General features: G+C 35.9%; 43 protein-coding genes (1 of these 43 running past the window's edge). 14 read left to right on the top strand and 29 right to left on the bottom strand.

The window, feature by feature from the left end:
- The 8 genes from pelA to J3495_RS02770 all read right to left on the bottom strand — a co-directional run.
- A protein-coding gene (gene pelA, locus J3495_RS02805) for a pectate lyase (RefSeq protein ID WP_210665052.1) crosses the window boundary here: on the bottom strand, positions 1-486 show its 5' end (the start). The gene continues 1512 nt to the left of window position 1, outside the view; only the first 486 of its 1998 coding nucleotides appear in the window; its start codon is at positions 484-486; its stop codon lies beyond the left edge, outside the window.
- Positions 487-493: 7 nt separating this feature from the next.
- The gene (locus J3495_RS02800) at positions 494-2113 is read right to left on the bottom strand and encodes a glycoside hydrolase family 43 protein (RefSeq protein ID WP_210665051.1); all 1620 of its coding nucleotides are present in this window, start codon (positions 2111-2113) and stop codon (positions 494-496) included.
- A 24-nt stretch (positions 2114-2137) separates the two neighbouring features.
- Positions 2138-3358, bottom strand: coding sequence for a glycoside hydrolase family 88/105 protein (locus J3495_RS02795; RefSeq protein WP_210665050.1), 1221 nt, complete (start codon positions 3356-3358; stop codon positions 2138-2140).
- A gap of 96 nt (positions 3359-3454) precedes the next feature.
- Positions 3455-4420: a DUF4861 family protein gene (locus J3495_RS02790; RefSeq protein ID WP_210665049.1), complete on the bottom strand. Its 966-nt coding sequence runs from the start codon at positions 4418-4420 to the stop codon at positions 3455-3457.
- A gap of 6 nt (positions 4421-4426) precedes the next feature.
- The gene (locus J3495_RS02785; RefSeq protein WP_210665048.1) at positions 4427-5368 is read right to left on the bottom strand and encodes an alpha/beta hydrolase; all 942 of its coding nucleotides are present in this window, start codon (positions 5366-5368) and stop codon (positions 4427-4429) included.
- A 109-nt stretch (positions 5369-5477) separates the two neighbouring features.
- Entirely contained in the window at positions 5478-7163 is a 1686-nt protein-coding gene (locus tag J3495_RS02780; protein WP_210665047.1) for a RagB/SusD family nutrient uptake outer membrane protein, read from the bottom strand.
- A 12-nt stretch (positions 7164-7175) separates the two neighbouring features.
- Positions 7176-10316 carry a SusC/RagA family TonB-linked outer membrane protein gene (locus tag J3495_RS02775; RefSeq protein WP_210665046.1) on the bottom strand — a complete coding sequence of 1047 codons (3141 nt, stop codon included), beginning with the start codon at positions 10314-10316 and terminating at the stop codon, positions 7176-7178.
- A 34-nt stretch (positions 10317-10350) separates the two neighbouring features.
- The gene (locus tag J3495_RS02770; protein WP_210665045.1) at positions 10351-11790 is read right to left on the bottom strand and encodes a glycoside hydrolase family 28 protein; all 1440 of its coding nucleotides are present in this window, start codon (positions 11788-11790) and stop codon (positions 10351-10353) included.
- A 286-nt stretch (positions 11791-12076) separates the two neighbouring features.
- Here J3495_RS02770 and J3495_RS02765 point away from each other — a divergent pair, with 286 nt between their 5' ends.
- A complete protein-coding gene (locus tag J3495_RS02765; RefSeq protein ID WP_210665044.1) occupies positions 12077-13105 on the top strand; it encodes a LacI family DNA-binding transcriptional regulator in 1029 nt (342 codons plus the stop codon).
- Between the two features lie 63 nt (positions 13106-13168).
- On the opposite strand, the gene J3495_RS02760 is transcribed toward J3495_RS02765, so the two are convergent.
- The 8 genes from J3495_RS02760 to J3495_RS02725 form a co-directional block, all read right to left on the bottom strand.
- Positions 13169-14791, bottom strand: a complete 1623-nt coding sequence (locus J3495_RS02760) for a UxaA family hydrolase (RefSeq protein WP_210665043.1) — start codon at positions 14789-14791, stop codon at positions 13169-13171.
- A gap of 3 nt (positions 14792-14794) precedes the next feature.
- Complete coding sequence (locus J3495_RS02755) at positions 14795-16258, bottom strand: tagaturonate reductase (RefSeq protein WP_210665042.1); 1464 nt, start codon at positions 16256-16258, stop codon at positions 14795-14797.
- A 211-nt stretch (positions 16259-16469) separates the two neighbouring features.
- On the bottom strand, positions 16470-17138 hold the full coding sequence (locus J3495_RS02750; protein ID WP_210665041.1) for a bifunctional 4-hydroxy-2-oxoglutarate aldolase/2-dehydro-3-deoxy-phosphogluconate aldolase: 669 nt from the start codon (positions 17136-17138) through the stop codon (positions 16470-16472).
- Positions 17139-17149: 11 nt separating this feature from the next.
- On the bottom strand, positions 17150-18172 hold the full coding sequence (locus tag J3495_RS02745; RefSeq protein ID WP_210665040.1) for a sugar kinase: 1023 nt from the start codon (positions 18170-18172) through the stop codon (positions 17150-17152).
- Positions 18173-18185: 13 nt separating this feature from the next.
- A complete protein-coding gene (uxaC, locus tag J3495_RS02740; RefSeq protein ID WP_210665039.1) occupies positions 18186-19592 on the bottom strand; it encodes a glucuronate isomerase in 1407 nt (468 codons plus the stop codon).
- Between the two features lie 21 nt (positions 19593-19613).
- Positions 19614-20399, bottom strand: coding sequence for a gluconate 5-dehydrogenase (locus J3495_RS02735; RefSeq protein ID WP_210665038.1), 786 nt, complete (start codon positions 20397-20399; stop codon positions 19614-19616).
- 6 nt (positions 20400-20405) lie between these two features.
- A complete protein-coding gene (gene kduI, locus J3495_RS02730; protein ID WP_210665037.1) occupies positions 20406-21242 on the bottom strand; it encodes a 5-dehydro-4-deoxy-D-glucuronate isomerase in 837 nt (278 codons plus the stop codon).
- 86 nt (positions 21243-21328) lie between these two features.
- Complete coding sequence (locus J3495_RS02725; RefSeq protein ID WP_210665036.1) at positions 21329-22774, bottom strand: MFS transporter; 1446 nt, start codon at positions 22772-22774, stop codon at positions 21329-21331.
- A gap of 423 nt (positions 22775-23197) precedes the next feature.
- Between J3495_RS02725 and J3495_RS02720 the strand changes: the two genes are divergently transcribed.
- Positions 23198-24142, top strand: coding sequence for an alpha/beta hydrolase (locus J3495_RS02720; RefSeq protein WP_210665035.1), 945 nt, complete (start codon positions 23198-23200; stop codon positions 24140-24142).
- A 55-nt stretch (positions 24143-24197) separates the two neighbouring features.
- On the opposite strand, the gene J3495_RS02715 is transcribed toward J3495_RS02720, so the two are convergent.
- The 5 genes from J3495_RS02715 to J3495_RS02695 form a co-directional block, all read right to left on the bottom strand.
- Positions 24198-25331 carry an acyltransferase family protein gene (locus tag J3495_RS02715; protein ID WP_210665034.1) on the bottom strand — a complete coding sequence of 378 codons (1134 nt, stop codon included), beginning with the start codon at positions 25329-25331 and terminating at the stop codon, positions 24198-24200.
- A gap of 81 nt (positions 25332-25412) precedes the next feature.
- The gene (locus tag J3495_RS02710) at positions 25413-26063 is read right to left on the bottom strand and encodes a DUF1349 domain-containing protein (RefSeq protein ID WP_210665033.1); all 651 of its coding nucleotides are present in this window, start codon (positions 26061-26063) and stop codon (positions 25413-25415) included.
- An 82-nt stretch (positions 26064-26145) separates the two neighbouring features.
- Entirely contained in the window at positions 26146-28362 is a 2217-nt protein-coding gene (locus J3495_RS02705; protein ID WP_210665032.1) for a glycoside hydrolase family 3 C-terminal domain-containing protein, read from the bottom strand.
- A 200-nt stretch (positions 28363-28562) separates the two neighbouring features.
- On the bottom strand, positions 28563-30209 hold the full coding sequence (locus J3495_RS02700; protein ID WP_210665031.1) for a DUF6377 domain-containing protein: 1647 nt from the start codon (positions 30207-30209) through the stop codon (positions 28563-28565).
- Between the two features lie 134 nt (positions 30210-30343).
- Positions 30344-32788, bottom strand: coding sequence for a glycoside hydrolase family 3 N-terminal domain-containing protein (locus tag J3495_RS02695; protein WP_210665030.1), 2445 nt, complete (start codon positions 32786-32788; stop codon positions 30344-30346).
- A 264-nt stretch (positions 32789-33052) separates the two neighbouring features.
- Here J3495_RS02695 and J3495_RS02690 point away from each other — a divergent pair, with 264 nt between their 5' ends.
- On the top strand, positions 33053-33799 hold the full coding sequence (locus tag J3495_RS02690) for an NUDIX hydrolase (RefSeq protein ID WP_210665029.1): 747 nt from the start codon (positions 33053-33055) through the stop codon (positions 33797-33799).
- Positions 33800-33862: 63 nt separating this feature from the next.
- On the opposite strand, the gene J3495_RS02685 is transcribed toward J3495_RS02690, so the two are convergent.
- Both J3495_RS02685 and J3495_RS02680 read right to left on the bottom strand, forming a co-directional pair.
- Positions 33863-36121 (bottom strand): acyl-CoA dehydrogenase family protein, encoded by a 2259-nt coding sequence (locus tag J3495_RS02685; RefSeq protein ID WP_210665028.1) that lies wholly within the window; start codon positions 36119-36121, stop codon positions 33863-33865.
- Positions 36122-36243: 122 nt separating this feature from the next.
- Positions 36244-37155 (bottom strand): EamA family transporter, encoded by a 912-nt coding sequence (locus J3495_RS02680; RefSeq protein WP_210665027.1) that lies wholly within the window; start codon positions 37153-37155, stop codon positions 36244-36246.
- Positions 37156-37252: 97 nt separating this feature from the next.
- On the opposite strand from J3495_RS02680, the gene J3495_RS02675 reads away from it, so the two are divergent.
- A complete protein-coding gene (locus J3495_RS02675; protein ID WP_210665026.1) occupies positions 37253-38671 on the top strand; it encodes an aminotransferase-like domain-containing protein in 1419 nt (472 codons plus the stop codon).
- Between the two features lie 70 nt (positions 38672-38741).
- Here the strand turns inward: J3495_RS02675 and J3495_RS02670 are convergent, their stop codons facing one another.
- From J3495_RS02670 to J3495_RS02655, 4 genes are all read right to left on the bottom strand, one after another.
- Positions 38742-39689, bottom strand: a complete 948-nt coding sequence (locus J3495_RS02670) for a bestrophin family protein (RefSeq protein WP_210665025.1) — start codon at positions 39687-39689, stop codon at positions 38742-38744.
- Between the two features lie 42 nt (positions 39690-39731).
- A complete protein-coding gene (locus J3495_RS02665; RefSeq protein WP_210665024.1) occupies positions 39732-40454 on the bottom strand; it encodes a hypothetical protein in 723 nt (240 codons plus the stop codon).
- Between the two features lie 77 nt (positions 40455-40531).
- Positions 40532-41920, bottom strand: a complete 1389-nt coding sequence (locus J3495_RS02660) for a HAMP domain-containing sensor histidine kinase (protein ID WP_210665023.1) — start codon at positions 41918-41920, stop codon at positions 40532-40534.
- 1 nt (position 41921) lies between these two features.
- On the bottom strand, positions 41922-42596 hold the full coding sequence (locus J3495_RS02655; RefSeq protein ID WP_210665022.1) for a response regulator transcription factor: 675 nt from the start codon (positions 42594-42596) through the stop codon (positions 41922-41924).
- 239 nt (positions 42597-42835) lie between these two features.
- Between J3495_RS02655 and J3495_RS02650 the strand changes: the two genes are divergently transcribed.
- The 5 genes from J3495_RS02650 to J3495_RS02630 all read left to right on the top strand — a co-directional run bounded on the left by J3495_RS02650 (position 42836) and on the right by J3495_RS02630 (position 46599).
- Positions 42836-43150, top strand: a complete 315-nt coding sequence (locus J3495_RS02650; protein WP_210665021.1) for a hypothetical protein — start codon at positions 42836-42838, stop codon at positions 43148-43150.
- 119 nt (positions 43151-43269) lie between these two features.
- Positions 43270-43830 carry a 2'-5' RNA ligase family protein gene (locus J3495_RS02645; protein ID WP_210665020.1) on the top strand — a complete coding sequence of 187 codons (561 nt, stop codon included), beginning with the start codon at positions 43270-43272 and terminating at the stop codon, positions 43828-43830.
- Between the two features lie 94 nt (positions 43831-43924).
- Positions 43925-44848: a helix-turn-helix domain-containing protein gene (locus J3495_RS02640; RefSeq protein WP_210665019.1), complete on the top strand. Its 924-nt coding sequence runs from the start codon at positions 43925-43927 to the stop codon at positions 44846-44848.
- Positions 44849-44983: 135 nt separating this feature from the next.
- Complete coding sequence (locus J3495_RS02635; protein ID WP_210665018.1) at positions 44984-45748, top strand: SDR family NAD(P)-dependent oxidoreductase; 765 nt, start codon at positions 44984-44986, stop codon at positions 45746-45748.
- A gap of 128 nt (positions 45749-45876) precedes the next feature.
- A complete protein-coding gene (locus J3495_RS02630) occupies positions 45877-46599 on the top strand; it encodes a DUF4386 domain-containing protein (protein WP_210665017.1) in 723 nt (240 codons plus the stop codon).
- A gap of 89 nt (positions 46600-46688) precedes the next feature.
- Here J3495_RS02630 and J3495_RS02625 read toward each other — a convergent pair whose 3' ends face one another.
- Entirely contained in the window at positions 46689-47393 is a 705-nt protein-coding gene (locus tag J3495_RS02625; protein WP_210665016.1) for a LytR/AlgR family response regulator transcription factor, read from the bottom strand.
- Entirely contained in the window at positions 47390-48430 is a 1041-nt protein-coding gene (locus tag J3495_RS02620) for a sensor histidine kinase (RefSeq protein ID WP_210665015.1), read from the bottom strand. The genes J3495_RS02625 and J3495_RS02620 overlap by 4 nt, the downstream gene beginning before the upstream one ends.
- Positions 48431-48595: 165 nt before the next feature.
- Here J3495_RS02620 and J3495_RS02615 point away from each other — a divergent pair, with 165 nt between their 5' ends.
- From J3495_RS02615 to J3495_RS02595, 5 genes are all read left to right on the top strand, one after another.
- Positions 48596-49978, top strand: a complete 1383-nt coding sequence (locus tag J3495_RS02615; protein WP_210665014.1) for a TolC family protein — start codon at positions 48596-48598, stop codon at positions 49976-49978.
- Between the two features lie 11 nt (positions 49979-49989).
- Complete coding sequence (locus J3495_RS02610) at positions 49990-53271, top strand: efflux RND transporter permease subunit (protein WP_210665013.1); 3282 nt, start codon at positions 49990-49992, stop codon at positions 53269-53271.
- 114 nt (positions 53272-53385) lie between these two features.
- Entirely contained in the window at positions 53386-54474 is a 1089-nt protein-coding gene (locus J3495_RS02605) for an efflux RND transporter periplasmic adaptor subunit (RefSeq protein WP_210665012.1), read from the top strand.
- A 1052-nt stretch (positions 54475-55526) separates the two neighbouring features.
- Positions 55527-55940 (top strand): hypothetical protein, encoded by a 414-nt coding sequence (locus J3495_RS02600; protein ID WP_210665011.1) that lies wholly within the window; start codon positions 55527-55529, stop codon positions 55938-55940.
- Positions 55941-56148: 208 nt separating this feature from the next.
- Entirely contained in the window at positions 56149-57504 is a 1356-nt protein-coding gene (locus J3495_RS02595) for a hypothetical protein (protein ID WP_210665010.1), read from the top strand.
- The last annotated feature ends 167 nt before the right edge of the window (positions 57505-57671 follow it).

Below are 57671 nucleotides of genomic sequence, written 5' to 3'. Positions count from 1 at the left end.
CCTTAGAATATCCAAAATATTGACCATCGAATTATCGTTGTATGTAATATGCGTATAATACCCTTTTTTTAAAGGAAAAAACTGGGGCCAACCACCGTTTTCATACTGTGCCTCCAGTAAATAGTCAAGTCCCTTTAAGAAAGATGTCTTATAACGCTCGTCCTTAACCTGCTCATACATTTTAGACATAAAAAGCATTTCTAAACACGTTGCTTTATTATCTGTTGTCACATCTTTTGTTGATTTTTTCAAATCAATTAAATCCTTTTTTTGTTGAGGCGTCAATTCGTTTTGCATCTGAATATTTTTTGGCCAGCCACCAATATCTCTTTGGTACAATAAAATATTCTCAGCGATCTTTTTTGCTTCTTCGCTAGCAAACCATTCCGGTTGATTTTTCTGAACGACATCTGACCAGTTTTTGTACTTATTTTGTGCACTCAATCCAAAGGTGACAAATAATAATAGTGCTATAATCTTTTTCATTTTCAATTTATTTTGTAATTCTAAACCAATCTATTGCAACATTTCCTGAATCATTTGTTACTTTGGGGCTCAGTGCAAAGAAACCCATTTTTGTTCCAATCCATTTTCCTTCTTTGGCCGTAAAATCTTTGCCTATTGATTGATAATTTTTATCATCAACACTGTAGAAAAAACTACAAATAGCGCCTTTTTTTACTTTTACCCTAAGATAAACCGTTTTGTTGGTTATCGCTACTGGTGCCGTTTCAGTCTCCGAAATTACCTTATCAAAAGTGCCGTTTTTTTGGTTTAAGTATAATTTTCCGTTGTCACTTTTCAGAGACAAACAACTATAATCTAAACCCATGATCATCAGTCCGGTCGATTCTCCGTCGATTCTCGAATTGAAGGTCAGTTTGGCGGTAGCCGTGAATTCTTCAGCAGGAAATTTTTGGATTAACATGTTCGGCAAATCAAAAATACCTTTTGCCTCTTTTGGAGCCGGAAGACAATACAAATTAAAATATCCTAAACTTGTCGGAAATCCCCAATTGCTCTGATCGTTTGCTTGCCACTGCCATTGTAAACCTAATTTTGGCGTATTAAATTCATCCGAATCAGCGGGTGTTTCTATCGGATACGTTTTACCCACATTGGGCTTTTTGAAAGTTGCAACAGGTTCTCCGATGCCATTTTTATCTGCATCTACACCCATAATAGGCCAATCATTCTCCCATTTCATAGGCTGTAAATGTGCAATTCTGCCATACGCGCCTCTGTCCTGAAAATGAATAAACCAGTCTTCACCTGTCTGCGTTTGTACCCAAGCGCCTTGATGCGGACCATTTATTTTGGATTTTCCTTCTTCTAAAACTTTCCTTTTTTCATAAGGTCCAAAAACATTTTTAGACCTCAAAACAGTTTGCCAGCCCGTCGCAACGCCACCAGCAGGGGCAAAAATGTAATAATAATTATTCCGCTTATAAAATTTAGGACCTTCAATAGTACCTTCGTCTTCGTGCCCATCGATAATCATTACGGCATCATTAGAAGCAATGGTACCTTCCGGATTCATCGAGCAAACGACTAGCAAAGTCTTAATTTTGGCGCGACTTCCTGCAAAAGCATGAGCCAGATAAGCTTTCCCATCCGTATCCCAAAGCGGACTAGGATCTATAAGTCCTTTTCCTGCTTTTACCATAATAGGTTCAGACCAGGGACCTTCTGCTTTTTTAGCTTTTATCATGTAAATTCCGAAATCCGGATCTGGGTAATAGATATAAAATTCATTATTATGAAAATTAATGCTGGGAGCCCAAACCCCGTTTCCGTGTTGCACTTTATCAAAAGTTTCTGTTGGAATTTGTTTCGCAAGAGCGTAACTAATAATTTTCCAGTTGACCAAATCTTTAGAATGCAAAATAGGCAGTCCCGGAATAGCATTAAAAGACGATGCTGTCATATAAAAATCATCGCCTACGCGCACCACATCAGGATCTGAATAATCAGCATGAATGATAGGATTTGTGTAGGTTCCGTTTCCGTTATCCGAAACCCAGGCTTGCGATACAAACGGTTTTTCTTGTGCGAAATCTTTTTGCATCAGCAGGAAAAACAGACAAATAAAAATGCTTTTGCTATATTTCATTCTAAAAAAATTACTTTTAAATGATTATCTGTTAAGCTCTAAAGCCGCTAATATAAAAGGGCCGGTTGCTTTCGGATCGTTGTCTTTTTTTCTTTCGTTTACATAATATTCGTACGATCCGTCACGATAAGGATCACCACCTAAACCTGCCACCTGACAAGCCTGAGTGAGTGTAATGGTTCCGTCAGCATCTACTTTTATCAATTGTTTTGTCAAACCATCAAAAGCCTTATTGGCCAGTTTTTTATATTTAGAAGGTAAATATCCTTTGTTGGCTCCTTTTGCAAAAGCATAAGTAAACATAGAAGAACCTGAAGCTTCCAGATAATTACCTTCTTTACCCATTTTATCCGTTACCTGATACCAAAGACCAGATTTGTCCTGATATTTCGCCAAAGCAGCAGCAACAGTATTGAGGTACCCAACTAATTCTTTTTGTTTTGGATGATCCTTCGGAAAGTAATCTAAGGCATCTACAAGCGCCATGGCGTACCAGCCTAATGCTCTTGACCAAAAGTTTGGAGAATTTCCTGTCACTTTATCAGCCCACGGCATTGCTTTGCTCTCGTCCCAACCGTGGTACAATAAACCCGTTTTAGGATCGGTAGCATGCAACTGAATCTGCTCAAATTGTTTGGCTACATCGTCTAGATTTTTACCGTTTTCGAAAGTCACTGTATACTGCGCATAAAATGGCTCTCCCATGTACAAACCATCTAACCACATTTGGTTAGGATAGATTTTTTTATGCCAAAATCCGCCAGAATTGGTTCTTGGCTGCCCCTCTAATTGTTTTTTTAAAGTCTGCAAAGCTACCAAATAGCGGTTGTCTTTTGTCGTTTCATAAAGGTCAAACAATAATCGACCCGCTACCACCATATCGATATTGTATTTCTCCAGTTCGTACGTTTTAATATTACCGTCTTTGTCTACCAAAGTATCGACATAATCTCTCACATAAGCAGCATATCTTGGATCAGGCTGCACTTTATTTAATTCCTCTATCGCATGTAAAACCAAGCCATGTACATAATCCCATTTTGGGTTTTTAGAATCATCAATCATATACGATCTTTCATGTCTTTTCATCAATGTCAAAGCCATTTTTTCTGACCATTTTGCATTTTTAGAAATGACGATATCACTTTTTACCGGTTCCTGCGAAATCATTTTACAATTTGTAAAAGCCATCAAACACATCAATACCAGTGACAGAAGCGAGCGTTGTTTATTGTTTTTTTTCATTTTAAATATATTATAATTACAATTTTATATTTGAGTTTTACCTGCCTAAGGCAAAGACATACAAACAAAACTTAAAATAGTTTTAACTATCAAATTTTAAATTTTACCTTTTTTGTTTAGTTCTTCTAATTTTTGATCCAGATATTTTACAAACTCTTCCTGCGATTTGATTCCGTCTTTTTCTTGTTCCCAAGCTCCCAATAAATAAAAAGAACTTGTTTTTGTACTTGGTTTAAAAACGATGAGATGATCCAATTCGGTGTCAACCAAACTTTCTACGGTCTTCACTTCATAAAAAATAGCCATTCCTAACTTGTCCGGAACCAATGATTGCGTTCCGTAAGTAGCGATATATGCCCACTTTTTGTTTTTACTTTCTTTTTTAAACAATTCTGTATTCTTTTGCTTCACAATACCCGTACAAATTCCGCTAATTTCCTTAGAAGCACGAATCGTATGTTTGGTGTACAATTGATCTGGTTTGATGCTCAACTCGGATGTAAAATCAATTTTATCTGAAGCAGTTTTCCAGCCGTAATAATCAACTTTTACACCGGATTCATTGGTTTTATTTACCACAGTAGCAATAGTCGAATCTACCTCGTAAAAATGTAATTTTTCGTTATTCAGATAACGGTCAATTGACCCGATACCGATTCCTTTACCCGCTTTCAGGATATCTGCACCCCAATCGCTCATTTCGTGATACGAGTCAAAATTATCCTGCCCTACTTGGGGCAAAACCATTGCTGACGTTTTTTTTCCGAAAATATCAATTGCATTTCTCCAGTCGAGATACAAGCGATATCCTATTTTATTACTTTCCCAACCCGGGCCTTCATAACGAATATCGAAAGAATGATCTGTGTGCTCCGGCGCCAGTTTTAATTTGTCTACATTATTAAAAGTAGTGCCTCCAATATATTTACGACCTTCCCATTTTCCATCGGTTTTAACCGAAATCTCAGCGTAGGTTTTAGCCGTTTTTACATCATATTTTTGTGCATGTACAGCTGTAAAACTTAAAAGTAATGCTGACGAAATTGTAATAACTGTTTTCATTTTATTTTAATTTATTTTGAAAATTTTATCTAAAAATTGAGTAGTATAAAGTACCGTTTCTGCTAACCAAGGTTCAAAAAACCAAAAAGAATGCGGTGATTCTTTGATCGTATATACCTCGCTGTAAATTTTATTCTGATCTAAAATCTTTATCATGTCGTCTCTGCCCGCATGAAACCTGTCGATACTGCTATTGATAAAAAGTATGGGCGGCGTTGTTTCATCGGTATGCGATAAAGCCGAAGCATTTTTCCAGATTTCAGGTTTCTCCTCATAAGTACCATTTAGCCAAAATGATGCCATTTCGCCTTCTGAAGATTCGGGATGTTTAAAAGCCAAAATTCCATCAACATTGATAATGGCATTTACTTTTGAAGAAGCTTTGCTTTTGAACAAAGGATCTTCAAAAACCAAATTTTCATTTGTTGTACCAATCAAAGCTGCCATTTGAGCTCCGGAAGAGCATCCTAAAACGGCAATTTTGTCTGGATCTACATTGAAATTTTTGGCATTATCTTTAATAAATTTGATAGCATTTTTTACATCTATAACTCCTTCGGGATATTTTGCTTCTAATGACAATCTGTACTCAATTGCAAAACACGAATATCCTTTTGCAGCTATTTCCTGTGCCAGAATATGCATTTGATTTTTATTTCCAGATTTCCAACCACCACCATGAATCAATAGTACGGCTGGGTTTTGTTTTTGTTTCTTATAAAAAAAAGCATCCAAATGCAAAGGTCTTTCTTTGTGGTCCTGATAAACAACATTAGCAACTTGCACTACTGTTTTATCTTCCTTAAGTTGAGGGATCGTTATAAAAGGATATTTCTTGATCAACTTAACATAAACACTTTTTTCTGTGTACGAAGTATCGATACTAAAATTGCTTTGAGCAAAAATAGCATTCGAAATCAGCAGTAGTATTAAAAGCATTTTTTTCATCTGAACTTTTTTAATTCTAGTTAAGAAAGGAGTTCGATAAACTATCAAACCCCTTTTTAACTAGCTTCTAAAAACAACTATTATAAATTAATTACAAAACAATCACTTACTAGTATCCGGGATTTTGCGGAAAATCTTTATTTTGATTTAAATCTAATGCAGTTTGTGGGATTGGTCTTAAAATTTTAAGCGCACCGTCTATTCCAACAAAATTGGCCGCTTTGATTTTATAATTATACAATGATGCTCTCGCTACCAGTGTACCAGTGCGTTTCAAATCAAACCAACGTTTGTATTCTCCTACCAACTCTCTGCCTCTTTCGTCTAAGATATAGTCGATATTAAACTCCCCAAGAGTAGCATTTGCAACTCCGGCTCTTCTTCTCACTTCGTTAAGACGATCTAGACCAGTTGTTGGAATACCTGCTTTTAGGTATGCTTCGGCAGCGATTAAATACGTTTCTCCCAATCGTGACAAAATAATATCTCTTGTGCTTACAGGCCCTGTACTTACTGGCGTTGTTGGATTTGCATCATCAAATTTCTTTACCGGAATAGTATAACAATCACGATTATCGATAAGCGTATGGTCGGCACCGTATTCTCCCCAAGGATGGTACACAAAAGTAGCCGCTCTTCTTGAGGCATTGGCTGCCAGCCAGGCTGTTTTATCTGCAGGAGTAAACCATTTAGGCTCGTAAAAATGTCTCACTTTTACTGCTGCCGGGTTTGTAGGCCTGTAATAAGGGTAATATAGCGTTGTTTTTGCTGCTCCGTTGGTCGTTACCGTTTCTTCCAGAACCTCTGTCATAAAAGTAGTTTCCCATCTTTTATCTCCTTTTTCATAGAGACCTAAAGCATACGTAGTAGGACATAAATTGTAACTTCTTAACGGAGCGCCCGTTTCAGAACCTCCCAAATAAGAACTAAAATAATAAAACTGATTATTTCCTAATCGTGTAGGATCTGTGCTGGTTGAGGCTTTGTCGTACTGAACAGAAAAAATAGTCTCAGCATTTAGATCGTTATCACCAGTTGCAGTAGCAGCAAATAATTGGCTAAAAGGTATGTTTAAGGCTTGACCAGCAATTGCTGCATCTGCGTAAGAAGCGGCTTTTGTAAAATCTGTCGGAGTACCAAACGTTTCGTAACCTCTTGTTAAGTATACTTTTGCCAATAAATCATTTACCGCTCTTTTGTTTACTTTACCCGTTGTGGCATAAGCGCCTGTACCCACACTAGCCAAAGAAGCTTCTAAATCGGTAATAATTTGAGTATATACTTCTTCTGCGGTATTTCTTGTAAAAGATAAAATAGGTGCAGTCACATGTTCATTCACAATAGGAACACCTCCATAAGTTTGAACCAATAAAAAGTAAGCATTAGCTCTTAAATATCGTGCTTCTCCAACAAGCATGCCCAGATTGGAGGTTTGCTCTGTAACGGTCGAATAATACAAGGTTTTGTTTACAGACTGAATTTGCTGATAACACGAAATATACAATTCGTCTACGTTGCTAGAGGACGGAATCAATAATGTATATTGACTTAAACCAGCTGGTTCCGGAGTTCTTCCTTCTGCATACATATCGGTTCCTGACTCAAATAACCACGGATTTCCGCCGTAAATTCCTTTAAGCCAAGCATAATTTGCATTGATTAACAATTGAAAACCAGAGGCTGTTTTATACGTTTCATCAGCTGGAACATACGATAAACTCTCTTCTTCTATATAATCACTGCAAGAAGTAAATGCAGCCATTACTATTCCTAAAATTATTATTATTTTTTTCATTTGATATCTTTATTAAAATTTAACACTTAGTCCCAATTGGGTAGTAATAGATGCCGGACGGTTTACACCAAAAGCAGAACCTGCCCACTCCGGATCATATCCGTCAAAGTTTGTGAATACAAAAGGGTCTAAAACATTTACATAAATTCTAAAATTACTCATTTTTAATTTTTTGATCAAATCAGAGTTGAGTGTGTATCCTAACGAGATATTTTTAATTTTTACATAAGAAGCATCTCTGTAATAACCAAAATCTGAACTCCAGTAAGCTCCTGCACCAGTTGCTACCGGCCCCGGACGCGGATTTTGTGTATTGGCATTAGCCTCAATACCCGCACCGTTTGTAGGGATAAAATAATCCATTGCTATTTTCTGACGACCTCTGTCACTTACATCGGTAAAGTTTTTATGAAAACTACTCAACACCGTTTGTCCCTGACTTGTAAGAACCGAAAAGTTAAAATCAAACTGGCCAATAGTCAATTTAGAATAGAAACTTCCTTGCCACTCTGGATTTGGGTTTCCAATTACAGTTCTGTCATCCTGATTAAATTTACCATCATTGTTTAAATCTTTTGGCCTTGCCTGACCCGGCGCCATTCCGTAAGAAGCTGCTTGTGTGGCTTCACTTTCTTGCCAAACACCATCATAAACATAATTGTAATTTGGGTTTAATGGCGCTCCAAGAATCAATTTGTTACCAATATCACTTACCTTATCTTGATTGTAGATGGATTCTAATTTATTTACATTTTTAGAAAAAGTAAAAGTAGTTTCCCAAGAAAGAGTGCTTGTTCTAATATTTTTTGTCGTTAATAAAACCTCGATCCCTTTGTTACTCACAGAACCAACATTAGAAAAAGTATTTTTCCAACCTGATTCTGCTGGCAATTGCTGTTTGTAAATCAAATCATCTGATAATCTGTCGTAAACATCAACGCTACCCGTAATTCTATTTTTAAGGAAACCAAAGTCGAGTCCTAAGTTAAATTCTCTTGTTTTTTCCCAAGACAGATTCTGATTCGCCAAATTCTCTGACTGCCATCCTGGAACGACAGTAGCACCGTTTGCATAAAATGTTTGCTGATTTAGCAACGCCTGCGAAGTATAAGGAGCAACGTTATCGTTTCCTGTATAACCCACACTTGCTCTTAATTTTAGATCAGAAATTGTTTCGTTATTCAATAAAAAACCTTCTTTACTAATTTTCCAACCTAAAGCTAACGAAGGGAAACTCTCCCATTTTGCTCCTTCTGCCAATACAGAAGAACCGTCCCATCTGTTAGAAGCAGTCAATAAATATTTGTCTCTAAATGCATAATTAATACGCACCGCATACGAGTTTAAGGTGTTTTTTGCATAAGAAGATTTTACAACATAACTCGTTTGAACACCCGAACCAATATTATCTGTTCCTGTATTAAAGGGTTGTGAATTAGAATATAAATACGATCTGTCATCTTGATTAGAATAGATACTTTGCAGTAATAATACACTAAAATCATGTACTTCATTAAAAGTCTTTTTCAAATCAATCTGATTGTCCCAAGTATAATTGAAGTTATCATAATTCTCAAGTGATGATGAATTTTTATTGTTTAATGTCACACCTGCATTAGATTGTGCTCCATAAGCAGTACCGTTTGTAGTGTTTTCGATTCCTGAAGCAAATGTAGTTTTGAAAGAAAACCATTTTGCAGGTTGGTATTGAAAGTAAACATTACCAACTGTTTGCCATGTTTTTTGAGTTTGAGAAGAATTAGCAATTTCTACTAACGGATTCACATTACTCGTTTTATTGATCGCAAAAGTACCGTTTGGATAGGTTAATTTTCCCGGCAGAAAAAACAACTCACCCACTTTTTCGTTTCCAGCGGCATCAACAGCCCACGGGGACATTAACGGGCTCAATCTCAAGGCATCCTGCATTGCCAAATCACTACCCAATTGCGAGTCGATACGGGCAACTGTAACGTTTACACCTGTAGAAAATTTATCATTTATTTTATGATTCAAACCTAATTTGAATGAGTATTTATCTGTAGAATCATTATCGATTAACCCTTTATCACTTTGAATACCAAAACCTAAATTATAACTCAAACCAGAATCTGAACGACCTGAAATGTTGAGATAATTATTTTCTGTCATTCCAGATTTTATAACAGCATCGGCCCAGTCAAAATTATAACCACTATTGGCTCTTGATACCAACAAAGGGCTCTGATTTCCTGCTAATGTTGCCAATTGCGCCGGAGTCTGCGTCGCAGGTGTTGCGCTCATATAAGCCACCTGATGAAATTTCCACCACTCTTCTCCTGTCATCATAGTTGGCATTCTTGTTGCTGTCTTGGTACCATAAGAAGTATCAAAAGTAACATTGATTCCAGCCTTAGCGCTCGTACCACTTTTTGTAGTTACTATAATTACCCCATTAGAACCTCTAGAACCATAAATTGCTGCCGATGAAGCGTCTTTTAAAACATCCATTCTAGCAATGTCCTGCGGATTCAAAAAGTCAATTCCATCCATAGGCACACCATCTACAACATATAAAGGAGTAGAACCTACCATTGATGGATTACTGGAATCTGCCAATAAGGAGTTATTTCCTCTAATTACAACTCGAAAACCATCGCCCGCACGGCCAGAACTAGATGAAATTTGCACCCCAGGCGTACTTCCCTGAATGGCTTCAAGGGCGTTAATTGTATTTCTCTCGGTGATAGTCGCGGCACTAATAGTACTTACAGAGCCCGTAAGATCTGATTTCTTTACCGTTCCGTACCCTACAACCACAACTTCTTTTAATGAATTGGATTCTTCTGTAAGACTTACATTAATGGTTGATTTACCCATTACGCTAACTTCTTTTGTTTGAAATCCTAAATAACTAATTACCAAAGTAGCTTTTTCATTAGAAACATTCAATTTAAAACTTCCTTCAAAATCTGTCGAAGTTCCATTTTTTGTTCCTTTTTCAACAATATTTACTCCTGGCAACGAAAGCCCTGCGGCATCTGTAATTTTACCGGCTATTGTACTTGTCTGTCCTGACTGAGCGCTCATGGTATAGCTCAGCAGAAAATTGAGGAAGAACATAAATACAAGATTGTATTTTATTCTTTTTTTTACTAATTGGTTGATATTCATAGTTTGGTTTTAAGGGTTAATTGATAGTTATTTTTTAGTCTTTAATAGATTCGACTTTTTTATCGTTGATATAGGTATCGACAAAATGTACATTTTTTACATTTTTCAAAGAATACATGGAGTCTACTTTTTTGATTACCACATTTTTGAAAGTGATGTTTTCGACAGGGGATTCTTTATAGCCATCTGCCAAGATACCATATTCACCTCCGTCATTTACTTTAATATTTTCAAGATTGATGTTTCGTATCGTGGGTATAAAATTCCCTGTTTGAGAACCATAAACATTGTAGGTCATTGTAGCCTTCAAAACACATTCTTTTACAGTACCAATTTGAAGATTTCTTACATAAATTCCCTCAATGATACCGCCCCGTTTAGAATTTGTTTTGATACGAATAGCGCGTTCGAGATTAGGACTATCCATAATGCAATTTTCTACAAAAACATTATTTACACCAGCAGAAATCTCGCTTCCCATTACCACACCGCCGTGACCATCAATCATTTTACAATTCTGAACAATGATATTTTTACTCGGAATTGCGACTCTTCTTCCATCTGCGTCCCTGCCCGATTTTATAGCGATACAATCGTCACCAGTATTGAAAGTGCAATTTTTTATAATGACATTCTGAGAATATTCAGGATCACAACCATCATTATTAGGACCATGACTTGTCACCGTAACTCCATCAACAATAATATTATTTGTTTTTATGGGATGTAAAATCCAAAAAGGGGCATTTATAATTTTTACATCTTTTATCAAAGCCGTATTACAATCAAAAAATTCTACAAAATTAGGACGCAAATAACGTCCTTCCCCAAAAACTCTCTCAGAAACAGGAACACCTCTTTCTGCCATATCTACCAATACTTCGCGATTGTTAGGATCATTTTGTGACGGGATTCCTGATTGCCATCCGTAACTTTTACTGCCTGCCCAGATCCACCAATTAGTGCTGTTTGCCTGACCATTTAGCGTTCCTTTTCCGGTAATGGCAATATTGGTTTTGTTTTTTGCATAAATAAGAGGAGAATAATTTATGAGTTCGGTTCCTTCAAAAGAAGTATGAACCAACGGATAATCTTTTGGATTTGTGCTAAAAAGAATTTCTGCATTATCTTCCAAATGCAAATTGATATTACTCTCTAAATGAATGGGGCCAGTAAAATATTTTCCGTTAGGAACCAAAACCACACCACCACCATTTGCGGCACAAGCTTTGATTGCTTTTTCAAAAGCAGCCGTATTTAAAGTTAAACCATCGGCAACAGCGCCAAAATCATTGATATTGTAAGTTTTATCCAAAAAGCTGGTTTGAGGCATACTCTTTACCACCATTTTTATTTTGCTCCAAGCAATTTCGGCGTTAGTACCAGAAACTTGTTTTCCACAAGCAAACAACAGCACACTAATTGATAAGAACAAAACAATTATCTTTAGCCTTATGAACTTACTTTTAGTCATTTGCGTGGTATATTAAGGTTTATTATTTAAAACATCAATAATTATGTAATCGATTACACGAAAGTATAAAATAAGTTCTAATACACCAAATTTATTTAGAAATAAAATGTATATTTAATTTTTATTATGAATTATATTTACATTTTAGATAAAAAAACACATAATTTTTTATCATTATCAGACAGAAAACGTTTTAGTTAAAAATTATGGTAATCGATAACAAAAAGTATTGAGTTATATAAAAAAAATGTATTTTTGTTTGTTAATTAATCAAAATAACTTTTGAATGAGCGAAAAAATAACCATTTATGATATTGCAAAAAAGCTCAATATCACTGCTGCAACGGTTTCCAGAGCGTTAAATAACAATCCGAAAATAAAAGAAAGCACACGTGAATTGGTTCTTAAAACAGCGGCATCAATGAACTATAAGCAAAACAAACTTGCTTTAGCTCTAAAAAGCGGCCGTAGTAATAACATAGGGGTTATTGTTCCTCGTATTGATAGTAATTTCTTTGCATCTGTCATCAGAGGAATCGAAGAAGAATTGCATCCTAATGGTTATCAGGTAATTATATGCCAAACTCATGAAGATCCAAAAAGAGAGAACGAAAACCTTTATACCTTAATTGATGCTCAGGTAGACGGTATTTTAATGTCGGTTTCGGATGTTAGCAACGAAAATGATGAAGCTTTTCATAATGTATTAAAGAAAAATGTTCCTTTAGTATTTTTTGATAGAAGCAAACACATAGAGGGCGTTAGTTCTGTAACAATCAATGACTTTAAAGGCGGCTATATGGCGACCAAACACTTAATTGACGAAGGTTGTAGATGCATTGCTCACTTGTCTGGAGATCAATCGCTTGAGATTTTCAAAAACAGATTTTTAGGGTACAAACAAGCTCTGCTGGACAACGGAATGACGTTTAACGAAAAATACGTTATTCAGTCTAAAAGTAGTCTTGAAGCAGGAAAAGAAGCTGTAGATATTTTATTAGGATATGATATTCCACCAGACGCGATCTTCTCTTCGAGTGATTTTGCGGCTTTGGGTGCTATTCAGGAATTAAGAGAAAGAAATATAAGCATTCCAAAAGAGTTTTGTGTAGGTGGTTTTAGTAACGAGCCTTTTACCAAATTTATGGAACTCTCCATTACTTCTGTAGACCAGTCTCCGCTTGAGATGGGTAAAATGGCTGCCCGTGTATTTTTGGAGCAGGTCGACAAAACACAAACCATCAAAATCGAAAAAAAGGTAGTTCTAACTCCAGAATTACACATTCGTAAATCATCGTCCAGAACTACCTCTTAATTTTTATTATAAACTCAACGATATAAATAAATTTATATCGTTGAGTAAGTGAAAAATGTTTTTTTATAATGAAACCCCTCTTTTCCAAGGAATAAAATCGTTTTGATTTAAAATTGCCGCTTTGGTTTTAATTGTTCCGCTGGCTACATCAATAATAAATTCTAGCATTTCATCTGCCATCTCTTCAATAGATTTTTCACCTGTGATGATTCCACCTGTGTCAATATCGATAATATCAGACATTTTTCTGGCTAATTCAGAATTTGAAGAAACTTTTACAACAGGTGCAATTGGGTTTCCAGTTGGCGTACCTAAACCGGTTGTAAACAAAACCATATTGGCTCCCGAGCCTACCATTGCGGTCGTACATTCTACATCGTTTCCTGGCGTACAAAGCAAATTGAGGCCTGGTTTAGAAATATATTCTCCGTAATCTGAAACACCTACAATAGGAGAAGTTCCACCTTTTTTAGCAGCACCGGCAGACTTCATAGCATCAGTAATCAAACCATCTTTGATATTACCCGGAGACGGATTCATATCAAATCCTGAACCTGCATCTACCACGGTTTTTTCGTACCATTTCATTAATTCCAAGAAACGTTTTCCGTCTGTATCATCGTTACAACGGTTAACCAATTCTTGCTCGACACCACATAATTCGGGAAATTCAGAAAGAATTGTAGTCCCTCCCAATGCCGTAAGCATGTCTGAAGTCACTCCTAATGTTGGGTTCGCAGAAATTCCTGAGAATCCGTCTGAACCACCACATTCTAAACCAATTTTTAATTTAGACAAAGGAGCAGGCGTTCTTTTTATTTCGTTGGCTTTTTTGATGGCCTCAAAAGTATCTTTTACGACACTGCTTAACATGGCTTCGATGGTACCAATTTGCTGCTGATCGTAGATCAAAACAGGTTTTTTACTGTTCGGGTTTATTTCATCCAAAGCATCTTTAAAAATTTGAATTTGAAGATTTTGACATCCCAAACTCAAAACAGTAGCTCCGGCAACATTCGGATTATTGACATAACCCGCCAACAATTTGGCCAAACTGTGCGAATCCTGACGAATTCCACCACAACCGCCTTGATGCGTGATAAACTTTACTTCGATATTATTGAATAAATTAGCATCGTTAGAAGCCGCTTCATTAGCTGCACCGCCAGTTTCGGTTTTCACCAAAGAGCGCAATAACAACTGATAATCATTTTCTTTTGGCTTCATTAATTCCTTCTCGAAAATATCTTTCAGGATTTCTATATTTCTGTTTTCACAAAAAACCAAAGGAAAAAACAACCAAACATTTTCGGTTCCTACTTGCCCATCTTCTCTGTGATAGCCCAAAAACGTCCTGTCTTTCCACTTATCTACGTTAGGAGCCGTCCAGCCAATCGTTTCTGTTTTGCCCGTCACTTTATCACTTTCGTGTTTCACATTCAAAGTAGAAAGCAGACCACCTCTCTCTATTTTGGCACTTGCTTTTCCGACCAAAACGCCGTACATAATAATCCTGTCTCCTGCATTAAAAGGAATCATTGCAATCTTATGCTTCATTTTTACATCAGACTCAATGGTCACTGATTCTCCTTCAAAATCAATCACTTCTCCTGCTGTAAGATTGACCAAAGCGACCGCTACATTGTCTGTAGGATGTACTTTTATTAGTTTTTTTTGAGTTGCCATAACCTAAACTTTCTGAGTTGAATTTATTTTTGTTTGAAAATGAGCGAAACCTTTTTCAATTCCGTTGGCATCAATTGCTTCCAATGCCGTTGCAATAGCTTCTGTCAGACCTGAAATTTCGGTTAGATCTTCATCCCAAAAACTTTTGTTTTGCAAAGTCATTTGCGCTATTTTATTGTAATTGCTTGATGTCCAAAGATTTTTAAAAAAAGTAATAATATCTTCACTATCGTTAACAGGTAAGTCAGCACCGTTCCAAGTCCCTTTATAAAAACGAATTAAAGCTGCAAACGCAAAAGTTAAATGCACTGGAAGTTTTCCTTGTATTGCAACATATTCCGTTATACTTGGTAAAACACGCACTTTAAATTTCGAAATAGAATTTAAAGCAATTGTTGACAATAAATGCTTGATAAACGGGTTTCTAAAACGATCCAGAACTTCTTCAGAAAAGCTAGTCAGTTCTGCCTTGTCCATGTTTAAAGTTTCGTTGATTTCGTCAAAAACAGCTTTGTTTACAAACTCACCAGTAAAAGCATTATCAACCGTTTCTTTTACCGTTTCATTTCCGTAAAGGAGAGAAAACGGCACCATTGCAGTGTGCGCACCATTTAGGATCCTCACTTTTCTGGTACGGTAAGGTTGCATATCAGCAACAATTTTTACATCTAAATCTGTTTTTTCAAACGGAAGTTTAGCTTTTAATTTATCATCTCCTTCAATCACCCATAAAAAGAAACTTTCTGCACTCACAATCAGATCATCCTTATAATCTAACTGACTGTTATACGCCTCGATTTCATCTTTTGGATATCCTGGTACAATTCTGTCTACCAAAGTATTATGAAAAGAACAGCTGTTTAGAATCCAGAAAATAAAATCCTGTTCCAATTTCCATTCGATACTATATTTTAGAATAATTTCTTTTAAAGTATCAGAGTTGTAATTGATCAATTCGCAAGGAATAATGGTCAGTCCTTTAGACTCATCACCTCCAAAATGTTTGAATCTTTCGTGCAAAAGAACCGTCAATTTAGCAGGGAAAGAAGCGGGCGGCTGCATGGTTGGCAAATCAGACGCTAGATATTCAATTCCTGCTTCGGTAGTATTTGAGATAATAAAAGCCAACTCTTCTTCTTTGGCCAAAGCCAAATAATCTTGAAAAGAAGCATAAGGATCAATTGCTTTTACGATATTAGTGATCAATTCTTTTTCCTGAATTTCTTCTCCTTTTTTTACACCTTTCATAAACAAAGTGTACAATCCGTCCTGCTCATTAATCATGTTCACCAAACCTCTGTCAATAGGTTGTATCACCGCAATACCAGCATTAAAATTGGCTTCCTGATTAAGTTTTTGAAAAGCATATTCTACAAATGCTCTCAAAAAATTACCTTCACCAAATTGAACTATTTTTATTGGAAGTTTATTTGAAAACTCCGAATTAGCTCTGTTTATCTTTTCCATTACAAATTGTTTAAAGTGTTTTAAATAACCACTGATACCTTTTTATTTTATGACAAAATCGTTTCATTTTAAAAAGAAACATTACACTTGTTTAAACTAAAATAAAAGTTGCTGTGAGGAATGGCTTCTCTTATTTTGGCAAGCGTAATGCTCTTATAATTTTAAAATCTAAACGATGCACGATAAAAAAATCGGGAGGATTACTCTTTGTTTATTTTCTAATATTTTTTATGATGTCTAAAACCTGACTTACTTTATTTTTTAAACCTTCAAAATCCTGGTTATCAATAATATCTTTTGAGATCAATTGCGAACCAAGACCTACGCAAGTTGCCCCTGCATTCAACCAAGAAGACAAACTTTCTACAGTGGGCAAAACACCGCCTGTTGGCATAATATTCGTCCAAGGACATGGTCCTTTTATTGCTTTTATAAATTCTGGTCCGTAAATATCTCCGGGAAATAATTTTACAATTTCGCAACCTAATTCTTCTGCTCTTGCAATTTCTGTAAGCGAGCCACAACCCGGTGACCACAACACTTTACGGCGGTTACAGGCAATTGCAATGTCTTCTCTAAAAACCGGCGTTACAATAAAATTAGCTCCTAAACTCATGTACAATGAAGCCGCAGCAGCATCGGTTATAGAACCCACTCCTAACATCATTCCGGGTAATTCTGCCAATGCATATTTGTTTAATGCTCCAAAAACTTCATGAGCAAAATCTCCTCTGCTTGTAAACTCCATCAATCTGGAACCTCCATCATAACAGGCTTTTAGCACTTTTTTACTGATTTCAATATCTGAATGAAAAAATAGCGGAACCATTCCGTTTTCTTTCATTGTCTGCGCTACTTCAATTCTTGAATATTTTGCCATATCTATGTGTATTATCGAGACACCAATCCCGAAGAATCGCCATCTATCATATTTTCAACTTCTTTGAGTGTAACCAAATTATAATCGCCTGCAATTGTATGTTTTAGACAGCAAGCCGCAACTGCAAAGTCTAACGCTTTTTGGTTATTATTTTTATAATTTAATAATCCGTAAATCAATCCTCCCATAAAAGCATCTCCGCTACCCACGCGATCAACTACAGGAGTTACCTCTTTGACAGCAGCCTGATAAATTGCTTTTCCATCAAACAAAATACCTCCAATTCTTTGGTGAGAGGCACTTACAGAATAACGTAACGTGGTCGCAACCGTTTTTAAATTCGGAATCAAATCGAATAACTTCGTATATAAAACCGGAAGCGATTTTTCGTCCTGATAATTCGGATTTACTTTTGGCAATCCCAACATAAAATAGGCGGTATCAATATCTCCTAAAATTACGTTACTATATTGTAGCATTTCGGGCATCACCTCGCTTGGTGTTTTGCCATATTGCCATAATTTTGATCTGTAATTTAAGTCGCACGAAATGGTAATTCCTAATTGATGAGCCACTTTTATAGCTTCTAAACAAGCTTCGGCAGCACTCTCAGAAATCGCTGGCGTAATTCCACTCCAGTGAAACCAATCGGCGCCTTCTAAAACTTTCTCCCAATCAATACTTCCTTTTTGAATAGTTGCCATTGAGCTGTGCGCGCGATCATACACAACATTACTGCCGCGTGTTCCCGCACCTGTTTCCAGAAAATAGATCCCTAAACGTTCGCCTCCGTAAACAATGTTTTTGGACTCCACATTCATTTTTCGCATTTCTTTCAAAGCAGAAATACCAATCTCATTTTCGGGTAATCTCGTTACAAACTCAGCATTTTCGCCATAATTGGCCAAAGAAACACACACATTAAATTCGCCTCCGCCATAAGAAGCACCAAATGCCTTCGCTTGCGAAAAACGCAAATGCCTCTCTGTTGAAAGACGCAACATGATCTCTCCAAATGCAACTATTTTACTCATAATCAATACTTAATTAAAATTTAAAATATTCTTTTGCATTGTTATACGAAATATCAGCAACCAATTTTCCAATCCATTCCATATCAGCAGGAAGCTCTCCTCTTTGAATTTCATCTCCTAAAAGATTACACAAAATTCTACGGAAATACTCATGTCTTGGAAAAGATAAAAAGCTTCTGGAGTCTGTCAACATTCCCACAAAACAACTGATCAAACCCATGTTTGAGAGAGCGTTTAACTGTTTTGTCATCCCGTCCTTCTGATCCAAAAACCACCAGCCAGAACCAAATTGCACTTTTCCTCTAACACTTCCGTCGTTAAAGTTTCCAATCATGGTAGCCATTACTTCGTTGTCGGCTGGATTTAAGTTATAAATAATCGTTTTTGTCAATTTGTCTTTACTATCCAAAGCATTCAAAAATGAAGATAATTTTTGCGCTTGCGGATAATCTCCTATAGAATCCCAACCTGTATCTGGACCTAAAATTCTGTGCATGCGTGCATTATTGTTACGCAATGCCCCTAAGTGAAACTGCTGTACCCAACCTAATTCGTGATAACTTTCGGATAAAAACAATAAAATTGCACTTTGAAATTTTAAAGCTTCTTCTGGAGAAATCACTTGATTTTCTCTTTTCTTTTTGAAAATTGAAGTTACCTCAGATTCCGTGAAATTTTCAAAATAAATCTGATCTAAACCGTGATCGCTTAATTTACAGCCATTTTCATTAAAAAAATGAATTCTCTTTTTTAATGCATCGCATAAATCAGCATACGTATTAATCGCTACGCCAGCAACAGTTCCTAATGTATTGATATAATCGTTGTAACCGTCATTTGCAATTAAAATGGCTTTATCAGGTCTAAAAGCTGTACTCATTTTAGTTTCAAAAGGATTTTTGGCTAATTTTTGGTGAAATTCCAAAGTATCAATCGGATCCTCTGTCGTGCAAACCAATTCGGCATTTACCTTTTTTAACAAATTTCTGGTACTGTAAGCTTCTGAATTTATTTTTTCTGAAGTTTCGATATAAATCTTCTCAGCTGTCTTTTCATTCAATAATTCATGAATATCAAAATAACGGGCCAATTCAAGGTGTGTCCAGTGGTACAAAGGATTACGCATCGTGTACGGAACCGTTTTTCCCCAGTTTAAAAACTTATCTTTATCTGAACCATTTCCTGTTATAAATTGCTCATTTACGCCTAGAGTACGCATTGCACGCCATTTGTAGTGGTCACCATTTATCCAAACCTGAGTAATATTATCGAAAATTTTATCCTCGGCAATAAACTGTGGATTTAAGTGATTGTGATAATCGATTATTGGTTGATTTTTAGAATAATTATGGTATAATTCTTCTGCGTATTTATTTTCAAGTAAAAAATTATCGTTTATAAATGTCTTATTTGCGCTCATGATTTTAATAAAATTGAGTAATTATTCGTTTGAAGGTTTACCAATTGTGGCCAGAATTCCCCCATCTACATATAAAATATGTCCGTTGACAAAATCGCTCGCTTTTGAAGATAAAAATATTGCTGCTCCGGCCAAATCGCTCGGATCTCCCCATTTTGCAGCAGGCGTTCTACTGATGATAAAATCGTTAAACGGATTTCCGTCTACGCGAATAGGTTTTGTTTGTTCGGTAGCGAAATAACCTGGACCGATTCCGTTAATTTGAACGTTGTACTTTGCCCATTCTGTCGCCATGTTTTTAGTTAGCATTTTCAAGCCTCCTTTTGCAGCAGCATAAGCGCCTACTGTATTACGGCCCAATTCGCTCATCATCGAACAAATATTAATTATTTTTCCTTGTCTTCTTTCGATCATTCCTTTGGCAACGTGCTTAGAAACAATAAAAGGACTTACTAAATCAATATCGATCACTTCTTTAAAATCGGCCACTTCCATCTCAATCAGCGGAATTCTTTTGATGATTCCAGCATTGTTAATCAGGATGTCAATAGGTCCAACTTCCGTTTGAATTTTCGCAACAGCGGCAATTACCTCCTGCTCGTCTGTAACATTAAATTTATAACCCACAGCATGAATTCCTTCATTTTGAAGCTCTTTTACAGCAGCATCAATTTTTTGCTGAGAAGAATTTCCGTTGACCACAATTGTAGCTCCGGCCTGGCCTAAACCTTTAGCCATTGCCATTCCGAGTCCGTGCGTACTTCCTGTAATCAGGGCAATTTTTCCTTTAATATCAAATAAATTCATAACGTATTATCTTAATTCATTTATTTTGCAAACATCCATATCTCCGTAATCTAAATTCTCACCCGCCATTCCCCAAATAAAAGTATAATTGCTGGTTCCAGAACCCGAATGTATCGACCATGGTGGCGAAATAACCGCTTGATGATTGTTCATCCAAATATGTCTGGTTTCTTGCGGCTGTCCCATAAAGTGACAAACTGCTTGATTTTCTGGTATATCCAAGTAGAAATATACTTCCATTCTGCGATCATGTACGTGAGCTGGCATAGTATTCCAGACACTTCCCGGACGCAATTCTGTCATTCCCATTTGCAGTTGGCAAGTTGTGACCACTCCTCCAATAATCATTTGATTTACCGTACGGTGATTCGCCGTTTCCATTGCGCCTAATTGCAATTTATTAGCTTCTGTCAAACTTACTTTTACTGTTGGGTAAGAAGTGTGAGCTGGAGCCGAGTTGATATAAAATTTAGCCGGATTTTTGCTGTCATTGCTTTTAAAAACTACTTCTTTGTTACCGCTGCCGATGTACAAAGCATCTTTAAAATCTAACGGATATGATGTTCCTTCTACTACAACAGAACCACTTCCGCCAACATTTATGATTCCCATTTCTCTTCTTTCCAGAAAATAATTTGCTTTTAATGGATCAATAGTTTCTAGTTTCAAATCATTTACAGGAACTGCAGAACCTGCAACATATCTGTCATAATGAGAATAGGTTAGTACAATTTCATCCGCTTGCATCAAATCATCAATCAGGAATTCGTTTCTTAATTCTTGAGTATCATATTTTTTTACAGCTTCTGGGCTTGATGCGTATCTTGAACTATACTTTGTCATAATTTTATTTTTAATGTAATCGATTGCACAAAATTAAAATATTATTTTAAAATTACCTTTTAGAATGATTAAAAATTAAGGAAATCTTATAAATTAGTGATCGGACTGTACTTTGGTACCAAAGTTTTCATCACGATCCAGCCCGTTAAGTAACAAACCGCACAAATTGAAAAAATGATAAAATATCCTGCCTCAATTCCTTGAAAGCCCATAAAAGACATATTGGTATTTTTACTGTAATCAAATAACAATCCCGAACCTTTATTGATAATAGTAGAACCAACACCTCCGGCTAATCCGCCAATTCCGGTAATGGTTGCAATTGCTTTTTTAGGAAACATATCTCCTACTGTCGTAAAAATATTTGCCGACCACGATTGGTGAGCAGCACCCGCGATACCAATAATAATTACCGGAATCCAATACGAAATGTATCCTAAAGGCTGAGCGATCAAGGCCAATAAAGGGAAAAATGCAAAAATCAGCATCGCTCTCATTCTTCCTTCGTAGGGGTTCATTCCTTTTTTTTCTACAAAATAAGTAGGCAACCAACCTCCAATAATAGAAAGTAATGTAATCATATAAAGCACGAACAAAGGCAAAGCAGCTTCAGTAGAATCCATTCCATAAACAGAACTCAAATAAGCCGGTGTCCAGAACAAGAAAAACCACCATACGCCGTCTGTCATAAATTTACCAAAAGCAAAAGCCCATGTTTGTTTGTATTTTAAACATTCGATAAGAGAAACCTTTATGGTCGTTTCAGGAACATATCCCACTAATTTACTGTCTGCGATATCATCTTGCTGGATATACTCTAATTCTGATGCACTTACTTTTGGATGTCTTTCTGGTTTATCATACATAAAAAACCAAAATCCCATCCAGACAAAACCTAAAGCTCCAATAATAATAAAAGCCATTTCCCAACCAAAAGATTCAGCAATAAACGGAATGGTAATTGGTGCCGCTAAAGCCCCAACAGTTGCACCTGCATTAAAAATACTCGTCGAAAAAGCTCTGTCTTTTTTCGGGAAATATTCTGCTGTCGTTTTTATTGCCGCCGGAAAATTTCCTGCCTCACCTACTGCCAAAACAAAACGTGCAAAAATAAACAAGGTAACACTCACATTTATTACCATTCCTGTATCATTAACCGTGTGAATGACTTCTCTTGCTCCTTCAAAACCTACTAACCAATTGCCTGTGATGATTCCCGAGGTTGCAATACCGCAAAATGCATGCAGACACGCACCAAAAGACCATATTCCAATAGCCCATAGAAAACCTTTTTTTGTGTCTAACCAATCGACAAATCTTCCTGCAAATAGTAAAGAAACTGCATAGAAAATAGAAAACAAGGCTGTAATATTTCCGTAATCATTATTTGTCCAATGAAACTCCGGTGCGATAAAATCACTCCATGTCAAAGAAAGAACTTGTCTGTCTAAATAGTTAATCGTAGTAGCAAAAAACAACAACGCACAGATACTCCAGCGATATCTTCCAGTAGGTGTATTGGTTTGACTCATAATAATGGTATTTGTTTAATTTCTAAAAGCCGAAATAATTATAAATTATCTTGTAATAAAAAAAATGTAATCGATTGCACAAATATAGTTTTAAATCTTTATATACCAAATAATTTATACATAAAATTATTTTACTATCAAAAATAAACATATCACATAAAAAAACTTATATAAATTTACACATTAAGCAATGTATTTGTTAAATGATATGTTACATTTTTCGATCCTACTTAATATTTACCAAAAAGTTGTAAATGGAAGCATTTAATGAATAATTTTGGTATCAAGAATTTGTTAAACTTCTTCAGGAAACAATTTTTAAACACAAAACAAAAAGGTACTTTTACGGCTGTAATACAAGAAAGAAGTCGGTTAAAAAGCTATTTTTGAAACTCAATAAGACGAACTACCACTTAATATATTATGAAATTGAAAACTTCAACACCAGATTATTGGAAACAAGTACTTATAATAATTGTACTATTTATGGGGATTACCAATCAATTACAAGCTCAGGATCAAGTTATAAATTTATGGAAAACAATTCCTGATGAGCTTCAAGCTCCGGATTATCAGGAAAAAGAAATTATTAAGGATCAATTAGTGCAAAGCATTAATAAAGTAACGATTCCAACCCTCAGTATTTTTTTTCCTAAAAGCACAAAGCCCAATCAAACCGCGGTAATAATTTGTCCCGGCGGAGGTTATTCGCATTTAGCGATGGATAAAGAAGGCATCAAAGTCGCAAAATGGCTCAATGATTTAGGGATTGTTGCTTTTGTTTTAAAATACAGATTACCAAGTGATTTGATTATGAAAAACAAAACAATTGGACCTTTGCAAGATGCCCAGGAAGCAATTCGTTATGTTAGACAAAATGCCCTAAAATACGGAGTTGATTCTACTAAAATAGGTATTATGGGTTTCTCAGCGGGAGGACATCTTGCAGCTACTGCTTCTACACATTATGATGATATCGTTTATCAATCGACCAACAAGGTGAGTGCACGACCGGACTTTTCTATTTTAATTTACCCTGTTATTTCAATGGAAAACACGATTACGCACAAAGGATCACAGGTTAATTTACTTGGTAAAAAACCTTCTCAAACCCTGATTGATTCTTTTTCTAACGATAAAAAAATTACCCCACAAACGCCTCCTGCTTTTTTAGTTCATGCCACTGATGATAATGCTGTCCTGCCAGAAAATAGCATTCATTATTATCTGGGCTTAAAAAATAACGGTGTCGCAGCCGAGTTGCATCTTTATGAAAAAGGGGGTCATGGCTTTGGTTTGGGCGTAAAAGATACTAGTCTTTTCTGGACAAAAGCCTGTGAAGAGTGGTTAAAAAACCATTCTTTTTAATACTAAAAATTGATTGTTTTTTAATTTACTTTAATAAAAAAAGATACACGATATATTAAATAACCTGTTTCCTATTCTTTTTCTCAAGCCAATTCCGAACCGGTTCATCATAAAATTTTAGACACAAATAGGCAATTATAATACTGCTAATCAAGAGTACAGCTCCCATCCCAATTCCGTCTTTTAGTGAAACTTTATTGTCTACAACCCAAGCCGTGTACCAATAAATAAGCGGATAATGGGTGATATAAAGAGGATATGAAATATTGCCGAGCCATTTGCATATCTTGGCCGAAAAGGCATTTTTAATTTCACCCCCTGCGCCAATGGCTACGATGAGTGGGAACATTAAAATAATACAAAATGATTCATATAATCCGTTAATCCAAAGACTATTTTCGTCTCCTATTCTTGGAATAACGAGTATAGCAGTAATCAACAAACTACACAGCCAGAAAGCTCCTCTTATATGCACTATTTTCCCTAATCTATTGAGTAAAATACCTGCAAAAAATGGATATAATAAACGAGTAAAACCAACATTGATTTGCTCAGTATTAAAAGACCATCCCCCGATAACATCTCCTTTTACACCAAAAACAGTATAATTGATTAGCATTCCTGCAAACAGTAAAACAAATACTGCGAGTACTTTATTCGAAAATTTACGAAAAAATAAAGCGTATAAAATATTAGCAATGTATTCAAAAAAAAGCGACCAGGCGGGACCATTTAAGGGGTGCATTTCTCCCCAACCACGTATATCTGCAGATGGTGTTAGCGGAATTAAAGTAAAACCAACTACCATCACAAGTATTAATTTCCAAACGGGCATATCTGCAATCATAGGAAATAAAAGAGCTGAAGCTTGCAAATAATACAGTAAAGCACCAATTATAGATCCCATAATAACCATGGGTTGCAGCCGAATGAGCCTTCTTTTATAAAACTCCCACTGCGTCATTTCCCCCCAGCGATCGTCGTACGCATACGCAACTACAAAACCTGACAAAAGGAAAAAGAAATCGACCGCCAAGTAGCCATGATTGATAATTTGCTTAAAACGATTGCCTCCAGAAAAAGCTTCAAAAACGTGAAAAGCAACTACCAAAATGGCTGCAACACCTCTCAAACCATCAAGAATTTCGTAATGTTTTTTTGGTTTTATAACTACTGAAGATACGCTCATAAATTATTTTTTGGTGGTTATAGGTTAGTTTTTTATTTTAAAATAAGAATAAATAGAAAACTGATTTAAAAATTCTTCTTACTATTCCTGATGATTTTTAAGCCATTCTGCTCTTCTTTGATCGGGCAAATGTTTTACAATAAAATTTTCGAATTTGGCTTCAAAGCCTTTTCCGTCAGGCGAAGCAGCCATCAAACCAACCATGACAGGCGAATTGTCTTGCAAAGGCGCATTTCTGGTTAGAGTATAATTTTTATCATCATACGAAAAGAAAATTTCGATAGCATCTAATCTTCTCACTACTTTTATCCAAACAAATGGTGGTGTTTTTTCTAAAGTTGTTACACTCCAATCGCTTTTTTCATGCGTTACAACGGTACTGATATTGAATTTTCCATCAACGAATTCTACACCAGTTTTGATATAATTTTTTTCATCCACACGAATCATTAGTCCCATTTGATCAAAACGAGCTTTGTAATCTCCTGTCAATTTTACCTTTGCTTCAAACTCACCTCCATAATTAGCATAATAAAATGGAGCGTCATCAACTGTAAATCCGTAATGAGAAATGCGCCAATAATCACTGTTGGCTGTAACATTCATAATCAAAGCATTGTTCTTAATCTCCCATTTTTCGGGCTCATTAAACCATTGCATTTTATTTAGGCTTTGCGCCGAAAGGCCTTGAAATACACAAAGCACTATCCAAATTATTATATTTTTTTTCATGTTATTTAATTTTTAGATCAATAAAGCTGCAACAATTTTGAACCGTTGCAGCTTTAAAACAAACCAATATGTAATAATGAAATTATTGAAGTGAAAAACTCACTTTAGATTTTAAATCGGTTGAAGACGCTCCGATAATAGCTTCAAAATCGCCAGGTTCGGCAACCCAGTCGTGTTTTTTATCATCAAAGAAACTCAAAGCTGTTTTATCAACTGTAAAAGTCACTGTTTTTTCTTCTCCCGCTTTAAGCGAAATTTTCTCAAACCCTTTTAATTCCTTTATCGGACGAGGCAATGACGATTTTAAATCACTGATGTACAACTGAACCACTTCTGAACCTTCACGGGCTCCTGTGTTTTTAACTTTTACAGAAAATGTAATTTGATCTCCCGCACTCATTTGTTTTTTATCAGCCGTTACTTTTCCGTACTCAAAAGTCGTGTAACTTAATCCGTGTCCAAAAGAAAACAGAGGTTTTGCTTTTTGTTTGTCTGCATAACGGTATCCCACAAAAATTCCTTCTTTGTAGTTGACCTCATCGCCACCCGGAAATTCTCCCAAAGCGTGTGCTCCATTGTCTGCTAATGTAACTGGAAAAGTAAAAACTAATTTTCCAGAAGGATTTGCATCTCCAACCAAAACAGCTGCCAGCGCGTTGCCAGCCTCTGTCCCTAGAAACCAACCTTGTACGATTCCGGGAACTTCTTTTACCCACGGCATTGCCACAGCATTTCCGGAAATATTAACAAAAACAACATTTTTATTTACTTTAACCAATTCTGATATTAATTGATCCTGATGGTATGGAAGTCCCAATTCTTTACGATCAAAACCTTCGTCATCCTGATATTCACTTTTATTCAAACCTCCTATAAAAAGAACGATATCGGCATCTTTTGCTACTTTTAATGCTTCGGCAGACAATTCAGCCGCAGAGCGTTTTTCTTCCAGACTAACTTTTGCCACCACCCCGTTATACTCACTTGTAGGATCGCCTACATAACCACGGGCGTACACAATCTGTGCCTGGTTGCCAATTCTTTTCTTCAAACCTTCCAAAGGTGTGATTTCATATCGCGCTTTAAGCGAAGAGCTCCCACCACCTACAGTCATCATTTTGATGGCATTTTCTCCAATAACAGCAATTTTCTTTGTTTTTGAAAGGTTTATTGGCAAAATATTGTTTTTGTTCTGCAAAAGCACGATTCCTTCTTCTGCGATTTTTAAACCAGCCTGAGCATGTTCTTGTGTTCCAAAAGAGCCAAAAGGTCTGTTTTTATCCATATTCGTCAAGAATGACAAACGCAAAACACGGCGCACTTTATCGTCTAATTCTTTGGTTCCTGCTTCTCCAGATTTGATCATTTTTGCGTACGGAGCTGCCAAATAGTAGCTGTCATAAGCATTGCTGGTTCCCCATGTAAGTCCGTTGGTCCAAGAACCAAATTCTAAATCCAAACCGTTATAGATTGCCTGTTTTGTATCATGAACTCCGCCCCAATCTGAGATTACAACCCCTTTAAAACCCCATTCTCCGCGAAGTATATCATTCAATAAAAACTCGTTGTGGCAGCAATGTTGTCCTTTGTATTTATTGTATGAACCCATTATTGCCCACGCATCACCCTCTTGCACAGCCGCTTTAAAAGCAGGCAAATAAATCTCGTACAGCGCACGATCCTCTACGATTACGTTTACAGCGTTACGATTGGTTTCCTGATTATTGAGTGCAAAATGCTTTACACAAGCCGCCACTCCGTTTGATTGTACTCCTTTAATATAAGGTACTACCATTTTTGAGGCTAAGAAAGGATCTTCGCCCATATATTCGAAATTACGACCATTTAAAGGCGTTCTGTAAATGTTTACACCAGGTCCTAATAATACATTTTTGTTACGAAAACGAGCTTCCTCTCCAATTGATTTTCCGTATAACGAAGACAATTCTTTGTTCCAGGTTGCAGCAAGCGCCGTAAGAGCAGGAAAAGCAATGCAGGAATCGTTTGTCCAGCCCGCCTGCTTCCATTCGTCCCATAAAACCTCGGTACGAATTCCGTGTGGCCCATCGGTCATCCAGTTTTCCGGAATGCCTAAACGTGGTACACCAGGCGAACTAAATTTTGACTGCGCATGAATCATGGCGATTTTCTCCTCGAGTGTCATTCGCGAAAGCGCATCTTCTACACGATCGCTTATTGTTTTTTTATCATCTAAATAAAGGGGAACTTTATTTTGCGCATTTACACCAATTGCACCCCACAACAGTAAAACAACAACTGTTTTAACATTTTTAAACATAACTGTATTTTTTAGTATTTTTTGTAATCAAAGAGTTTCTGGTCAAAAAACATCTTTTAAGAGTATTGTAAAACTAAAACGTTATCGTGGGTATTTGAATTTTAAAGACAAAAAAGTAGTATTTTAAAAAATCAAACACTTGACAAACAATTAATTAAATAAAAATAAATAGTAAAAAAAGTAGTGAATTTAAAATAATTTTATTGATTTTTTACCGAAATCAAGCCGATTTTGACAACCATTTCCTCAAAATCATTTCGCGAAACAGCGGCTTTATTTCGTGCTCGGGTTCTGTAATTATAAATCGTGCTCAAAGAGTAACGAAGAAAAGCAGCAATTTTTACGCTATCGTTGATCCCTAATCGTATCAAAGCAAAAATTCTCAATTCGGTGTTTAGGAGTTCGCCTTGTTTCAAAACGACCTGTTCCTCAGGAATAAGCAGCGCGTTGAAATCTTTCACGAAAGTGGGATATAAATTGAGAAAGATACTGTCGAAATGCTTGTATAATTCTTCAAGCTCGTTGTCGATTAAAGTAGTCGATTTAAGCATTTTGTGAATTTCATCAAACTGTTTAGCAGTTGCTTTTTTGTTTAAAATGATACGGTAATTCTCGATTTTATTGATGTACGTTGAGCAAAGGTGAAAAAAGTGTGCAATATATTCTTCTTTGATATGATTGGACTCAGACAACTGAGCGTTTCTTTCCTGCAGTTGATTATTGGTCTCTGTAATATCTTTATTTAATTCGACTAATTTTTGACTGGTTTCGTACAATTCTCCACGAATTTTAGAAACCTTTTTCATCTGTTTGTAAACATAAATCACGGCCACGATCAAAAATACCGAAAGCAAACTAATGCACAAAAGATACAATTGCAATTCGGTTTTTCTTTTTGCTTCTCTTTCTAAATAGGCTGTATTGATAATAGAATACACCTCAGACATGAGCAAAGTTCGAAACTGAACATTACAATACAGAGCATCCTCAATTGCCGATTGAGTGAGTTTATACGCCATATCGACATCTCCAATTTCGTAAAAAACCAATGCCAATTCCTGTAGAGAAGCGTTGTCTTTTATAGCATTTTTGATATCTGCTGTGGCCGAAAGTGCGTAATATTTTTTTCTTAATTCTAATTCGTGTGTACTTTCATAAATACTTCCAAAAAGATACGTAATCATCGCATACTGAGAATCCTCTTCTTTTGTGTCTTTTAATAAAACAAATAATTGCTTTTTAGCGGTTTCCAATTTTTTCTGAGAAATATTCTTCTGAATTAAATTGATTTTATAATCGAGTGATGACGATGGTAAAACCGCCAACAAAGAATCCCTATATTTGGCAATTTGGGCAATATATTGCTTGCTGATACTATTGGCATTATAGTGCTCAAAAAATTCCCTGTACACCACATAATAGTTGGGAAGCAATGATTTTGCTAAGTCTTTTTTATGAATGATTTTTAAAATAGCTTCGGATTCTCGGTATTTTCCTGACGAAGAATATAAATTGGCCAATTGCAATTGTGCCCAATCTTTTAGCTCTTTATTTTGAAGTTTTTCTGCAATTTTGAGGTTTTTCTTTACATATAAAATTGCCGAATCTGAATTGAATTTTTGATATTCTGCGTACAGCGCTTTGTTGTAATTGTATTCCTGCTCCTTTGATAAATTCTCGGATTTTAATTTTTTGAAATTTAAAATACGCTCTTCCTTAAGCAAAACATACTTTTGCTTGTTGGCCAATGCGTAATTTAATTTTGCCAGAATAGTTTTGGTACTATCCGATGCTTGAACAGGACAAACTAGAAAAATTAATAAAATAAGGAGCAAAAACTTTTTCAAGAGAATTAGAGATAAAAAGAATATGACTTACAAATATAGAACAAACTGCCACACAAACCGAATTATTTTAGGCACAAAAAAGACTGATGGCGAATCAGTCTTTTTTCTATTTAACCAAAAATATTTAGAATTAATTACGGTTTAAGTTCATTAAACGGAACATCCAATTCAAATGCCTTTTTTACCTTTTCGACCGTAATTTCTTTTTCAACCAAAAATTCAGTTGTATTTTTAATATCCAATGACGAAGCGCCAACGAGCACTTTATATGTTCCTGCTTCGGCCACCCAAGCATTTTTGTTCTCTAAAAAAGAAGCCAGATCTTTTGGAGAAATCATCAATTGCAAAGTCGTACTTTCTCCTGGTTTCAGCTCTTTGGTTTTAGCAAAGGCTTTCAACTCTTCTTTTGGTTTATCAATAGATTGAGATGGCGCCGAAAGATACAATTGTACCACTTCTTTACCTGCTATTTTCCCTGTGTTTTTTACGGTAACCGAAACGGTCAACTTATCCTTAAAAGTACTGCTACTTAATTTCACATCCGAATAAGCAAAAGTTGTATACGAATCTCCAAAACCAAATTCGTACGAAGGCTTAATGTTAAAAGTAGTAAAATAACGGTATCCTACATAAACGCCTTCTTCGTAAGTAACAGAAGATGGGTTATCAATAGGTGTTCCTAACCAGTTTTTTGCTGATGGTGTATCTTCATATTTCATTGGAAAAGTCATCGTTAATTTTCCCGATGGATTTACTTTTCCTGAAACTACATCAGCAACAGAATGTCCGCCTTCCTGACCTGGCTGCCAAGCTAATAAAATGGCATCAACTTTATCTTTCCAAGATGCCGTTTCTATTACCCCGCCAATATTTAAAATAACCACTACTTTTTTTCCTTTTTCGTGAAATGCTTTTGAAATTCTATCCAGCATTTCGATTTCTTCTTTTGCGATATTAAAATCATTATCAACAACTCTGTCATTGAATTCTCCTGAATTTCTTCCTAAAGTCACAAATGCAATTTCAGAATTTGCTGCTTTTTTAGCAATAAAAGCATCGTTGATTTTCAATTCAGGAAGTCTTTCAGGCAAAGCCATAACTCCTTTTTCTTTCCTTCTTTCCTGTTCAGCTGCAACTTCTTTATCGGCGTAGGGTTTATACAAATCAATCAATTCTTTATCTAATTTATAACCTGCTGCAGTTAACCCTTCTAAAAGAGAAACAGTGTGCTTATTATTCACACTTCCACTTCCTGTTCCGCCCGTAATCCAGGCGTAAGAAGTAACTCCAAATACTGAAACCTCTTTCTGTTTGTCAGTAAACGGCAATGTGTTTTTTTCATTTTTAAGTAAAACCATTCCTTCAGAGGCGGCTTGTCTGGTTATTTGGGCATGCTTTGTTAAATTGGGTTTATCCGAATATTTATAATTACTCATAATCGGAGATTTCAAAACCAATTCTAAAATTCTTTTTACATTCAAATCAACCACTTCTTTAGCAAGTTTGCCGCTTTTCATGTCCTCGATAATAACCTTTTTCTGAGCAGGAAGTCCCGGCATTAGCAAATCGTTTCCGGCTTCTAATTGCTGGGTTACATTACTAGTTCCAGCTACAATCGAATTAAAACCAGCGTAACCTCCAAACCAATCCGTCATTACAATTCCTTTAAAACCCCACTCATTGCGGAGAATATCGGTCAATAAATCTTTTCTGGCAGAAGTGTATGTACCATTTATCAAATTATAAGAAGACATTACGGTCCAGGGATTTGATTCTTTTACAGCAATTTCAAAACCTTTTAAATAAATTTCGCGCATGGCTCTTTCGCTAATGTGTTCATTGATCGAAAGTCGATTCGTCTCCTGATTATTCGCTGCAAAATGTTTGATAGAAGTTCCCACATTATTAGACTGAATTCCTTTTACCATTGCCGAAGCTATTTTTCCCGATACCAAAGGATCTTCAGAATAATATTCAAAATTTCGTCCGCACAAAGGATTTCTGTGAATATTTAAAGCGGGTGCCAGCAAAACATCAACGCCGTATTCTTTTACTTCGCTCCCCATTGCTTTACCAACACTTTCAATTAAGGCCTCATTCCAAGTAGAAGCCAAAGCCGTTCCAACTGGAAAAGCGGTACAATAATAAGTATTTTTATCGTTTGTACGAATAGGTTTGATACGAAGTCCCGCCGGGCCATCGGCTACAATAACAGCAGGGATTCCTAGACGTTTAATTTCGTAAGTACCTCCCGCAGCACCAGGCACGCGTCCCTCGATGGCGCCTACAACAGGCGTTAAACCATCAAAGCCGGGCATTCCGGTTCCCATCAAAAAATTAGCTTTTTCCTCATCAGTCATTTTATTGACCAAATCTGCGGCACGTTCCTCAATAGAAAGTCTTGTATCCTCGTAAATATCAAGTTTTCCGTTGTTATTTAAATCTTTAAAAGTAAAGCCTTTAATCGTAAGAAGTGGCGGATTATTTTCTTCCTCAGAAATACTATTCCATGACAAATTTGAAATCACCACTGCGGTCAAAAGTGATACTCGCGCTGTTTGTATTATTGTTTTTTTCATACTTGAAAAATTTAAAATGTGGTTGTAAATAGTAAAGTATAATGGTTAAAAAATTCATTGCTTCATTATGAAGCAATATTAATTATTTTTTCTCATATCAACAAATAAAACAGTTTAAAATTTCATTAACCATAATTATTAAGCACTATCTTTTTATTATTACCAACAAATACGGGATTCAGACCAATATTAATCCGTAGATTAAAAAGATCCGGAAGTAACTATCTTAAAGAAAAACAGTAAATTTGAACACAAATAAAAAAAATGGAACTCAAAAAAATACTGGAAACCCAATCTGAAGCGTCGTGGAAAAAATACATTCCCACACTTTCTATTGATTGTGTTATTTTTGGTTTTTACGAAACTTCCTTACAGGTTTTGACTGTCAAAATGAAAGATCAGGAGGCTTGGGCGTTACCAGGAGGTTATGTGCAAAAAGATGAAAATGTAGATGACGCAGCCATTCGGATCCTAAAAGACAGAACGGGTACCGAAAATGTTTATCTGCAGCAATTTTATACTTTTGGAAATCTAAAGCGTTCCGAAAGTGCTTTTGAAGCTTATGATGACAGTATTTGGAACAAACAGCGTTTCGTTTCGATTGGATATTATGCGCTGGCAGATTTTTCGAAAGTAAATTTAATTATTGACGAATATTCTACGGCTTGCGAGTGGCATTCTGTCGATCATCTTCCTTCGTTTATGATGGATCATCGCACTATTTTTGACAAAGCATTGTTGACACTTCGCGAGCAATTAAACCATCATCCGATTGGGTACAACTTGCTTCCTGAGAAATTTACAATGCCCGAACTTCAAAAGTTATACGAGATCATTTTGGGTGAAAAATTGAACCGAGGAAATTTTTACCGCAAAATATTACGGTATGATATTCTAACCAAATTAGACGAATCCCGCAAAGGCGGAGCGCATAAAGCTCCTGATTTGTACAGCTTTGATTTAGAAAAATACAATAATGCTCTAAAAGAAGGATTAAAAGGAAGTTGGTAGCTTTAGTAAACCATATAAGTTATTATTATTCAATGAAGTAAATAACTTATATGGTTCAAAAAATTATACCGCAATCGGAGCCGCTAAACAGCTTTCGGGAATATCAAAAGCATTGACCAAAGCAACTGCATCCGGTCGAATGTCCCAACACAATTGATTGACCATTTTACGAATCGCTTTTGTTTTTACGGCTTCCATATAACCATCTTCCAGATACCATGCTTTGTTTTTCTCGATCTGCGCCAATGCATACAATTGATTTAGTTTTGTCAAAATTTCTTTGATTTTTACATCTTCAATGGCTTGTATAGCGAATTGAAATTGTTCTAAAACTACTCTTTCTAAATACGCTTCTGCTACGTCAATCATTTGATGTTGCACCACATTGAAAGCATCATAAGGTTCTAAACCACTGTCTACCAATTTCTTTATACGTCTTGCTGCCGACGCCAAAATTGTTTTTTCTCTATGAATAAATGCCTGAATATGAAACTGATCATCCAGTAAATGCTCCTCATCTGTTCTGCGGGTGGCAATTGGATTTTTCTCTGCAATAGCCGTTTTGGCATTTTCATACACATAATTGATAATGCCTAAAGAACCCATTTCTCCAAACGATTTTCTAAACTCCGACAAACGATTTTTGGCCACCAATTGCATCAAAACAGTATTATCACCTTCGAAAGTAGTATAAATTTCGGTATCATTTTTTAGAGCGTCAATTCTGTTCTCAGACAAATAGCCTTTTCCACCAATTGCTTCGCGGCATTCCTGCAAAATATCTCTCGTGCTCCAGGTTGAATAGGATTTCATACCCGCAGCCAAAGCTTCGATTTCCTGCATTTCTGCTTCGGTTTTGTTTAAAAAACGTTTCGTAAGATATTGCAAAGCAAAATGAACAGCATACGTTTTGGCAAGATACGGAAGCAGTCTGCATTGGTGCATTCTGTAATTTAAAATCGGTACTTCAGAACCGCCTTCTGGTCCAAATTGTCTGCGTTGATCGCTGTAACGAATGGCAATTGTAAGACCTGATTTAGCCGCAGCCAATGCCGAACGCGGGATTCCGATTCTTCCACCAACCAAAGTTCCCAACATCGTAAAAAAGCGTCTGTTATCGCTTGGTATCGGACTTTCAAATTCACCTTTATCATTTACAGAAGCAAATCTGTCGAGCATATTTTCTTTCGGAATTATTACTTTATCAAAAGAAATTGTCCCGTTATCAACCCCATTTAGACCCATTTTATGACCACAATCGCAAATGGTAATTCCACTTAGCGTATTGCCTTCCGCATCACGAAGAGGAACTATAAAAGCATTTACACCATAATCGTGTCCGTCAACAATAAGTTTTGCAAAAACCGTAGCCATTTGGCCATGAACGGCTGCGTTACCAATGTATTCTTTTTGCGCTTTTTCGTGGGGGGTATGAATCGTAAACGTTTGATCGTTATGATTGTAAGTTGCAGTAGTCTCCAAACCTTTTACATTAGAACCATGATGCGTTTCGGTCATGGCAAAACAGCCTGGGAGTTTTAAAGTACCGATATCGTATAAATATTTGGCATAATGTTTCTCTGTCCCGAGAGATTGAACACTCATTCCCCATAGCCCAAATTGCACTCCAAACTTGATAACCAAACTCAAGTCATGGTAACTCAGGGTTTCCATAATGGCAAAATAATCGGCAATGTTTTCTCCTCCTCCGTAGCGCTTCGGATAAGCCATGTTTCCAAGATTTTCTTTGGCTAAAATTTTACACCAATCATAAACGGTTTCTCGATATACAGCAATATCTGTCGACGTTTCATAAGCAAATTCGGGTCTTGAAATAACTGTTTTTACTTTTTTTATAATTTCAGCTTGCTCTCCATCCAAAATTTTGGTTATTTTTTGAATATCAAAATTATTCGTGGTTTGAGAACTCGCTGTAAAAGAGTCGGCTTTACTTTTAAAATTCTCAATTACCTCTTCTCCTAAAATTCCTAAATCATTTTCTAATTTTAAAAAATCGCTTTCTGATACATAAATATCTGAATCCTTTTCTGAGAGCGATCCAGCTAGTTCAAAAATATTTTTTATTGAAGGTTTATTCTGAATCGTTTTTGCAATATCTGCTTTCCATTGTGCGAGTTCATTTCGCGAAGGCGGATTAGAAATATCAATTTTAGAAAAAAGGTATTCTTGATCTTCTGGTGAAATTCCAGTCTTAGAAATGATAAATTCTTTTAAAGTTGTAAACTCTTTTTGGGTCAGAAGATCATCGGACCATAATAAATAAAATAAAGGCGTGAAGGCTTGTAGCTTAGTATTTTTCATAATAAATTTTAAATCGTTTTGGAAAATCAAGATTATAGTACAACTGTTTTTAACAAAAAAAAAACAGAAATGAAAAATAATCATTCCTGTTTAAATATCCTGTTAAGGTTGTGGTAATTTTATTAATTTTTAGAAATCGGAATCCATTTTTGTTTCATTGCAAAAATATGATGCGAATTAAAAACTAAAACTGCTGCAAAAATAATTCCGTAAGCGATCACTTGTATCAGACTAATTGGTTCGTGATAAACAAAGGTAGCCAAAGCAAAAGCTATCATCGGATTAATATTTAATAACATTCCGACAGTAGAGGAATTAAGTCCAGAAAGCGCATATAAATTCAAAAACAACGGAAAAATAGTAAAAAGCACTGCTATGGTTTCAATATAAAAATAAAATTTAAATTCTGTTGGAAAAGGACCGCTGTAAGCTGGGTAAAAAGGCAATAAAAACAGCGCTGCCAGCGAAATATGAAACGTAAGCACGATAAATTTGTCAAAACCTTTGTTCGCGCGTTGACTCACCAAATAACAGGCATATGTAAACCCAATAATAATGCTAAAAAACATATCCATTATATCGGCATACGACAATAGTAAACAGCCGGAAATACTCAGCCCGACAGAAATCCATTGTGTTTTGCTTAATTTTTCATGCAAAATAAAATACGCCAGCAAAGTCGTCAAAATTGGGCAAACGAGGTACGCCAAAGAAGTCGCTTTTACACTCACATGATTCATTACATAAATAAAGGTAAACCAATTGGAAGTGAGAAAAATGCTCCCACCAATGTTTAATAAAATGGTTTTTCTTTTTTGAGATTTTGGCAATGCCTTAAATGTTGCTACCGTTTCTTTTAACCTTTTTCTTTTAAAAACAAAAACGATCAGCAACATCAAAATACTACAGCTAAAAACACGATTGAATAAAATATCCAAAGAAGGATACGCATGAATTGGCTTTAAAACCAAACTAAAAAATCCCCAAATGGTGTAGGCGCTAATTGCCGCTACGTAGTATTTTGTTGTTTTCACGAAATTCTAATTTATTATTTCTACTGAGACAAATTTCTTAAAAATAAAACAGCAATACAGATACAGTTTTTGTAAATTGCACCATAACAGTTTTTTTATGAAAAATTCAAATTATTTGTATTTGCAATTTGCTGACAGAATCGAAAAACAAATAAAATCGGGCGTTTTAAACGTAGGCGACAAATTGCCATCGATACGAGAAGTCTGTGCAGAAACAGGTTACAGCATGAGTACGGTAAGCAAAGCCTATTACGAAATTGAAAGCCGATCGCTAATAGAATCACGACCACAATCTGGCTATTATGTGAGTAATACCTCTGCAAGAATTATTGCTGAGCCTTCGCCAAGTAGTCCTATTTTAAGATCTGCCAATATCGATCGTGAAGATTTAATCGATCAAGTTTACGGCAATATGACCGATGACAACATCACGATGCTTTCGTTGGGTTTTCCGTCTAATGAGCTGCTTCCGATTGCCAAATTAAATAAAGGAATGATTCAGGCAATGCGCCAGCTGCCCAATAGCGGTACCAGTTACGAGCAAGTACAAGGCAACCTTAACCTTAGAAGAGAAATTGCAAGATGGTCTTTTACATGGGGCGGATCTCTGACTGAAGATGATATTGTGACGACACCTGGATGTACTAGCGCAATATCGCACTGCTTAAGAACGTTAACCCAACCTGGAGATACGATTATCACCGAAAGTCCAGCTTATTTCGGAATTTTGCAGTTGGCCAAATCATTGGGATTGTACATTATGGAACTACCCACCAACATGACAACAGGCATAGAATTGGATGCATTAAAAAAAGCACTTTCGACCAAAAAAGTAAGCCTTTGTCTGCTTATGAGTAATTTTAGCAATCCGTCCGGAAGCATGATGCCAGCAGAACATAAAAAAGAAGTCGTAAAACTGATGGAATTTTATAATATTCCGCTCATAGAAGATGATATACACGGGGATTTGTACTTTGGCTCAAGCCGACCAACCAACTGCAAAACCTATGATGAAAGTGGTATTGTGCTTTGTTGCAGTTCGGTATCTAAAACGCTTGCTCCGGGTTATCGTGTGGGCTGGGTATCTCCGGGAAAATTTAAAAAAGAAATATTGCGTAACAAAATTTATCACACGCTCTCCTCTCCCACTATTACGCATGAAGTGGTGGGCGATTTCTTGAAAAATGGCAGATACGAAAATCACCTTAGAAAAATACGTCAAATACTGCATCAAAACTGTAATAATTATATCAACACTGTTTTAGAATCGTTTCCTGCAGGTACAAAAGTGAGTCAACCACAAGGCGGGTTTTTCCTCTGGGTAGAATTAGACAAAAAAATAGACACTGGGGACTTTTATCATTTGGCTATGAAACATAATATCAGCATTGCGCCTGGTCGAATTTTCTCTTTTCAGGATCAATTTTCAAACTGCATGCGATTGAGTTTTGGCCTTCCGTGGACGAATGAATTAAGGCATTCGATACAAACTTTAGGCAAACTGCTCGATTCATAAAAAAAGAAAACCAGACAGCAAAAACAATAAAGCAATGCTGTCTGGCTAACAATTAAGAAACCAAAATTAATTATAAGACATAGTATTCATCTTTATTTACTTTTGCAGGTTGCGACTTTAGATCAAATTCATTTATGATATCAAATTCGCTTTGATATTCGTTAAGCATTTGCATTAAGTTCTTTTCAATTGTATTCGAAATAGCAGTAACCGGCGTATCTGTTGGTCTGTTTTCGAAAGGATCTTGTAAATGAATGGCCATTTTTTCGATTAAGAAAAATGTACCTCCAATAATAGTAATCAACGGAATTGCAAACCAGCTCAACAAACTAATCAGTCCGAAAGGCAATAAGAGTACAAACAAACACAATGTCATTCGGATATACATACTATACGTAGTTGGGAAAATAGTGTTTTTAATGCGTTCGCATTTTCCCATGGCATCACATAATCTTGTCAGTGTATTGTCAATTTCTACTTGCTGATACGTGTTGAATCGCTTCTCTTTTCTGGCAATTCTAAGATCTCTGGCGTGCAGTAATAATATGGCATTCGGAATGTTTTGATGATTTTTTACAAAACGTAATTCTTCTTCGCTTATCAGATTTTTAATAGGCTTTATGGCATCTTTATTTCTCAAAGCCTGACCCAAACTGTAGCACCACGCAATTTGTCTTTTGGTAAAATTTTCCTTGAATTCATTTGCTTCAACAGAAAAATCCGGATCTTTATAGAATGTTAGCATCTGTCTTATCAAAGTTCGGGACTCATTTACAATAGATCCCCAGATGATTCTGGCTTCCCACCATCTGTCATAGGCCTGATTCGACTTAAAAGCCAATAAAAGAGATATAATTGTACCAATCATTGTAGGGATCGCAATCGGAACATCTACAGAAACATTTATAAAATAATGATGAAATATTTCGAACAGTGTCGTGTATGCAAGCAGAAGTCCTAATTCAACTTTAATTTTTCCAAGCACATACTTCATTGGAATTCGCTTTTTTAATAACATATTTTTTGTTTTAAATTAAACTTAGCTTTTAAAATTAAGCTCTTAAACAAACTCCTCATAAAGTGATAAAACAGGTAATCCCAATCGCTCGTTGATACTTTCTTTTTTTGATTTTTGAAATTTTATTTTCTCTCCTTTTCGGGTTTCAACTAATAAATCAATATCATACTTTGAAATAGCTTCGTCTAAATACGGTGCCAAATCTTCGTAATTGTCTTCTAGCTTGGCTGTTTGGCTCACGATTTCAAAAGAAAAATTATCACTCAAAAACTGCTGAATATCTTTTACATGCATATTGGCTTTGCCGTTTTCGATGTAAAGCGCTTTATTAGAATCTTCTTTGAATGGCTCTACCCCTAAATGCAAAATCGGACATTTTTGATTTCCTGCCAATTGTATCAAATACTGATGAATACGCTTGGTTTCTTTTTTATAAGAATGTGGCAAAATCACTAATTTTACCGTAAAAGCTTCAATAATATTTCTAAAAATAGGCAACGAAAGTCCGTACTGATTGTGTATTTTTATTTTGCAATTTGAAGTATGATTAACCATATAGCGACACGTTTCTAAAACTTCTTCCTGACTAGTGGTAAGACCTGTTTTCATTTCGCGTAAAAAATGTGAGGCAGAAAAAGTATCCGGGGTTTCAGAAACGAGCATTAAAATAATCTCGCACGAATTTTGTTTAGATTGATGAATGGCGGCTTTTACAGCGCTAATAGTATCGTCTTTTAAGGTGGTAGGTATAAGGAAATTTTTCATAAGTATAATCGTTTAGTTTACACTTACAAAATAAGTTCTCCCAAATTAGAAGGGACTTAATTTAAAATTAGAAATTCCTAAGATTTAACATTAGAAATTTTAATGTTGGATTTTTTAAAGATAATCGTCACAATTGTACCTTTATTTTCTTCCGATTGCACTTGTAATTCTCCGTCATGCATACGGATAATTTTAGATGCCAAAGGAAGTCCTAAACCATAACCAATATATTTGGTTGCAATTTTTCCTCTAAAGAAAGGCTCGTACAAATGCGGAATATCTTCTGGCGGAATCCCGATACCAATATCGTTAATCGTAATCCTGATCATTTCCTGATTGGCAGAAAGCGTTACAAATACCTCATTATTATCAGAGTATTTGACACCATTAGTGATAATATTATTAATAGCGAGTTCTAACAAAGGCTTGTTACAAGGCAATAGCAATAAATTAGAATCTTTTGGAGCAAAATTAAGTTTGATACTCACTCGGTTATCTGGAAAAATTTTATCCAAATCGGATTTCACCTCCATCAATAACTCATCGATTCTGGCAATATCAAGTACTTGTTTTTTTCCATCATAGCCCGTTTGCGTGAGCTTTAGCAGGCTTTCTGTTAGATTTCCTAATCGTGACGCCTGACTGTAAATATTCTCCAGCGACTCTTTATACTCTGCTACTTCCCTATCTTTCAACAACATGATTTCGGCTTCTGCGATGATCGTTGTAATAGGTGTTTTTAGCTCGTGCGAAGCATTATTTATAAAATTAGCCTGAATCTCAAATGAGGTTTCTAATCTGTCGAGCATATCATTAAAAGTCGCCGTCAGATCCGAAATTTCATCAGAATTTTTTACTTCCGGAAGTCTGTTATGCAAATTAGATGCGCTAATTCTGTTTACCTCCTTGGTTATTCTTGCCACCGGATTAATAACTCGTTTTGCCAAAAACCTTCCCAAAAAGAAAGCTAGAAACACAAATCCGATACCACCAAAAAGCATTATTTTTACAATATAAACGGTCGTTGTTTTTCCTTTTCTATCACGAGCGCCCACAATTACAATATATTTTTGATTGCTTTCGGTAAAAATTTGCCCGAGATAATATTTATTATCTACCTCAAAAAAGTCTTTTCCAGTCTTTAATATATTGGTATAAAACTCGTTAGGCAAATTAAGATTGGTATTGTACTCAAAGCTGTTTTGACTATTAACCCGCAGAACAAACTCCTCTTCTTCTATAAGTTCTTCTAAGCCATTTTTTTTAAGGTTGCGGTAATACTTGATTTTCTCAAGATCTTTCTGAAAATGAATAGACGCTACAATTTTGGCTCTGTCTTCCAAACGTTTTAAAAAATAATATTGATTATTTGCCCTAAACAAAACAAATACAACAATACACAATAGCAACGTGCTAAAGGTCGAAAGTGCAACATACGTAATTGTAATTTTTTTTCTTATATCCATTTTATGGTTTTATAACATAACCCAAACCTTTTATGGTATGAATAAGTTTGGTAGCATAAGGTTTGTCTATTTTTTTTCTCAAATAATTGATATATACATCGACAACATTGGTATTCATATCAAAATTAATATCCCAGACATTATCCAAAATTTGGTCACGAGATACGATAATGTCTTTGTTTTTGGCCAGATAATACAATAATTTAAATTCTTTGGCAGTCAGAACAATCAATTCTCCCTCTCTTTTTACGGTTTTTGCTTTGGCATTGATCTCGAGATCGCTTATAGTGATCGAGTCAATCTTCTCGGTTTCCTGATTCGCTCTTCGATTTAGGGCGTTTACGCGAGCTTCCAACTCTCCAAATTTAAAAGGTTTTACCAAATAATCATCAGCTCCCGCATTCAAACCTGTCACAATATTTTCTGAGGTTCCAAGAGCGGTTAAAAGTAGCACAGGAACAAAATTTTTACTGGCTCGCAATCTTCTGCAAATTTCTATTCCGTTGATATCGGGCAGCATGACATCCAAAATAACGACATCAAAAGTATAATTATACATCATTTCAAGAGCAGTTTTGCCATCAAGCGCAACACTTACCTCGTTATTGTTCTCTGCAAATCCCTTCCGTAAAATAGATAATAAATTGGGCTCGTCTTCTACTATTAGTAATTTCATCTGAGAAAATGTATATCTAACAAAAATAAGAATTGTTGCTAAATAAAAATTACAATCTGGAAATTATATAATTTTATTATGAAAAATGAATTTATTACAACAATTTTATACTTCGTAATTACCTCTAATCGACCATGAAAAATAATTTGAATGTTTCACGTTAAAAGAACCTATTTCTTATCCTAGATTAAGTTGAAATTATTTTTTTTACGATAAATTTGTACTACAAATTAGTGATTATGAAAACATTTGAATTCTTAATACTCGGAAAAAATCAGCCTATTTTAGAGACTTTATTGCGATTGGTAAACAATTACGAAAATTGGAATGCCATTGGTTTTGATGATGAGAAATTAGCTCAGGATTATTTTCTGAAAAACAAAATCGACATTGTCCTTTTGAGTTCTGCTATAGAAGATCAGGTCGAAAAAGAATTTACCACTTTTTGTCTCAAACATCACCCGGAAGTAGAAGTAATTGAACATTTTGGTGGCGGAAGCGGATTGTTAAAATCGGAGATATTGCATCGATTGCATCTAAAAGGAAAAATTTAGACACAAAAAACTGCTTTTGTATTGTTAAAAATACAATTGAAATTCCTCAAAGAATATTTTCATGAAATGTTTGTCGTAGTATTTAAATTTTAAATTTGTGAAACCCAAACCGCTAAACAATGGAAAAAAAGTTTTCTGTGGCAATTTATCCTTCCGAGGCCATAATTCAGACTATTAAGGTCATGAAAGAACTTTTGTCTAAAAAAATTGGCTGGTACAATAGTAAAAATGCCACACCACATATCACGATCTGCGAATTTACACTGACCGAAACCGAAGTGGCAAAAATCAGAACAAAATTGGGCAGAGTTTGTGATAGTTTTAGTCCTTTTCAAGTCGATTTGGATCATTTTGGAACTTACGATAATGGCGCTTTCTTTATTGCTCCTAAAGATGATTCTAAAGAAAAGCTAAAGTTTGTCATGAAAAAAACGCAGGAAACATTACGACTTTCAAATCTCAAAAAAAGTACCGACCCGCATATTTCTATTGGTCGAAAACTAACTCCCGAAAGCATCAAAATAGCATCACATCTTTTTACCACAATCGATATCAATTTTTTATGCGATTCTATCGTTTTGCGAGAATTAGATCCTGCCAAAAAACAATTTTTTGTAACCGATACTTTTACTTTCAATAGCAATCCGCAACCTGAATTTGTACAGGGAAGTTTGTTTTGAATACAACTTTTTTAAAGTAGAAACAAAAAGAGTCTGAAACTTCATAAAAATATATTCTTGAATTTTCATATATTTGAATTTTACAATTCTTTTTATGAAATCATTAGATTCTTTTTATCAGGATATTACCCAAGGCTCGACTGTTACGCCTCATTCTTTATTACCCAATGACATCCAAAAAGAAATTGGTCATTTTAATGTTTTTGACATAAAAGAAATCCTCGAACGCTTGCAGGGAAAATCGATTATGCCTTATGATCGAAGGGCATATTACAAAATAAGTTTGATTAAAGGAAAAAACAGAGCCGAATATGCCGATAAAATTATCGAGATCGATCAATACGCACTTTTGTTTGCTACACCCAAAATTCCTTATAATTACCTGCCTCAGGACATCAATCAATCGGGTCATTTTTGTGTTTTTACAAGTGAATTTCTATCAAAAAACAAAAGCGGAATTGAGCTGGATACGCTCCCAATTTTTGCTTCTGATGGCTATCCTATCTTTCAACTTTCTGAAAAAGAAGTTGTTGAAGTCGAATTGATTTTCAGTAAAATACAAAAAGAAATCAGTTCTGATTATGTCTATAAATATGATTTGATTCGAAATTATGTTGCAGAGCTGATTCATTTTGGGCAAAAATTACAACCTATTACGGCCCTTTATTCCAAGCACAATTCGGCCGCAAGAGTTTCTTCTTTATTTGCAGAATTATTAGAAAGACAATTCCCAATAGAATCACCTCATCAGAGACTGGAACTCAGAACAGCAAAGGATTTTGCCAACAGACTATCCGTTCATGTCAATCACCTCAACAAAGTTTTAAAAGAAAATACCGGAAAAACTACTACCGAATTAATCAGCACCCGATTGATCAGCGAAGCCAAAATTCTCTTAAAACAAACTGACTGGAACATCTCTGAAATTGCTTATTCTTTAGGTTTTGAAGAGTTGGCGCATTTTTCTAATTTCTTCAAAAAGCAAACTTCTTTAACTCCATTAGCTTTTAGAGTTTAGATTGTAGATTGCTAATTTTAGATTTTGAAACTTGAAACACTCGATTTGAATTTCGCAAACATCGATTTGATATTTGCAAATCGGTGACGCTACTTCAATCCTATCTTTGTCCTATCAATTTAAAACAAAAATAAAATGGCAGTAAATACAAAAATTGCTCTAGTTACAGGTGGTAGCAGAGGTTTAGGAAAAAACATGGCAATCGCGATTGCTAAAAAAGGAATCGATATAATTATTACGTACAACAGTAAAAGAGACGAAGCTGAAACAGTTGTAAAAGAAATTGAAAATCTGGGTCAAAAAGCAGTTGCAATTCAGTTGAATGTAACAGATTCAGGTAGTTTTGATACTTTTTTCGAAAGTGTTTCTACCGCTTTAAAAAATGTTTTTAATACTAATAAATTTGACTTTTTAGTAAATAATGCAGGTATCGGAATTCATAATTCATTTGCAGCAACTTCCGAAGCCGAATTTGATCAATTGACCAACATTCATTTTAAAGGGCCTTTTTTCCTGACTCAAAAAGCCTTAAATGTACTAAATGACGGAGGCGGAATTATCAATATTTCAACAGGTTTGGCACGATTTTCATTCCCTGGCTACGCAGCGTATGCGGCTATGAAAGGTGCAATTGAAACCTTGACAAAATACCAGGCAAAAGAATTGGGAGAAAGAAAAATTAAAGTAAATGTGGTGGCTCCGGGCGCTATTGAAACCGATTTTGGTGGAGGACTGGTTCGTGACAACGACCAAGTCAATCAACAGATCGCTTCGCTGACTGCCTTAGGAAGAGTTGGCTTGCCTGATGATATTGGTGGTGTAGTTGCTTTTTTGTGTACCGAAGAAGCACGCTGGGTAAACGCTCAACGCATCGAAGTTTCTGGCGGAATGATGCTGTAAAACTATCTTTTATTAAATTAAATCCAGTAGATTTTAAAAGTCTGCTGGAGTTTTTATTTCTTAAAAATTAAGATTTTTGTAACATTTATAAGCTTTAGACGTCTTAAAATACAACTAAACCAACCATTATGAAACTTAATTTTAAGAATTTCGAAACCTCTCCGCAAGTTTATGCCCGAATCGCCGGATTATTATATTTACTTATTATCGTAGCTGGATTTTTTGCAGAAACCTTTGTTAGAAATAAATTAATTGTTTCTGGAGATGCGACAGCAACTGCAAATAATATTATACATTCTCCATTTTTATGGAAAATTGGCATTACTGCCGATTTGATTATGCAAATTTGTGATTTACCGGTAATGATTCTGCTCTATTTTTTACTCAAACCTGTAAGTAAAAAACTGGCAGTTCTTAATTTGTCTTTTAACCTGATTCAGACTGCTGTTTTGGTAGCGAACAAATTAAACCTTTTTGCTGCTTTATTCTTTTTAGGAGAATCCGATTACCTAAAATCTTTTAGTCAGGATCAATTGCATGCGCTCTCTTATCTTTCTATAAAACTGCATAATTTTGGTTTTGGTGTTGGGCTGATATTTTTCGGATTTGTATGTCTTATAGAAGGTTATTTACTTTTTAAGTCGGGTTACTTCCCAAAAATAATCGGCATTCTGATGTCGATCGCCGGATTGTGTTATTTAACGAACAGCTTTGCCTTAATCCTCGCACCACAACTTTCTAGTATGGTAGTATTATTACCTTGCTTGATCGCAGAATTAACACTTAGCCTCTGGCTGATTTTTAAAGGAGTAAACCTCCCTATCTGGAAAAAAAAGTTAAATATCTCATAATCTGAAAGATAAAAATATCAAAAAAGCCTACAAGAAATAAATCTTAGTAGGCTTCTTTTTTGAAATAATTGAATTAGTAAGCATTATTTCTAACTTTTATTCTTCAATCGGTCTGTCAATTCTCTTTTGTAAGTAATGCCAATTGGTAATTTTTCTTTTTTAATAATAACAAAATCTTTGTCTGTTCCTTCTATTTTATCAATCGCAACAATGTACGATTTATGGATGCGAAGAAAGCTTTTTTCTGGTAAACATTTTTCAAATTCGCTCGTGGTAATAGAAGCCAAATAGGTTCTTTTTATTGTGTGCAATTTTACATAGTTGCCAAAACTTTGCGCAAACAAAAGCTGGCTCAACTCAATGTCGACCAAATGCCCGTCTACCTTTACGATCACCGAGTTGGCCGTGATTTGTTCCTCTTGATTTTTTGTGTTTTCTATCGAAAAAAAACGATCAATTGCTTTTAGAAATCGAGGAAAATAAATAGGTTTCAGCAAATAATCAATCACACCATAATCATAACTTTCTAATGCAAATTCAGAATAAGCGGTGGTTAGAATCGTTTTGGGCTGAATGGGAAGAATTTTGAGCAATTCCATTCCAGAAATTTCAGGCATGTTAATATCCAAAAACATCAGATCTACTTTGTTTTCTCGCAAATAATCCATCGTTTCAATACCATTATACCCCTGAAAAACCAATTCTAGCTGCGGATTTTGCTTGATGTAATTAGACAAAACATAATGTGCTGCCGGCTCATCGTCTACAATAATACATTTTTTTGTTTCCTTCATTCTACCAACTTTTTAAGTTGCAATTTCAAGTCAACGATGTAGGTGGCTTTATGTTCCTGAATATCAAGTTTGTAATTTTTCCCGTAAAGGAGATTCAGACGTTCGGTTGTGTTTTTAATACCAATCTTAGTCGAAACTACAGCTGTTTTTTTCTGTGGAATCGAATTGACAACATGCAGATGCAATACACCATTTTCTACTATTATAAAAATACGAACATAGCATTTTTCGATAGCGCAAGTACCATGTTTGAAGGCATTTTCGATAAAAGCAATCAAGAGCATTGGCGAAATTTTATAGGCATTTTCATTGTCAATTTTACAATCGTACTCAATAACGCAACGGTATCCTACACGCTCTTTTTCGAGCTGAATGTAGCTGTTGATAAACTCCAGTTCGTCCTCCAGCGAGACATATTGTTTGTTGTTGCTCTCTAATTGATAACGCATCAATTGCGACACTTTCATGATCAGATCAGAGGTTCTTTCCGGAAATTCAAGGCTAATTCCATACAGGGTATTAAAAGTATTGAATAAAAAATGTGGATTCAACTGCCCTTTTAACGAATTAAGCTGCATCTGATTAAAAAGCAACGTTTCGTCTGTTTGTTTTTTATGGATATGATAAAACTTAAAAACAATAATCGGACTCAAAATACACACTAAAGTCCCCAAAACGCTAGCCAGTTGATAAACATAACTTCGCTGATGTGAATTTTGATACAAATGACAATTAGCAAACATTTCTAAGGTCGTTATTTCGTATAAAAAGACAGAAAAAAGTAACACCCCAAAAAGTGTTAAAAATAAATAGGTAACAGGTTTTTGCTCTTTAAATAATATAGGAAGTAAAAAAAAACGATTGAACTGAGCGTGCATGTAAAGAATAAAGTAGAAAAAAATACCCATCAGAATAGACGTAAAAGAGCTAAAAAGCATCCAATCATTCTTTAAGGTATAAATCGTAAACGAAAAGAGAACAACGGCAACTTCCTGCCACCATTTGTTGTCTAACATGTTATCAAATTTCTTATTCATTTTTTAAAACTTAAATAGTCTACAAATTAACCACATTTTTTTAATTTTTATTCCCAATAAATGACCAATTCAATTCGTCATTTATTAGTGTATTACATCATTTAAGAAGGCACATATCGCTGCAAGTGAAATAATTTTGTCTCACAATTTCACAATTTGAGTTTTATGTATTTCAAAAAAATTACTTTATTATTTTTCTTGATTTTCGCTGCCAACGGTTTTTCACAAACCTTGTCTTTAAAAGAGGCAATCAAAACTGGTTTAGAAAATTACGGTGCTATAAAAGCAAAAAGCAACTATACCAATGCATCTCGGGAAACGCTAAAACAATCGAAACGCGATTATTTGCCCAATCTTAATTTGTCTGCGCAACAAGATTATGGAACAGTAAACGGGCAAAATGGTCCCTTGTATGGTTTTGGAGGTCTTGGAGTCGCTTCGTCTGGGCTTCCGCTTCCTGAACAAAACTGGAACTCGGCTTTTGGAGCGCTCTATTTGGTCAACATGAACTGGGATTTTTTTACTTTCGGAAAAACACAGGAAAAAATCAATTTGGCAAAAATAGAAGTAAACAGCAAAGAAAAAGATCTGCAACAGGAAGAATTTCAACAAAAAATAAAAATTACTGCCGCTTATCTAAATTTATTGGCCAGCCAAAGATTGTTGATTTCACAACAAAAAAATTTAAGCCGAGCCGAGGTTTTTAAGAGAACCGCCGCGGCAAGAGTAAAAAACGGATTATTGGCCGGAGTTGATTCTACATTGGCTACCGCCGAAGTTTCTAAAGCTAAAATTGCGCTGAATCTGGCAAAAAATTTCGTTAAGGAACAAAACAATAAATTGGTCGATTTGATGGGGATTGCTCCTCAGGATTTTGCGACAGACACCCTTTTTGTCAATCAGATTCCGAGAGAACTATTGGCGGGAGTTGCTACAGACAGCCTGCATCCATTGCTTCAGTTTTACAAAACAAAAATGGAGTACAGCAACCAGCAAGTCAAATTGTTCAAACGTTTTTATTATCCAACCATGACGGCTTTTGGTGTTTTGCAAACCAGAGCTTCTGGATTTGATTCATCGTATGCCACAGACCAAACTGCTTTTACGAGAAACTACTGGGACGGCATAAATCCTGACCGAACCAACTATTTGGTAGGGGTTGGAATCACCTGGAATCTTACCACTCCTTTTAGATCCAGCAAGCAAGTAAGCGCCCAAAAATTGGTTTCGCAAGCCTTGCAGGAAGAATACAATCAGGCAGACAGAGAATTAAAATCGCAGTTGAATTTTGCCGATGATAAAATAAAAGTCAGTTTAGAAAATTTTGCAGAAGCACCAATTCAAGTCAATGCTGCACGACAAGCCTATCTGCAAAAATCGACTTTGTACAAAAACGGATTGACCACTTTAACCGATTTAACACAAATAATGTACACACTCAACCGTGCCGAAATCGACCGAGACATTGTAAACAATAATGTGTGGCAATCATTTTTATTGAAAGTAGCAGCCACTGGCAATTTTGACTTATTTATAAATGAATTTTAATTAAAAAACCAATGAATTTAATACGTTTTGCACTCCGCAAACCCATCTCGATATTGGTACTGGTAGCGGGTTTATTTTTCTTCGGAATTGGCGCCATCAAAGACATCAAAGTCGATATTTTGCCTAAGATGAATCTGCCGGTGATTTATATTGCGCATCCTTTTGGTGGGTATACTCCAGACCAGATGGAAGCTTATTTTGCTAAAAACTACGTCAACATTCTTCCTTTTGCCAATGGTGTAAAATCGGTCGAAACCAAGAATATTCAGGGGTTGATGATCATGAAACTGACCTATTACGAAAACACCAATATGGCACAAGCGGCAGCTGAGCTGAGTGCTTTATCAAACAGAATTCAGGCGGCATTTCCTCCCGGGACACAACCTCCGTTTATCATTCGTTTTGATGCTTCCTCTTTACCTATCGGCCAATTGGTTTTGAGCAGTAAAATCAGGTCTAATAATGAGTTGCAGGATTTGGCAAATGTTTACGTTCGTGCTTCCTTTACCTCTATTCCGGGTTTATTGTCGCCGGCTCCCTTTGGCGGAAGCCCAAGAACTATTGAGGTAAACGTTGATCCCGATTTGTTGCGCTCACACAACATGACGCCCGATCAAATCGTAGAAGCCATCAAACTCAACAACCAAACCGCTCCTTCCGGAAACGTGAGAATTGGCGATAAAAACTACCTTACTCCTACCAATAATACGATCAAAGAAGTCAAAGATTTCGAGAAAATTCCGTTGTTCAAAGGTGGCGTTCAAAACCTAACGCTGGGCGATGTAGCAAGTGTAAAAGACGGTGCCGATATTACTGCGGGTTATGCTTTGGTAAACGGAAAACGCTCGGTATATATCAGTATTGCCAAAGCGGGAGACGCCTCGACTTGGGATGTGGTACAAAAATTAAAGGCCGAATTGCCTAAGATTCAGAGTACGCTTCCTGAAGACGTGCAATTATCATACGAATTTGACCAATCGGTGTATGTGATCAATTCGGTAAAAAGTTTGGTTACCGAGGGAATTATCGGTGCTGTACTGACAGGATTAATGGTTCTCTTGTTTTTAGGAGACCGGCGCGCGGCTCTGATCGTGATTCTTACGATTCCGATCTCGATAATTTCGGGCGTTTTATTTTTGAAATTATTCGGGCAAACCATCAACTTAATGTCGTTGAGCGGACTGGCTTTGGCAATCGGAATTTTGGTGGATGAAAGTACCGTTACCATCGAAAACATTCACCAGCATCTCGACATGGGCAAACCCAAAGCACTCGCTATCTGGGATGCCTGTCAGGAAATTGCGTTGCCAAAATTATTGATTTTGCTTTGTATTTTGGCGGTTTTTGCACCCGCCTTTACAATGGTTGGTATTCCCGGAGCGTTGTTTTTGCCATTAGCATTAGCGATCGGATTCTCGATGGTGATTTCGTTTTTACTCTCGCAGACTTTTGTTCCTGTAATGGCAAACTGGCTGATGAAAGCGCATCCAAAACACGAGCATGCATCCAATATTACAGATGACGAAGCCGAGTTTAATGCGTGTGGACTTACCCCAGAATCTGAGAAACAATTGATCACTCAGAAAAAAGATTATGTTGAAAGAACGGATGCTGATGGCAACGGAAAAATAGGTGCTTTTGAGAGGTTCCGAATGCGATTTATGAAAACCCTAGATCGTCTCTTTCCTTACAAAAAAATAGCAGGACTCACCTATCTTATCGGTATCACGGTTCTTGCCGTTGTCTTTATTTCTTTTATCGGAAAAGATGTTTTTCCTAAAGTGAATTCAAGTCAGTTTCAGCTTAGAATGCGTGCTCCGGACGGAACCCGTTTAGAACGCACCGAAGAAAAAGCGATTATGGTGCTCAAAGAATTAGACAAAATGGTGGGCAAAGAACACATCGGCATTACGTCTGTTTATGTGGGACAACACCCGTCTTTGTTCTCAATCAACCCCATTTATTTGTTTATGGCGGGTTCGCACGAAGCTGTTTTTCAGGTAAGTTTAAAAGAATATCATGTGGATATGGATGATTTTAAAGACGAGTTCAGAGCCCGTTTGAAAAAAATTCTTCCCGATGTCAAGATTTCTTTTGAGCCAATCGAGCTAACCGATAAAGTTCTGAGTCAGGGTTCTCCCACTCCTATCGAGGTGAGAATTGCAGGAAAAGACAAAAAAAGAAATGAGTTGTACGCCAATCAGATTGTCGAAAAACTGCAAAAAATAGCTTATTTCAGAGACGTACAAATCGGTCAGCCGATACATTATCCGGCGATGAACATTGATATCGACCGTACACGTGCCGCCGAATTAGGTGTTGATATGAATGATATTTCACGTTCGTTAATCGCCTCAACCTCATCGTCACGTTATACCGAGAAAAACACCTGGATTGATGAAAAAGCGGGACTCTCTTATAATGTTCAGGTTCAGGTGCCTTTAAATAAAATGAAAAGCAAAACAGATATTGGAGAAATTCCGGTACTAAAAAATTCGTTACGTCCTGTTTTAAGCGATGTAGCCAAAATAACTCCCGCTGTTGTAAGCGGCGAAAATGACAATTTAGGGGCTATGCCATACATTACCGTTACAGCCAACATCAGCCAGACCGATTTAGGTACGGCAGTAAAAGATGTTGATGCAACCATCCATTCGCTGGGAGAATTACCACGTGGTTTATTCATCACGCCTATTGGTTTGAGTAAAGTATTGAGCGAAACATTAAGCAGTTTACAAGTCGGATTATTGGTTGCCATCTTTGTAATCTTCTTAATGTTAGCCGCTAATTTTCAGTCGTTCAAAATTTCTTTGGTGATCTTGACGACAGTTCCTGCGGTAGTTTTAGGAGCGTTATTAATGTTGACACTTACAGGTTCTACCCTAAATCTACAATCGTACATGGGGATCATCATGTCGGTGGGAGTTTCTATCGCCAATGCCGTTTTGTTGGTCACGAATGCCGAACAACTCCGAAAAATAAATGGTAACGCCTTAGAATCGGCGCGTGAAGCAGCAGCCTTGCGTTTGCGTCCTATTATCATGACATCGGTAGCCATGATTGCTGGAATGTTGCCAATGGCTATTGGTCATGGCGAAGGTGGCGATCAGGTTTCGCCGTTAGGCAGAGCCGTAATTGGCGGGTTATTATTCTCCACTTTTGCCGTGTTGCTTATCTTGCCGCTTATCTTTGCATGGGCACAAGAACATACCTCTACGCAATCTGTTTCGCTGGATCCCGAAGACGAAGAAAGCATTCATTATATCTCATCAATAAGTAAGTCGAAAGTTTGAAAGTCATAAAGTTTGAAAGTCATAAAGTTGAAAGTCCAATCGATGAAAAACTTCGATACACTTTTATCCCATCCGCTTTTATTAAACAAGACATTAATCATATAAAATCATAAAATGAACACTAAAATACTACAATCGACAGCGCTATTTTTTATAGCCGTATTTTTCCTGAACAGTTGTAATTCTAAAAAAGAAGAAACGGTTACGGCAGAAATTGAACCCAAAACAGAAACCTTTCTGTTGCAAAAAGAAAAACTAGCTACAGAACTCCGCCTACCAGCCGAATTAACAGGTTTTCAGCAAGTAGATTTGTATGCAAAAGTGAGCAGTTTTGTAAAATTGCTAAAAGTAGACATTGGTACAAAAGTAAAAAAAGGACAACTTTTAATCGTTTTAGAAGCACCCGAAATCAGTTCGCAATTGGCTGCCGCCGAATCAAGGCTGCGATCGATGGAAGCCATTTATACTACGAGCAAAAGTACCTACAACCGTTTGTACGAAACCAGCAAAGTAGAAGGAACGATTTCTAAAAACGACCTGGAAATGGCAAGCGGAAAGAAAAACTCTGATTATGCCCAATACCAAGCCGCTGTTGCCGCACACAAAGAAGTAGCGATTATGAGAGGTTATCTCGAAATTCGTGCACCTTTTGACGGAATCGTTTCGGCCAGAAACGTCAACTTAGGGACTTACGTTGGTCCTGCAGGAAAAGGCTCAGATTTGCCTTTGCTTACCCTTCAGCAGCAAAGCAAATTGCGTTTGGCAGTATCGGTTCCGGAGTTGTACACGGGTTATTTGCACAATGGCGACGAAATGAGTTTTAGCGTAAAATCGTTACCCGAAACCTTCAAAGCCAAGATTCAGAGAATGTCGGGTGCCTTAGACCTAAAATTGCGCTCAGAGCGTGTAGAAATGGATGTGCAAAACACCCGAGGCGATTTGTTACCCGGAATGGTAGCCGAAGTTGTATTGCCACTTAACGCGAAAGACAGCACGTTTGTAGTGCCAAAATCGGCCTTTGTCAATTCGGCAGAAGGAACTTTTGTCATCAAAGTCCTCAACCACAAAGCCACAAGAGTCGATGTAAAAAAAGGCAGAGAAATAGACGATAAAATAGAAATCTTTGGCGACCTCAACGCCAACGACAAACTCGTAAAAATAGCCAGCGAAGAAATTAAGGAAGGTGATGTTGTAAACGAATAAATACCCTGTACCTATAGAATTGATTTGTTTAAGAAGTGCTGTAAGACTTAGGTTTTGCAGCATTTTTTTTTCAGGAGCTGGTTCCTGCTATTCGCTTTATCTTTTTAGGCAGTTCGTTTCAGGTAGCGAGGCTATTTAGTGTGCCTAAAAAGGATACCGCTCCTATCAGGGCTATGGCATTTAGTAGTCAAATCAAAATATCCCGAAGCAACACCATCCAGACTACTATAAATGCAATTCAGACAAGCGTAACGACAAACTAAGTAGCTATACCTAACCCCTTTCTTAAAAAGCCTTTTGAAATTTTAGTTTCGAAAGGCTTTATTTGTAAAGTAAATGCTCAAAAAACAGCTCGTTTGGGGTTCCAAGCTCCATCGATGACGTCCTGAGGCCCAAATTTGACGTGTCGAGCCTCATCTTTGGGGTTCCGAACGTCAAAAATTGGGTTCCCGACGTCAAATTTGACGTCCTTGGGGGTCAAATTTGACGTTCCGAACGTCAAATTTGGGTTTCCGAACCCCAACCGAGCACCTCAGAACCCCAACCGAGGGGTTCGGAACCTCAAAGTTTAGGTTTTAGACCCAAACGTTTAGGTTCCATCATGAAGTTTTTAGGTTCCGAGAGCAAAGTTTTAGGTTCCCGACCTAAACGTTTAGGTAAACAACCCAAACACTTCATGATAGCACCTAAAAACTATATGAAAAGACCTAAAAACTTCGTAACAACACCCAAAAACTTCATCACAAAACCGAAACACACCCTCAAAACAGGTATAAATACCTGCTCCTCACTATTTATTTATTGGTATACTTGTCTCCAAATAAATAATCAACCATTACGGTTTTCCTCAGAGATGATAATGCCGGATTTGTTATATTTGTTTTAGAATGAATGAAGTATTTGTGATGCTTTGTTGTGAAAACAGAAACACAGTATAAAACCAGACCGAACCTCTTATATACACCTAAATTAGGGTAGATTGGAGCCATTTTATGGCTGGTATAAACAAGTTATGCACAATATTCAGAAAGTTCAGTAAATAAAAGACTTCTATGAAAAATATATCTATCATTTTTTTATTCCTGTTTTTGAGTTGTTCGAAGAAAGAGAACTTAAATAATGACTGGAGAGAAATTAACAATAAAGATTCAATTCCGAAACAACTTAACGATGTATTACTTTCTATAAATGGGAATCTGAAAATTGCAAATCCGAATGAAGATTACGAAGCGACAGACAATATAGAAAATGAAAATTCACCAATTAGACAGTTAAAATTATTAGCTGTGAAAAATAACGAATGGAGATTGTCTTACATACAAGGAGGAATCGGAACTTCTTATTTTTTAATTCAATGCACAATCAAAAATGATTCTCTTTATAATTTGAAAATTGCAAATTCATTATTAGATTTAGATAATAATGATAGTATTTCAAAGTTTATAAAACAAGGTAAAATAAAATAAAAAAGATTGGAAAATCTGAACGATAAAATACTGTGCATAACACTTGTTACAAGAGATTTGGGCATTTGGCTTAATTTGAAAATGGTCTTGTATTTGGGAAGTTTAGGCAAATCCGAAAGATTACGCATTTTTAATCCCAAACCTCTTGTAGCAAGGGAACGTTAGTGGTAACTTTTCGTGATGACAAATAAAACGAGCATAAATAATAATGGATTCAATATTATCTATAAATCAAAATGGGTACAAGGTTTTTGAATTAGTAAAATCAAGACCTATAATCAAAACCACAAGAAGTTTAGAAGAGGAACGCAGAGATAATGAAGCAGGTATACCCACGCTTCAAATTGCTGACGATTCCATTTCTCAATTCTCAAACCTTGATATTTTCAATAATAATGTCAACATTGGAGCTCGATTACCGAATGAAGAAATCATAATTAATGAATCGGATTACAACCAATTTAAGTTTTTGGTTGAACAATTTTTATCTATTGACTTTATTAATCGTGTTGCAGATTATAAATTCATTGTAAAAGTTACATTTGATTGGATGATTGGGATTTATGTCTCTAAGATAGCAACTGTCGAACTGTATGATTTTGTTGTTACTAAAATAGAGGAAAAAGCTAAACAACGCCATTATGATTTCATAATTAAAGCTCTAGAAATACAAACTCCTTTTCAAGTCGGTAATTGTCATTTTCATCAATTGTCCCAAAACGATAGTTTAAAAGTCTTTGAGACAACAAGTGCAGAAGCTAATAAAAATGGTAGAGATATGAAGTTAGAGGATTGGAATAAGATCTTTAATTCATTTGTAAACACACCCCTTGCTACAGTTACTGTTTTTGGAGTAGAAAGTAAATGTGTTGAACTTGCTAAAAAAGAGATTAGATTATCCGTAAACTCTCTAAAATGTTTTCTTTTTCCGCAGATGCTGAGGATTGGCGTTGACACATTTAATGTAGATTTTGATTATAGAGTTGTCGACAAAGTAGAATATTTAAGTCATATTGGAAACTTTCAAAATATTGGATTTAATGTAGAATTTCCAACAAATACACAACCTATTTCCATTGGTCAAGCTGAACTTAACAAAATAATGAAAGATGGATTATTCCTCTTTCATCAGTTCATAATATCAAAACGAAACGTAGAAATATATTACGACATTGAGAATGCAATTATTCAATTTGGCTCACTAAACAGCTTTTCAAATCTTTATGAACGAATAATAAACTTGATTTCGTTCTTTGAAACATTAATAATTCCAAAAAACAATTATAAAGCTAAAGGAGAAACGATATTAAAAAAAAATGTAATCCCAAAATTACACATAGGAGATCAAGAAGTAATGCGTACAAACATCAGACGACTTTATGATATCAGGGATAAATATGTACACAATCGTATCGAGTTGGCAATTGATGTGGAAAGTTATTATAGCGTCACATTGTGCGGACTATTTTTTTTAATACATTGTGTTAATACAATTAGTACGATGAATACAATTGACGATTTGCACTGTCATTTCGATATTGTGAAGGATAAGAAACAAGAATAGCATTTAATATTGAAATTTGCGTGAGAAAAAAAGCTACCACTAATAGCTAGAGTTTCGTTGGGCTTGAAAAGCCAACAATGAAACTCCTGTTGAACGGAACCGCTCTACATCCATCCCTTATGGGTTTTTCGATAAATGAATTCTAAGAATTTCAAGAGGCTATAGTG

This window comes from Flavobacterium geliluteum (assembly GCF_017948595.1).
GTDB lineage: Bacteria > Bacteroidota > Bacteroidia > Flavobacteriales > Flavobacteriaceae > Flavobacterium > Flavobacterium flavipigmentatum.
This window is presented reverse-complemented; position numbering and strand designations above follow the sequence as displayed.

What these genes read in the sequence shown, in the direction of transcription:
- J3495_RS02800 (WP_210665051.1), bottom strand. Translation starts at nt 2,113, where the DNA reads ATGAAATATAGCAAAAGCATTTTTATTTGTCTGTTTTTCCTGCTGATG.
- J3495_RS02795 (WP_210665050.1), bottom strand. Translation starts at nt 3,358, where the DNA reads ATGAAAAAAAACAATAAACAACGCTCGCTTCTGTCACTGGTATTGATG.
- J3495_RS02790 (WP_210665049.1), bottom strand. Translation starts at nt 4,420, where the DNA reads ATGAAAACAGTTATTACAATTTCGTCAGCATTACTTTTAAGTTTTACA.
- J3495_RS02785 (WP_210665048.1), bottom strand. Translation starts at nt 5,368, where the DNA reads ATGAAAAAAATGCTTTTAATACTACTGCTGATTTCGAATGCTATTTTT.
- J3495_RS02780 (WP_210665047.1), bottom strand. Translation starts at nt 7,163, where the DNA reads ATGAAAAAAATAATAATAATTTTAGGAATAGTAATGGCTGCATTTACT.
- J3495_RS02775 (WP_210665046.1), bottom strand. Translation starts at nt 10,316, where the DNA reads ATGAATATCAACCAATTAGTAAAAAAAAGAATAAAATACAATCTTGTA.
- J3495_RS02770 (WP_210665045.1), bottom strand. Translation starts at nt 11,790, where the DNA reads ATGACTAAAAGTAAGTTCATAAGGCTAAAGATAATTGTTTTGTTCTTA.
- J3495_RS02765 (WP_210665044.1), top strand. Translation starts at nt 12,077, where the DNA reads ATGAGCGAAAAAATAACCATTTATGATATTGCAAAAAAGCTCAATATC.
- J3495_RS02760 (WP_210665043.1), bottom strand. Translation starts at nt 14,791, where the DNA reads ATGGCAACTCAAAAAAAACTAATAAAAGTACATCCTACAGACAATGTA.
- J3495_RS02755 (WP_210665042.1), bottom strand. Translation starts at nt 16,258, where the DNA reads ATGGAAAAGATAAACAGAGCTAATTCGGAGTTTTCAAATAAACTTCCA.
- J3495_RS02750 (WP_210665041.1), bottom strand. Translation starts at nt 17,138, where the DNA reads ATGGCAAAATATTCAAGAATTGAAGTAGCGCAGACAATGAAAGAAAAC.
- J3495_RS02745 (WP_210665040.1), bottom strand. Translation starts at nt 18,172, where the DNA reads ATGAGTAAAATAGTTGCATTTGGAGAGATCATGTTGCGTCTTTCAACA.
- uxaC (WP_210665039.1), bottom strand. Translation starts at nt 19,592, where the DNA reads ATGAGCGCAAATAAGACATTTATAAACGATAATTTTTTACTTGAAAAT.
- J3495_RS02735 (WP_210665038.1), bottom strand. Translation starts at nt 20,399, where the DNA reads ATGAATTTATTTGATATTAAAGGAAAAATTGCCCTGATTACAGGAAGT.
- kduI (WP_210665037.1), bottom strand. Translation starts at nt 21,242, where the DNA reads ATGACAAAGTATAGTTCAAGATACGCATCAAGCCCAGAAGCTGTAAAA.
- J3495_RS02725 (WP_210665036.1), bottom strand. Translation starts at nt 22,774, where the DNA reads ATGAGTCAAACCAATACACCTACTGGAAGATATCGCTGGAGTATCTGT.
- J3495_RS02720 (WP_210665035.1), top strand. Translation starts at nt 23,198, where the DNA reads ATGAAATTGAAAACTTCAACACCAGATTATTGGAAACAAGTACTTATA.
- J3495_RS02715 (WP_210665034.1), bottom strand. Translation starts at nt 25,331, where the DNA reads ATGAGCGTATCTTCAGTAGTTATAAAACCAAAAAAACATTACGAAATT.
- J3495_RS02710 (WP_210665033.1), bottom strand. Translation starts at nt 26,063, where the DNA reads ATGAAAAAAAATATAATAATTTGGATAGTGCTTTGTGTATTTCAAGGC.
- J3495_RS02705 (WP_210665032.1), bottom strand. Translation starts at nt 28,362, where the DNA reads ATGTTTAAAAATGTTAAAACAGTTGTTGTTTTACTGTTGTGGGGTGCA.
- J3495_RS02695 (WP_210665030.1), bottom strand. Translation starts at nt 32,788, where the DNA reads ATGAAAAAAACAATAATACAAACAGCGCGAGTATCACTTTTGACCGCA.
- J3495_RS02690 (WP_210665029.1), top strand. Translation starts at nt 33,053, where the DNA reads ATGGAACTCAAAAAAATACTGGAAACCCAATCTGAAGCGTCGTGGAAA.
- J3495_RS02685 (WP_210665028.1), bottom strand. Translation starts at nt 36,121, where the DNA reads ATGAAAAATACTAAGCTACAAGCCTTCACGCCTTTATTTTATTTATTA.
- J3495_RS02675 (WP_210665026.1), top strand. Translation starts at nt 37,253, where the DNA reads ATGAAAAATTCAAATTATTTGTATTTGCAATTTGCTGACAGAATCGAA.
- J3495_RS02670 (WP_210665025.1), bottom strand. Translation starts at nt 39,689, where the DNA reads ATGTTATTAAAAAAGCGAATTCCAATGAAGTATGTGCTTGGAAAAATT.
- J3495_RS02665 (WP_210665024.1), bottom strand. Translation starts at nt 40,454, where the DNA reads ATGAAAAATTTCCTTATACCTACCACCTTAAAAGACGATACTATTAGC.
- J3495_RS02660 (WP_210665023.1), bottom strand. Translation starts at nt 41,920, where the DNA reads ATGGATATAAGAAAAAAAATTACAATTACGTATGTTGCACTTTCGACC.
- J3495_RS02655 (WP_210665022.1), bottom strand. Translation starts at nt 42,596, where the DNA reads ATGAAATTACTAATAGTAGAAGACGAGCCCAATTTATTATCTATTTTA.
- J3495_RS02650 (WP_210665021.1), top strand. Translation starts at nt 42,836, where the DNA reads ATGAAAACATTTGAATTCTTAATACTCGGAAAAAATCAGCCTATTTTA.
- J3495_RS02645 (WP_210665020.1), top strand. Translation starts at nt 43,270, where the DNA reads ATGGAAAAAAAGTTTTCTGTGGCAATTTATCCTTCCGAGGCCATAATT.
- J3495_RS02640 (WP_210665019.1), top strand. Translation starts at nt 43,925, where the DNA reads ATGAAATCATTAGATTCTTTTTATCAGGATATTACCCAAGGCTCGACT.
- J3495_RS02635 (WP_210665018.1), top strand. Translation starts at nt 44,984, where the DNA reads ATGGCAGTAAATACAAAAATTGCTCTAGTTACAGGTGGTAGCAGAGGT.
- J3495_RS02630 (WP_210665017.1), top strand. Translation starts at nt 45,877, where the DNA reads ATGAAACTTAATTTTAAGAATTTCGAAACCTCTCCGCAAGTTTATGCC.
- J3495_RS02625 (WP_210665016.1), bottom strand. Translation starts at nt 47,393, where the DNA reads ATGAAGGAAACAAAAAAATGTATTATTGTAGACGATGAGCCGGCAGCA.
- J3495_RS02620 (WP_210665015.1), bottom strand. Translation starts at nt 48,430, where the DNA reads ATGAATAAGAAATTTGATAACATGTTAGACAACAAATGGTGGCAGGAA.
- J3495_RS02615 (WP_210665014.1), top strand. Translation starts at nt 48,596, where the DNA reads ATGTATTTCAAAAAAATTACTTTATTATTTTTCTTGATTTTCGCTGCC.
- J3495_RS02610 (WP_210665013.1), top strand. Translation starts at nt 49,990, where the DNA reads ATGAATTTAATACGTTTTGCACTCCGCAAACCCATCTCGATATTGGTA.
- J3495_RS02605 (WP_210665012.1), top strand. Translation starts at nt 53,386, where the DNA reads ATGAACACTAAAATACTACAATCGACAGCGCTATTTTTTATAGCCGTA.
- J3495_RS02600 (WP_210665011.1), top strand. Translation starts at nt 55,527, where the DNA reads ATGAAAAATATATCTATCATTTTTTTATTCCTGTTTTTGAGTTGTTCG.
- J3495_RS02595 (WP_210665010.1), top strand. Translation starts at nt 56,149, where the DNA reads ATGGATTCAATATTATCTATAAATCAAAATGGGTACAAGGTTTTTGAA.